Origin of the sequence: Streptomyces sp. BoleA5 (assembly GCF_000373665.1) — a bacterium.
Taxonomy (GTDB): domain Bacteria; phylum Actinomycetota; class Actinomycetes; order Streptomycetales; family Streptomycetaceae; genus Actinacidiphila.
The window spans coordinates 173,015-220,854 of sequence record NZ_KB892092.1 but is presented as its reverse complement, the minus strand read 5'-3'; the positions used below and the strand labels follow the sequence as shown (position 1 = coordinate 220,854).

General features: G+C 73.3%; 48 protein-coding genes (1 of these 48 cut by a window edge). 19 read left to right on the top strand and 29 right to left on the bottom strand.

Going from position 1 to position 47,840, the window contains the following annotated elements; all coding sequences use genetic code 11:
• The 15 genes from B085_RS0108455 to B085_RS0108385 all read right to left on the bottom strand — a co-directional run.
• A partial coding sequence (locus B085_RS0108455) for a flavodoxin-dependent (E)-4-hydroxy-3-methylbut-2-enyl-diphosphate synthase (protein WP_018558141.1) occupies positions 1–634 on the bottom strand: 634 nt, incomplete at its 3' end.
• Between the two features lie 7 nt (positions 635–641).
• Positions 642–1,670 (bottom strand): adenosyl-hopene transferase HpnH, encoded by a 1,029-nt coding sequence (gene hpnH / locus B085_RS0108450; RefSeq protein WP_018558140.1) that lies wholly within the window; start codon positions 1,668–1,670, stop codon positions 642–644.
• Between the two features lie 5 nt (positions 1,671–1,675).
• Positions 1,676–2,278: a hypothetical protein gene (locus B085_RS0108445; protein ID WP_018558139.1), complete on the bottom strand. Its 603-nt coding sequence runs from the start codon at positions 2,276–2,278 to the stop codon at positions 1,676–1,678.
• Positions 2,278–4,305 (bottom strand): squalene--hopene cyclase, encoded by a 2,028-nt coding sequence (gene shc / locus B085_RS0108440; protein WP_018558138.1) that lies wholly within the window; start codon positions 4,303–4,305, stop codon positions 2,278–2,280. Before shc ends, B085_RS0108445 begins: the two co-directional genes overlap by 1 nt.
• Positions 4,306–4,403: 98 nt before the next feature.
• The gene (locus tag B085_RS0108435) at positions 4,404–5,525 is read right to left on the bottom strand and encodes a polyprenyl synthetase family protein (protein ID WP_078619810.1); all 1,122 of its coding nucleotides are present in this window, start codon (positions 5,523–5,525) and stop codon (positions 4,404–4,406) included.
• Positions 5,522–6,967 (bottom strand): hydroxysqualene dehydroxylase HpnE, encoded by a 1,446-nt coding sequence (hpnE, locus tag B085_RS41755; protein ID WP_018558136.1) that lies wholly within the window; start codon positions 6,965–6,967, stop codon positions 5,522–5,524. Before hpnE ends, B085_RS0108435 begins: the two co-directional genes overlap by 4 nt.
• Positions 6,968–7,153: 186 nt before the next feature.
• Complete coding sequence (gene hpnD, locus B085_RS0108425) at positions 7,154–8,062, bottom strand: presqualene diphosphate synthase HpnD (RefSeq protein ID WP_018558135.1); 909 nt, start codon at positions 8,060–8,062, stop codon at positions 7,154–7,156.
• Positions 8,063–8,088: 26 nt separating this feature from the next.
• Positions 8,089–9,027: a squalene synthase HpnC gene (gene hpnC, locus B085_RS0108420; RefSeq protein ID WP_051102000.1), complete on the bottom strand. Its 939-nt coding sequence runs from the start codon at positions 9,025–9,027 to the stop codon at positions 8,089–8,091.
• 583 nt (positions 9,028–9,610) lie between these two features.
• On the bottom strand, positions 9,611–10,405 hold the full coding sequence (locus B085_RS0108415) for an ABC transporter ATP-binding protein (protein WP_018558133.1): 795 nt from the start codon (positions 10,403–10,405) through the stop codon (positions 9,611–9,613).
• On the bottom strand, positions 10,398–11,321 hold the full coding sequence (locus B085_RS0108410; protein WP_018558132.1) for an ABC transporter permease: 924 nt from the start codon (positions 11,319–11,321) through the stop codon (positions 10,398–10,400). Before B085_RS0108410 ends, B085_RS0108415 begins: the two co-directional genes overlap by 8 nt.
• A 72-nt stretch (positions 11,322–11,393) precedes the next feature.
• Positions 11,394–12,239, bottom strand: a complete 846-nt coding sequence (locus tag B085_RS0108405) for a glycosyltransferase family 2 protein (protein ID WP_051102008.1) — start codon at positions 12,237–12,239, stop codon at positions 11,394–11,396.
• A 53-nt stretch (positions 12,240–12,292) separates the two neighbouring features.
• Positions 12,293–13,078 (bottom strand): CDP-alcohol phosphatidyltransferase family protein, encoded by a 786-nt coding sequence (locus B085_RS0108400; RefSeq protein ID WP_078619809.1) that lies wholly within the window; start codon positions 13,076–13,078, stop codon positions 12,293–12,295.
• Positions 13,056–14,117 (bottom strand): iron-containing alcohol dehydrogenase family protein, encoded by a 1,062-nt coding sequence (locus B085_RS0108395; RefSeq protein ID WP_018558129.1) that lies wholly within the window; start codon positions 14,115–14,117, stop codon positions 13,056–13,058. The genes B085_RS0108400 and B085_RS0108395 overlap by 23 nt, the downstream gene beginning before the upstream one ends.
• Positions 14,105–14,854, bottom strand: coding sequence for a sugar phosphate nucleotidyltransferase (locus tag B085_RS0108390; protein ID WP_018558128.1), 750 nt, complete (start codon positions 14,852–14,854; stop codon positions 14,105–14,107). Before B085_RS0108390 ends, B085_RS0108395 begins: the two co-directional genes overlap by 13 nt.
• A complete protein-coding gene (locus B085_RS0108385; RefSeq protein WP_026250806.1) occupies positions 14,851–16,620 on the bottom strand; it encodes a DUF5941 domain-containing protein in 1,770 nt (589 codons plus the stop codon). Before B085_RS0108385 ends, B085_RS0108390 begins: the two co-directional genes overlap by 4 nt.
• 325 nt (positions 16,621–16,945) lie before the next feature.
• Here B085_RS0108385 and B085_RS51390 point away from each other — a divergent pair, with 325 nt between their 5' ends.
• The 4 genes from B085_RS51390 to idi all read left to right on the top strand — a co-directional run bounded on the left by B085_RS51390 (position 16,946) and on the right by idi (position 19,980).
• A complete protein-coding gene (locus tag B085_RS51390) occupies positions 16,946–17,080 on the top strand; it encodes a hypothetical protein (RefSeq protein WP_018558125.1) in 135 nt (44 codons plus the stop codon).
• 56 nt (positions 17,081–17,136) lie between these two features.
• Entirely contained in the window at positions 17,137–18,123 is a 987-nt protein-coding gene (galE, locus tag B085_RS0108370; protein WP_026250805.1) for a UDP-glucose 4-epimerase GalE, read from the top strand.
• Positions 18,124–18,297: 174 nt separating this feature from the next.
• A complete protein-coding gene (locus tag B085_RS0108365; protein ID WP_018558123.1) occupies positions 18,298–19,248 on the top strand; it encodes a cation diffusion facilitator family transporter in 951 nt (316 codons plus the stop codon).
• Between the two features lie 123 nt (positions 19,249–19,371).
• The gene (idi, locus tag B085_RS0108360; RefSeq protein ID WP_018558122.1) at positions 19,372–19,980 is read left to right on the top strand and encodes an isopentenyl-diphosphate Delta-isomerase; all 609 of its coding nucleotides are present in this window, start codon (positions 19,372–19,374) and stop codon (positions 19,978–19,980) included.
• A gap of 22 nt (positions 19,981–20,002) precedes the next feature.
• On the opposite strand, the gene B085_RS0108355 is transcribed toward idi, so the two are convergent.
• Together B085_RS0108355 and B085_RS0108350 are read right to left on the bottom strand one after the other, a co-directional pair.
• Positions 20,003–20,494 carry an ATP-binding protein gene (locus tag B085_RS0108355; protein WP_078619812.1) on the bottom strand — a complete coding sequence of 164 codons (492 nt, stop codon included), beginning with the start codon at positions 20,492–20,494 and terminating at the stop codon, positions 20,003–20,005.
• Positions 20,495–20,705: 211 nt separating this feature from the next.
• Entirely contained in the window at positions 20,706–21,314 is a 609-nt protein-coding gene (locus tag B085_RS0108350) for an HdeD family acid-resistance protein (RefSeq protein WP_018558120.1), read from the bottom strand.
• A gap of 150 nt (positions 21,315–21,464) precedes the next feature.
• Between B085_RS0108350 and B085_RS0108345 the strand changes: the two genes are divergently transcribed.
• On the top strand, positions 21,465–22,235 hold the full coding sequence (locus B085_RS0108345; protein ID WP_018558119.1) for an enoyl-CoA hydratase/isomerase family protein: 771 nt from the start codon (positions 21,465–21,467) through the stop codon (positions 22,233–22,235).
• 264 nt (positions 22,236–22,499) lie between these two features.
• Entirely contained in the window at positions 22,500–23,384 is an 885-nt protein-coding gene (locus tag B085_RS0108335) for an SCO6745 family protein (protein ID WP_018558117.1), read from the top strand.
• A 316-nt stretch (positions 23,385–23,700) separates the two neighbouring features.
• Here the strand turns inward: B085_RS0108335 and B085_RS41745 are convergent, their stop codons facing one another.
• On the bottom strand, positions 23,701–24,654 hold the full coding sequence (locus B085_RS41745; RefSeq protein WP_106434886.1) for an EamA family transporter: 954 nt from the start codon (positions 24,652–24,654) through the stop codon (positions 23,701–23,703).
• Between the two features lie 64 nt (positions 24,655–24,718).
• Here B085_RS41745 and B085_RS0108325 point away from each other — a divergent pair, with 64 nt between their 5' ends.
• Positions 24,719–25,639 (top strand): LysR family transcriptional regulator, encoded by a 921-nt coding sequence (locus B085_RS0108325; protein ID WP_018558115.1) that lies wholly within the window; start codon positions 24,719–24,721, stop codon positions 25,637–25,639.
• Between the two features lie 146 nt (positions 25,640–25,785).
• On the opposite strand, the gene B085_RS0108320 is transcribed toward B085_RS0108325, so the two are convergent.
• From B085_RS0108320 to B085_RS0108300, 5 genes are all read right to left on the bottom strand, one after another.
• Complete coding sequence (locus B085_RS0108320; protein WP_018558114.1) at positions 25,786–26,673, bottom strand: DMT family transporter; 888 nt, start codon at positions 26,671–26,673, stop codon at positions 25,786–25,788.
• Between the two features lie 44 nt (positions 26,674–26,717).
• Entirely contained in the window at positions 26,718–28,802 is a 2,085-nt protein-coding gene (locus B085_RS0108315; protein WP_051101998.1) for an FUSC family protein, read from the bottom strand.
• Positions 28,803–28,880: 78 nt separating this feature from the next.
• Positions 28,881–29,675 (bottom strand): L,D-transpeptidase family protein, encoded by a 795-nt coding sequence (locus tag B085_RS0108310; RefSeq protein WP_237497983.1) that lies wholly within the window; start codon positions 29,673–29,675, stop codon positions 28,881–28,883.
• A gap of 2 nt (positions 29,676–29,677) precedes the next feature.
• Complete coding sequence (locus B085_RS0108305; protein WP_018558111.1) at positions 29,678–30,166, bottom strand: glutathione peroxidase; 489 nt, start codon at positions 30,164–30,166, stop codon at positions 29,678–29,680.
• Positions 30,167–30,279: 113 nt separating this feature from the next.
• The gene (locus tag B085_RS0108300; protein WP_026250800.1) at positions 30,280–31,920 is read right to left on the bottom strand and encodes an ABC-F family ATP-binding cassette domain-containing protein; all 1,641 of its coding nucleotides are present in this window, start codon (positions 31,918–31,920) and stop codon (positions 30,280–30,282) included.
• Between the two features lie 99 nt (positions 31,921–32,019).
• Between B085_RS0108300 and ddaH the strand changes: the two genes are divergently transcribed.
• Together ddaH and B085_RS0108290 are read left to right on the top strand one after the other, a co-directional pair.
• The gene (gene ddaH, locus B085_RS0108295; protein ID WP_018558109.1) at positions 32,020–32,796 is read left to right on the top strand and encodes a dimethylargininase; all 777 of its coding nucleotides are present in this window, start codon (positions 32,020–32,022) and stop codon (positions 32,794–32,796) included.
• A gap of 89 nt (positions 32,797–32,885) precedes the next feature.
• On the top strand, positions 32,886–33,851 hold the full coding sequence (locus B085_RS0108290) for an acyl-ACP desaturase (RefSeq protein WP_026250799.1): 966 nt from the start codon (positions 32,886–32,888) through the stop codon (positions 33,849–33,851).
• Between the two features lie 10 nt (positions 33,852–33,861).
• Here B085_RS0108290 and B085_RS45515 read toward each other — a convergent pair whose 3' ends face one another.
• Positions 33,862–34,371 (bottom strand): GNAT family N-acetyltransferase, encoded by a 510-nt coding sequence (locus B085_RS45515; protein WP_018558107.1) that lies wholly within the window; start codon positions 34,369–34,371, stop codon positions 33,862–33,864.
• Positions 34,372–34,457: 86 nt separating this feature from the next.
• A complete protein-coding gene (locus B085_RS0108280; protein WP_018558106.1) occupies positions 34,458–35,417 on the bottom strand; it encodes an AEC family transporter in 960 nt (319 codons plus the stop codon).
• Positions 35,418–35,617: 200 nt separating this feature from the next.
• Between B085_RS0108280 and B085_RS0108275 the strand changes: the two genes are divergently transcribed.
• The 8 genes from B085_RS0108275 (at position 35,618) to B085_RS0108240 (ending at position 44,505) form a co-directional block, all read left to right on the top strand.
• The gene (locus B085_RS0108275) at positions 35,618–36,415 is read left to right on the top strand and encodes a TIGR03084 family metal-binding protein (protein ID WP_018558105.1); all 798 of its coding nucleotides are present in this window, start codon (positions 35,618–35,620) and stop codon (positions 36,413–36,415) included.
• 20 nt (positions 36,416–36,435) lie between these two features.
• Positions 36,436–37,974 (top strand): acyl-CoA carboxylase subunit beta, encoded by a 1,539-nt coding sequence (locus tag B085_RS0108270; protein WP_037731468.1) that lies wholly within the window; start codon positions 36,436–36,438, stop codon positions 37,972–37,974.
• 13 nt (positions 37,975–37,987) lie between these two features.
• Positions 37,988–39,880 carry an acetyl/propionyl/methylcrotonyl-CoA carboxylase subunit alpha gene (locus B085_RS0108265; RefSeq protein WP_026250798.1) on the top strand — a complete coding sequence of 631 codons (1,893 nt, stop codon included), beginning with the start codon at positions 37,988–37,990 and terminating at the stop codon, positions 39,878–39,880.
• Positions 39,877–41,079 carry an acyl-CoA dehydrogenase family protein gene (locus tag B085_RS0108260; protein WP_037731441.1) on the top strand — a complete coding sequence of 401 codons (1,203 nt, stop codon included), beginning with the start codon at positions 39,877–39,879 and terminating at the stop codon, positions 41,077–41,079. The genes B085_RS0108265 and B085_RS0108260 overlap by 4 nt, the downstream gene beginning before the upstream one ends.
• 37 nt (positions 41,080–41,116) lie before the next feature.
• Entirely contained in the window at positions 41,117–42,697 is a 1,581-nt protein-coding gene (locus B085_RS0108255) for a 4-coumarate--CoA ligase family protein (RefSeq protein WP_018558101.1), read from the top strand.
• Positions 42,697–43,446: an enoyl-CoA hydratase family protein gene (locus tag B085_RS0108250; RefSeq protein WP_018558100.1), complete on the top strand. Its 750-nt coding sequence runs from the start codon at positions 42,697–42,699 to the stop codon at positions 43,444–43,446. Before B085_RS0108255 ends, B085_RS0108250 begins: the two co-directional genes overlap by 1 nt.
• Positions 43,434–44,054, top strand: a complete 621-nt coding sequence (locus B085_RS0108245; protein WP_018558099.1) for a TetR/AcrR family transcriptional regulator — start codon at positions 43,434–43,436, stop codon at positions 44,052–44,054. The genes B085_RS0108250 and B085_RS0108245 overlap by 13 nt, the downstream gene beginning before the upstream one ends.
• 73 nt (positions 44,055–44,127) lie before the next feature.
• Positions 44,128–44,505 carry an MmcQ/YjbR family DNA-binding protein gene (locus tag B085_RS0108240; protein ID WP_018558098.1) on the top strand — a complete coding sequence of 126 codons (378 nt, stop codon included), beginning with the start codon at positions 44,128–44,130 and terminating at the stop codon, positions 44,503–44,505.
• On the opposite strand, the gene B085_RS41735 is transcribed toward B085_RS0108240, so the two are convergent.
• Entirely contained in the window at positions 44,483–45,115 is a 633-nt protein-coding gene (locus tag B085_RS41735; RefSeq protein WP_018558097.1) for a DUF4291 domain-containing protein, read from the bottom strand. The genes B085_RS0108240 and B085_RS41735 overlap by 23 nt on opposite strands.
• 176 nt (positions 45,116–45,291) lie before the next feature.
• On the opposite strand from B085_RS41735, the gene B085_RS0108230 reads away from it, so the two are divergent.
• Positions 45,292–46,437, top strand: coding sequence for an inorganic phosphate transporter (locus B085_RS0108230; RefSeq protein ID WP_018558096.1), 1,146 nt, complete (start codon positions 45,292–45,294; stop codon positions 46,435–46,437).
• A 19-nt stretch (positions 46,438–46,456) separates the two neighbouring features.
• Positions 46,457–46,693, top strand: a complete 237-nt coding sequence (locus B085_RS0108225; protein WP_018558095.1) for a hypothetical protein — start codon at positions 46,457–46,459, stop codon at positions 46,691–46,693.
• Positions 46,694–46,724: 31 nt separating this feature from the next.
• Here the strand turns inward: B085_RS0108225 and B085_RS49200 are convergent, their stop codons facing one another.
• The 3 genes from B085_RS49200 to B085_RS0108210 all read right to left on the bottom strand — a co-directional run.
• Positions 46,725–46,862, bottom strand: a complete 138-nt coding sequence (locus tag B085_RS49200) for a hypothetical protein (protein WP_018558094.1) — start codon at positions 46,860–46,862, stop codon at positions 46,725–46,727.
• A 97-nt stretch (positions 46,863–46,959) separates the two neighbouring features.
• On the bottom strand, positions 46,960–47,691 hold the full coding sequence (locus B085_RS0108215; protein ID WP_018558093.1) for a tyrosine-protein phosphatase: 732 nt from the start codon (positions 47,689–47,691) through the stop codon (positions 46,960–46,962).
• Between the two features lie 29 nt (positions 47,692–47,720).
• Positions 47,721–47,840, bottom strand: the 3' portion of a protein-coding gene (locus B085_RS0108210) for an FAD-binding protein (protein WP_026250795.1). Its footprint extends 1,353 nt past the window's final position; only the last 120 of its 1,473 coding nucleotides appear in the window; its start codon lies off the right edge, out of view; its stop codon occupies positions 47,721–47,723.

The window sequence follows — 47,840 nt, the reverse complement described above, 5'->3', positions numbered from 1 at the left end:
GCGCCGCCAGCAGCCGGTACGCGTTGACCATCACCACCGGGTCGTTGTGCTTCACCGAGATCTTGATGTCCCGGAAGCCGTGCTCCTCGAACAGCGAGCACTCCCACAGCGCCGACTCNACCAGCGCCTCGGGCGTGGCCNTGCCGTACTTCTCCAGCAGCCGCTTGTCCAGCGACCCGGCGTTCACCCCGATCCGGATCGGGGTGCCGGCGTCGGAGGCCGCCCTGGCGATCTCCTTCACCTTGTCGTCGAACTGCCGGATGTTGCCCGGGTTCACCCGCACCGCCGCACAGCCCGCGTCGATCGCCGCGAACACGTACTTCGGCTGGAAGTGGATGTCCGCGATCACCGGGATCTGCGACTTCCTCGCGATGGTGGCGAGGGCGTCGGCGTCGTCCTGCGAGGGACAGGCCACACGGACGATCTGGCAGCCGGACGCCGTCAGTTCGGCGATCTGCTGCAGCGTCGCGTTGACGTCGGCGGTGAGCGTGGTCGTCATGGACTGGACCGAGACGGGGGCGTCGCCGCCCACCGCCACCGGCCCGACCTGGATGCGCCGCGAACGGCGGCGCTCCGCGAGTGGCCGGGCCGGCACGGAGGGCAGGCCGAGCGAGACGGGCTCGACAGCTGTCATCGCGACGTCACTTCCCGCGGTTGCCGGTGACGGTCTCCCGGGTCGCCCTGATGGACTCCTTGAGGGAGGTCATCGTGGCCAGGACGGCGGTCGGCTCGTAGCCGCAGTGCGCCATGCAGTTGGCGCAGCGCGGGTCCTTGCCGCGGCCGTACTTGCTCCAGTCGGTCTCCTCGACGAGCTCCTTGTACGTGGTCACGTAACCGTCGCTCATCAGGTAGCAGGGGCGCTGCCAGCCGAACAGGGAGTAGTTGGGAATCGCCCAGGCGGTGCACGGGAAGTCGACCTTGCCCTCGAGGAAGTCCAGGAAGAGAGGGCTGTGGTTGAGCCTCCACTTCTTCCTGTTCCCGCCCGAGAAGGCCTTCTTGAACAGTTCGCGGGTCTGCTCCACGCCCAGGAAGTGCTCCTGGTCGGGAGCCTTCTCATAGGCGTAGGCCGGCGAGATCATCATCTCGTCGACCTGCAGGTCGTCATTGAGGAAGTTGAGGACCTCGATGATGGTCTGCGGGGTGTCGGTGTTGAAGAAGGTCGAATTGGTGGTGACCCGGAAACCGCGCCGCTTGGCCTCCTTGATCGCCTCCACCGCCTCGTCGAAGACGCCTTCCTTGGCGACCGACTCATCGTGCCGCTCGCGCAGTCCGTCGATGTGCACGGCGAACGCGAAGTAGGGCGAGGGCGTGAAGTTCTCCAGCTTCTTGCGCAGCAGCATGGCGTTGGTGCAGAGGAAGACGTACTTCTTCTTCGCCACCAGCTGCCGCACGATCTCGTCGATCTGCGGGTGCATCAGCGGTTCGCCGCCGGCGATCGACACCATCGGCGCGCCCGATTCCAGGACGGCGCCCACGGCTTGTGCCACCGGCATGCGCTGCTTCAGCACACCCGCCGGGTGCTGGATCTTCCCGCAGCCCTCGCATTTCAGGTTGCAGGCGAAGAGCGGCTCCAGCTCGACGATGAGCGGGAACTTCTCACGCCTGCGGAGCATTTTCTGTTCGAAGAGATAGGTGCCGACCCTGATGGACTGTCGAAGCGGCATGGCCATCTAGCTCACCTCCAGGGGAGCGCGGTAGAGCGGTGCCAATCGAGAAAGGTTGGAAGAAGGTCCCTCAGCACGCGGAAAGCGGTGATCCCCGTGCGAAGCGTGCCGACCCGCACGAGCTCGAACTCGGGCGTGTCGACGACCACGCGGGCCGCGGCGACCGGGCGTGGACCCCGGGCGAGCGCGGCCCGCATCATCGCCGCCGACTCCATGTCGACGGCGACGGCACCGGTGGCCCGGAGCGCGGCCCGCTCCGGGCCCCGTACGACGTGGTCCGACTCCGCGAGCCGGCCGACGTGCACGGTGTGTCCCGCCGCCTTGAGGGCGGCGGCGAGTGATTCCCCGTCGGGCGGCTCGTCGGCGACGACGACGTCGCCCGGCCGCATCCCGGGGGCCAGACCGGCGCAGAAGCCGGTGGTGAGGACCGCCGCACCGTCCAGGGCGGGGTCGCGCAGCGCGGCGGTGACGGCGCGTTCCGCGGCCTGCGGCCCCATGCCCGTGCGCACGAAGGCGACCGGGCCGGACGCGTGGCTGCGGTCGCCGCCGCGGAGGGCGAACCGTTCCACCCGCAGCGCGCAGACGACGACCAGAGGTGGGCCGGACGGCCCCATCAGGCCCCCTTCCGTAGCCCGCCGAACGGCTCGCCGCGCACATAGCGCCCGAGCGCGGTGAGCGGGAAGACCATCCGGTAGAGGTGGTAGTTGATGGAGAAGTCCCTGGGGAAGCCGGTGCCGGTGAAGTACGGCTCGTCCCACGACCCGTCCTCGTTCTGGGTCTCGGCAAGCCAGCGCACCCCGCGCCGTACCGCCTCCCCCTCGCGTTCGCCGGCCGCCAGCAGGGCCAGCAGCGCCCAGGCCGTCTGGGATGCGGTGGACTCGCCGCGCCCGACCCACTCGGCGGAGGAGTACGAGCGCAGGTCCTCGCCCCAGCCCCCGTCCTCGTTCTGCACGGACTCCAGCCAGCGCACCGCCCGCCGGATCGCGGGGTGGGACGCCGGGAGGCCGGCCGCCACGAGGGCCGGGACCACCGACCCGGTGCCGTAGATGTAGTTGACGCCCCAGCGGCCGAACCAGGCGCCGCTGCGCTCCTGCTCGGCGAGCAGCCAGTCGATCCCGCGCCGGGTGTACGGGGCGTGCTCCAGGCCGAGGGCGGCCAGCATCTCGACCACATGGGCCGTGACGTCGGCCGACGGCGGGTCGATGACCTCGCCGAAGTCGCAGAAGGGCAGCCGGTTGGGGAAGGCGCTGGTGTTGTCGGCGTCGAAGGCGCCCCAGGCGCCGTTCTTCGACTGCATCCCGACGTTCCACCGCACCCCCCGGTCGACCGAGGCCTTCACCCGCTCCGGCTCCGGGTGGTCGACCCTGATCAGGGCGAGGACGACCTCCGCGGTGTCGTCGATGTCGGGGTAGGTGTCGTTCTGGAACTCGAACGCCCAGCCGCCCGAGGGCAGCCCCGGTCGTTGCACGGCCCAGTCCCCGGACTTGGTGATCTGCTCCCCCAGCATCCAGTCCACCGCCTTGACCAGCGCCGGGTCGTCGGCGGGCACACCGGCGTCGGCCAGCGCGATGGTGGCGAGGCAGGTGTCCCAGACCGGGGACTGGCACGCCTCGATCATCCGCGTGTCCTTGTCCGGCCAGACGGCGAACGCGTCGAGCGCCTTGAGTCCGGCGCGCAGCACGGGGTGGTCGAGGTCGTAGCCGAGCAGGTGCAGCGCGATGACGGAGTACACCGCGGGCGGCTGGATGCCGCCGAAGCAGCCGTCGTTCTCCTGCCGTTCGATGATCCAGCGGGCCGCCGAGCGCATCGCGGCCCGCCGCAGCGGACGGACGCTGACCTTGCGGTAGGCGTGCAGGGCCCGGTCGAGCCGCTGGAAGAACCCGTCCCAGCTGGACAACGGCGCCCGCGGGACCGGCGGGTTGGGCCGCTGGGGGTCGGTGTGCAGCTCGTCGAGGACGAAGGGGGCGGGCCGTACCGGCCGGTGGGCGGCGACGATGGTCAGCGGCACGATGGTCTGCCGGGCCCAGCTGGCGAAGGAGTAGATGTTGAGCGGGACCCACTTGGGCAGGTAGATGAGCTCGGGCGGCAGCTCGGGGAGGTCGTCCCAGCGCCACCAGCCGAACAGCGCGAGCCAGATCCGGGTGAAGACCCGCGACCGCGCGATGCCGCCCCGCTCACGGACGAAGGCCGACGCGGCGGCCATCCACGGCTCGTCCGGGGCGTCACCGGCGAGCCGCAGCGCGACATAGGCCTCGACGGTGGCCGACAGGTCGCCGGGCCCGCCGTGGAAGGTGGACCAGGCGCCGTCCTCGCGCTGCTGGGACCTGATCCAGCGGCCGGCGGCTTCGGTGACCGTCTCGTCCTGGATGCCGAGGAACTGACGGAGCAGCAGGTCCTCGGCATCCATCGTGACGTTGGTCTCGAGGTCGCCTTTCCACCAGCCGTCGGGATGCTGACGGGCCAGCAGGTGGCCGGTGGCCCGGCGCGCGGCCTCGGCCGCGAGCTCCTCGGTCCGGCCGGTGAGGCCGCCGGTCCCGGGACCTGACGCCGGTTCCGGGATCGCGCCCGAGGTCTTCGTTCTGGCCGAGGGTGTCCCGCGGGCCGCCTCGCCCCCGGGACCGCCGTCGGTCGTCGCTGTCATGGCTTCCCCTTTGCACAGTCGTTCCGTCTGCGGTGTTGGGGCTGCCGTCGGCCGTCACGCGCGCCCGGCCGGCGACGTACTGCGCTCCAGTTGTGTCTCTACTTCTCGCGAACCACCACGAAATCCGCCAGGCCCACGAGCTTACGGCGAACTTCTCCCGGCATGTCCATTTTGTCGAGTGCGGCGATCGCGGTGGCGTACTGCCGGCGGGCCTCCCGGGACGTCCACTCCCGGCCGCCGGCCTCTTCGATCAACGCCGCGCGTGTGGCGAACTCTTCCTCGTCGAAGGACTCGATGTCGTTGCCCTCCGACGAATCCGCGGCCTTCGCGTCCGCGGCCAGGAGTTCGGCGAGGCGCTGGGAGGCGGAACCGCCCGCGGCCAGTGCGGCGACCACCGGCAGGGACTTCTTGCGCTGGCGCAGGTCGCTCCAGGTCTGCTTGCCGGTGGCGGCCGGGTCGCCCCAGATGCCCAGCAGGTCGTCGATGGCCTGGAACGACAGACCGAGGTGGTAGCCGTACTCCTCCAGCGCGTCGGCGTCGGCCTCGGAGGCGCCGCCGAGCACCGCGCCGATGGAGCAGGCGCAGGCCAGGAGGGCGCCGGTCTTGTTGCCCTCCATCTCCAGGCACTCCTCGACGGTGACCCGCTCGCGGTGCTCGAAGGAGATGTCCTGGGCCTGGCCGTCGATCAGCTTGCGGGTGGCGGTGGTGATCCGGCGGGTGGCCCGGCCGGCCTCGACGGTGCCCTGCTCCAGCAGGATCTCGTTGGCGAGGGCGAAGAGCGCGTCGCCGACCAGGATGGCCTGTGCGGGGCCGTGCACCTTCCACACGGTGTCGCGGTGGCGGCGCTGCTCGTCACCGTCCATCAGGTCGTCGTGCAGCAGGGAGAAGTTGTGCACCAGTTCCACGGCGACCGCCCCGGGGACGCCCACCTCGGGGGCGGCGCCCGCCGCCTCGGCGGACAGCAGGGCGAGTGCGGGACGGACGGCCTTGCCGCTGTCGCCGTGGGACGGGTTGCCCGCGGCGTCGATCCATCCGAAGTGGTACGCGGCGACGGTGTCCATCGGGGGTGCGAGGCGGTCCACGGCGGCGCGCAGCACCGGCGTGGACAGCTCGCGGCCGCGCTCCAGGAGCGCGGTCACGGTCGCTCTGTCGACGCCCGCGGTCATCTGCTCGTTGCCAGCGGTCACATTCTCTCCTCTGATTGCACTGGTCATGCTCATACCGGCTCCAGGCCTTCGATTGCGAAGGTACGTGGGTCGAAGGGATGGCGGAGTGCGGTCAAAGCTGCTCGGGAGGCTTGCAAACCGCTGCGGACCGCGCTTTCCATCGTCGCGGGCCAGCCGGTGGCGGTCCAGGCGCCGGCGAGCCAGACGCCGTCCGCCCGGGTCCGCGGACCCGGGCGGAGGGCGCCGACACCGGGGAGGGGCGCGAAGGTCGCGGTTCGCTCCCTGGTGACGAAGAAGTCCAGTACGGCCGCCTCGCGCGCGGCCGGGAGCAGCCGCTCCAGCTCGGGCAGGTAGCGCTTTCGCAGCTCGGCCACCGGGAGGTCGATCTCCTCCTGGGCCGCCGACTGGGACAGGGCGACGTACTGGCCGCCGCCGGTCAGGCCGGAGTGCCCCGTGCGGTCGAAGACCCACTGCACGGGGCTGCCGAGGGCGGCGAAGAACGGCTGCCGCATGACCTGGCGGTCGTACACGACGTGCACGTTGAGGATCGGCGCGGTGCCGATGCGCAGCAGCGCGTCCTGGTCGGCCAGGGCGCCCGCGGGGAGCAGCCCGTGGGCCTCCTGCTGCGGCACGGCCAGGACGACGGCGTCCGCCGTGAAGCGCTCGGCGCGTCCCGGTCCGGTCTCGGCCTCGACCTCCCAGACCGGTCCGCCCCCGCCGGGGCCGCCGTCGCGCGACCGTACCGGCTCGGACGCGTCCGTGCGGGTGAGGGAGGTGGCGCGGGCGCGCAGCAGGGTGCGCACCCCTGCCTTGTCCAGGGCGGTGCGGGCGCGGTCGTCGTGCAGCTCGCCGAGCGGCCGGGCGGCCCAGCCGATGTCCGCGGCGCCCGGGGCGGAGAGCAGCCCGGTCTTGAAGACCTTGGCGGCCAGGCCCAGTGACGCATCGTCGGCCGTGGCGTTGAGCGTCGCCACGCCGACCAGGTCCCACAGCGCCTCGACGGTGCGGGCCGACTGGCCGTGCTCGCGCAGCCAGGTGCCGAAGTCCACGTCGTCCAGCGCCGGGTCGGCGGGGTCGAGCGAGCGCAGCGCGAGCGCAGCGCGCCCGACGGACGCCCGCTCGGCCAGGGACAGATGCGGGTACGTGGCCAGACTCGCGGCCAGATGCAGCGGCACGGGCAGCCCCGCGCGGCGCAGCCGGCCGAGCCGGGGCCGCGGGGCCGCCACGTCGAGCACGGGTACGTCGAGCCGGTCCTGGAGGGTGACGAGGTCGGCCGCGTCGATGCGCTCCAGGAACCGCAGGTAGGCGACGCAGCAGCGCAGGAAGACGTGCTGTCCGTTGTCGACGGTCAGGTCGCCGCGCTGGAAGGAGAAGGCGAGCCCGCCCAGCCGGGGCCGGGCCTCGAGCAGGGTGACGCGCAGTCCGGCGTCGGCCAGTGCCAGTGCCGCCGTCGTCCCCGCGAGCCCGCCGCCGATCACGACGGCCGTGCGCTCAGCCATGCGCCCTCCCCCGGGTGCCGCCGCGCGTGGCACGGCGCACCATTGCCGACAGTGACGCCGCCGGCACGGCGGCGGTTGCCTCACGGCGGCGGAAAACAGCTGTTTTCCATGACGCTGCCGCTCCCGTGCCGGTTGCGGCGCTTTTGCCGGTGCGGGTGAGGAGGCCCGCGGCCGGTGGGCCGGGTGTCACACGCGCCTCCTGGCGGCACGTCGGGCGTCGAGACCGGCGAGGCCGCGCGCCGCGACGTATGCCTTCTGGTGAACCGGCAGCGAGACCCTGCCGCGCAGGACGGCCTCGGGATCGGCGGCGATGCGTTCCAGGAGGCGGCGGTAGATGCCGGCCATGGCCGAGACGCAGGCGCCGCTGCGGCGGTCCAGCACGGGCAGCAGCCGGTACCCCTCGGCGAACAGGGCGCGGGCCCTCTTCACCTCGTACTCGATCAGGCCCGCGAAGTCGGAACCGGGCGGCGGGGTGTCGGTGAGGAACCCGGCGGAACAGCCGAACTTCGCGAGGTCGTCCGCGGGCAGGTAGGTGCGCCCGTTGGCGGCGTCCTCGCGCAGGTCCCGCAGGATGTTGGTGAGTTGCAGGGCCAGGCCCAGGGTGTCCGCGTACTCCGCCGCGTGCTCCCGGCCCGGTGCGCCGGGCACCGCGCCGAAGACGCCGAGCGAGAGCCTGCCGATGGCGCCTGCGACGCAGCGGCAGTACGACGCGAGGTCCTCCCACGTCTCGTAGGTGTCACCGCGCAGGTCCATCTGGACGCCGTCGATCAGCTCCTCCAGCCCGGCGAGCGGGATCGGGAAGCGGCGGGCGGCGTCGGCGAGCGCGACGGCCACCGGGTCGGTGTCGTCCTCGGTGACCGCGCCCTCCAGGACCCGGGTGAGCAGGTCCCGGGTGCCGTCGAGCCGCCGCTGCTTCTCCGGGAGGGCGAGGTCGCCGTCGCCGATGTCGTCCACCCGCCGGGAGAAGGCGTAGAGGGCGGACATCGCCTGGCGCTTGGGGGTGGGCAGCAGCCGGATGCCGTAGGCGAAGTTCCGGGCCTCGTGGCCCGTGACGACCTCGCAGTAGCGGTAGGCCGCGAGCACGGGTCCGGACATGCGATCGGAGCCGTTCACAGTCCGGCTCACCCCTCTCTTCGCAATGTCGACCCCACCTCGCGCAGCAGGCTCAACCTGCCCGCCTTCGGCGGCCCGGGCAGCACGTCGTACCCCGCGTCCGCGATCGCCCGCAGGGCGGCGCGGCCTCCTCCGGCGAACCCGGCAAGCAACAGCCTGAGCCTGCCGTGGACGCTACCCACCAACGGGGTGCCTTCATTCAGGAGGTCTCGGGCGCGTTCCGCTTCGTACGCAACCAGTGCGCGCACCTGTGCGCCCGCGGTCGCGGCGGTGAGATCGGTTTCGGTGACGCCGAAGCGCTTCATGTCCTCGGCGGGCAGGTAGATGCGGTCGCGGCCGAGGTCCTCGGCCACGTCCTGCAGGTGTTCGATGATCTGCAGCGCGGTGCAGATCGCGTCCGAGCGGCGGATCCGCTCGGGCGTGGCGGTGCCGGTGATGCCGAGCACGAGCCGGCCGACCGGGTTCGCCGACAGCTCGCAGTAGGCGAGGAGGTCCTCGTAGGTGGCGTAGCGGCGGACGACCTGGTCCTGGCGGTTGGCCTCGACCAGTCCGAGGAAGGGGGCCGGCGTCAGGCCGTGCCGCCGGACGGTGGGCCGCAGGGCGCGCAGCAGCGGGTGGCGGACGTCGGCGGGGCCGTCGCCGAAGACCCGGCGCAGGTCCGCCTCGAAGGCGTCGAGCATGGCGAGGCGGTCATCGGCCGCCTCGGCGGGCAGCCCCAGCCGCACGGCGTCCGTGCGACCGCCGTCGGCCAGGTCCCCGTCGCCGATGTCGTCGACGAGCCGGGCGAAGCCGTAGACGGCCATCAGGTCGGCGCGCCAGGAACGGGGTACGAAGAAGGGCGCGACGGGGAAGTTCTCGCGGGCCGCCTTGTCGAGGACGGCACGTGAATGGGGGTCCGGCACCGTGATCGCCCGAGCCTCGGGCTTCAATCCGGTCACCGTGGACATCCCGGCGTGCGGGCGGTGGGCGTTTTCTCCCAAGGGGTCCACAGAGCCATTTCCGTCACATCCCCCGTTCTACACCGATAGCCCATTACACCCAATTTCGGACACGCCGCTCCTATAATTCCTGCTCCGGGCTGTCCTCGCACTCGACCGACTCTCCGGACGTATCGCCCGAGATCCGGCGATTGAGTACCGCTACAGCTTACGGCGCAGACCCGCTCCGGCGTGCGCCGGGGGGCGGACCTATGTCGATCCGAAAGCAGGAACGCACAAACCTCGGGTTCGCGTGCCCGGTGTCTCGCAAAATCCCGGGAAAATCATCGGCCCCATTCGCCCCGCGAACCGCGCGCCGCGGATGCGCCGGGCGCGCGCCCACTCACTTGGCGTACCCGTACCGGGTCCGGACGGCGTCCCGCGGGGCGGGTACCGCGGCCGGGGCGGGAGCGCGCCCGAACGGCGCGCGCGGGTGGGAGAGTTCGCCGGACCACCGGGTCCGGGCGCACACCGGTGCGCCCGCGGCTCGCTCGTCAGGCCAGGCATGCGCCGGCCCGCGCACCCGGTCGGGAGCGCGGGCCGGTCTGCCGGATCACTTGGCGGCGAACTCCTCGTACGCCTTCAGTACGACATCCGTCGGGCCGTCCATGCGCAGCTCGCCCTTCTCCAGCCAGAGCACGCGGTCACAGGTGTCGCGGATCGACTTGTTGTTGTGGCTGACCAGGAAGACGGTGCCGGCCTCCTTGCGCAGCTCGCGGATCCGCGCCTCCGAGCGCTTCTGGAAGGAGCGGTCGCCGGTCGCGAGCGCCTCGTCGATCATCAGGACGTCGTGGCTCTTGGCCGCGGCGATCGAGAAGCGCAGACGGGCCGCCATGCCGGAGGAGTANGTCCGCATCGGGAGCGAGATGAAGTCGCCCTTCTCGTTGATCCCGGAGAACTCCACGATCTGCTCGTAGCGCTCCCGCACCTCGTCCTGCGACATGCCCATGGCGAGACCGCCGAGGATGACGTTGCGTTCGCCGGTCAGGTCGTTCATCAGGGCGGCGTTCACGCCGAGCAGCGAGGGCTGGCCCTCGGTGTACACCTTGCCGCTCTCCGCGGGCAGCAGGCCGGCGATGGCGCGCAGCATGGTGGACTTGCCCGAGCCGTTGGAGCCGATCAGGCCGATCGCCTCGCCGCGGTAGGCGGTGAAGCTGACGCCGCGCACGGCGTGCACCTTGCGGACGTTCGGGTTGCCGCCCTTGCCGGTGACCAGCCGGGACAGGGCGCCGACGGCGCTGCCCCTGCCCGAACCGGCGCCGTGCACCCGGTACACGATGTGCAGGTCGTCCACGATCACGGTGGGGACGCGCTCGCCGCCCGGGGCGGTGTCGATGTGCTCAGCCACGGCCGTACCTCTCCTCGGCCTTCCAGAAGTAGACGAAGCCCCCGATACCCATGACCACGGCCCAGCCCAGCGCCAGCGCCCACACGTGGGGCGGCAGCTGCTCGGAGGTGAAGCTCTCGATCAGTGCGAAGCGCATCAGGTCGATGTAGACCGCCGCCGGGTTGACATCCAGCGCGATCTTGACCACGGTCGGCGCGCTCGCCGCGAAGTGGCTGATGCTGTACATGACACCGGAGGCGTACATCCAGGTGCGCAGGATGAACGGCATGAGCTGCGCGAGGTCGGTCATCTTGCTGCCGAGCCGCGCCATCACCAGCGCCAGGCCCGCGTTGAAGACGCACTGCAGGAGGAGCGCGGGCGCCACGAGCAGCCAGGACGGGCCCGGCACCTCACCGGTCATCAGCACGATCGCCAGCAGCACGAACATCGACATCAGCAGCTGCTGCAGCTGCACCAGGGTGAAGGCGATCGGCAGGCTGGCCCGCGGGAAGTGCAGCGCGCGGATCAGCCCGAGGTTCCCCGAGACCGCGCGCACGCCCGCGAGCACCGAGGACTGGGTGAAGGTGAAGATGAAGACGCCGGTGACCAGGAACGCGATGAAGTTGTCCACGCCGCGGTCGGTGCCCAGCAGCAGGCCGAAGATGAAGTAGTAGACGGCCGCGTTGAGCAGCGGGGTCAGCACCTGCCACAGCTGACCCAGCCGGGCCTGGGTGTACTGCGCCGACACGCGGGCCCGGGCGAACGCCGAGATGAAGTGGCGGCGGCTCCACAGCTGCCGTACGTACTCGGCGAGGCCCGGCCGGGCGCCGCTGACGGACAGGCCGTACTTGTCCGCCAGCTGGGACGCCGTGAGGCCACCGCCCGCCGGGGGCACGGGCCCCACGGCGACCGCACCGTCGTGCGTTGTCTCGCTCACAGTTGACACTTTCGTCCTCTTGGCGCGCCACGGGCCCTGCCCGTCGCGCGGGGTCACTCTCGTCCGAGCTTGTCAGATGATCGGGGGTCGTCCCAGTCGGGTCAGGCGCCACACGGTCCGCCAGCGCATGGGCCGGCGCGGACCGCTCGGGGCCGTCCAGCCCTCCTTGAAACCGCCGAACCAGGCCCTCAGCGCGGGACCCGAGGGTCTGCGCAGCAGGGTCAGCAGCATCCACACGCCGAGGTAGACGGGGACCAGGGTCCACGGCAGGTTGCGGCGGGCCAGCCACACCCGGTTGCGGGCCACCATGCGGTGGTAGACCGCGTGCCGGCTCGGGGCGGTCAGCGGGTGGAGGAGCACCATGTCGGCGCGGTAGTCGATCATCCAGCCCGCGTCGAGGGCCCGCCAGGCGAGGTCGGTCTCCTCGTGGGCGTAGAAGAACTCGCCGGGCAGGCCGCCGACCTCCCGGAAGACCTCCGTGCGCACCGCGTTGGCGCCGCCGAGGAAGGTGGTGACGCGTGAGGAGCGCATGGGGTCGGAGGCCCGCAGCCGGGGGACGTGGCGGCGCTGGGTGCTCCCGGACTCCGGGTCGGCGATCCGGAAGCTGACGATGCCGAGCGCGGGGTCCGCGGCGAAGGCCTCCCGGACCAGCTCCCCGGTGTCCTCGTTCGGCAGCAGCCCGTCGTCGTCCAGGAACAGCAGCACGTCGACCTCGCGGCCCCCGGGGCCGAAGGCCTCGATGCCGACGTTGCGGCCGCCGGGGATGCCCAGGTTCTCGGGCAGCTCGACGGTCCGCACGCCGGCGGGCAGCTCGGGCAGCGGCGACCCGTTGCCGACCACGGCGATCTCGATCGCCGGGCCGCGCTGCTTGGCGACCGAGTCCAGCAGGTCGCGCAGCTCCTCGGGGCGGTTGCCCATGGTGATGATCACCGCACCGAGGCGGATCGTTCCCGCCGACGTCCCCACGGCGCTCACCTCAGCCTGCTCGACGCGAGGATCGACACCAGGTGCAGCAGCGTCTGCAGCACGGCGATGGCGGCCAGGAGGCACACGACGATGCGGGTGAAGAGCAGGTCGCCGTGGACGAAGTCCGCGACGCCGGCGGCGAGGATCAGCAGCGAGGCCTCGACACCTCCCACCAGCCGGTGGAACTTCAGCGCGGCGGCGGCCTTGCGGGCCAGCGCCAGACCGGAGGACCGGGGCACGGAGGCCTCGTCCTGGACGGCGGGCAGGCCGCTGCGGGAGCGGGCCACGTCCACCAGGTCCGTCTCGGCCTTGATCAGGATCGCGCCGAGCGCGGCCAGCGTCCCGAGGAACGCCCAGCCCCACTGGGTGGTGGCGCCGTCGCGGTGGAAGAGGTCCGCCGCGCGCAGCCCGAAGCCGACCAGCAGCGCCGCCTCGGACAGGTAGTGCCCCACCCGGTCGAGGTAGACGCCGGTGATCGAGGTCTGCTTGCGCCAGCGGGCGACCTCGCCGTCGACGCAGTCCAGCAGCAGGTACAGCTGGATCAGCAGCGCGCCCGCCACGGCTCCGGCCAGGCCGGGCACCAGCAGCGCCGCGCCGGCCGCGATGCCCGCGACGATCATGAGGTACGTGAGCTGGTTGGGGGTCACCCGGCTGTTGACGAGGTGCCGGGTCCAGCGCAGCGAGATCTCCCGCATGTAGATGCGCCCGGCCCAGTGCTCACCGCTGCGGCGGTCCTTCAGCCCGGAGGGGTGAACGACCGGCCGCAGCTCAGCTACCGATGGTTTTGGCATAGTCGGCGTATGCGTCCCTGATCTGGTCGGTGGAGAGCTGCAGGTGCTCCAGGATCGTGTAGCGCCCGGGGCGGGTCTGCGGAGCGTATTCGACGGCCGTGACGAACTCGGCCTCCGTGAAGCCGATTTCACCCGGTGTGGTGGGCAGCCCGTGGCGGTGCAGGACCTCCGCGAAGAGACCGGCATCCTCCTCGGCGCCGCGCAGGAACATCGCGAAGGCGGCGGCGATGCCGACCTGCTCGCCGTGGGCGGCGGCCCGCTTGGGGTACAGCAGGTCGATCGCGTGGCTGATCTCGTGGCACGCCCCGGATGCGGGGCGGCTGTCGCCGCTGATCGACATCGCGATGCCGGTGAGCACCAGCGCCTCGGACAGCACGGTCAGGAACTCGTCCTCCCCCGTGCCGCCGGGGTGCCGGAGCACCGACTCGCCGGCGGTGCGCGCCATGGCGGCCGCCAGTCCGTCGATCGGCTCCCCGGTCTCGCGGTGGGACAGCTCCCAGTCGGCGATCGCCGAGATGTTGGACAGGGCGTCGCCGATGCCGGAGCGCACGTAGCGGACCGGGGCCTCGCGGATCACGTCGAGGTCGATGACGAGCCCGATCGGGGTCGGCACGCCGTAGGAGCCGCGGCCGTTGTCGTTGTCCAGGGTGGACACCGGCGAGCAGATGCCGTCGTGCGACAGGTTCGTCGCCACCGCCACCAGCGGCAGGCCGACGCGCGCGGCGGCGTACTTGGCGGCGTCGATGATCTTGCCGCCGCCGAGCCCGACCACCGCGTCGTAGCGGCTGCCGCGCATGGCGTCGGCGAGCTTCACGGCACCGTCGATGGTGCCGCCGGCCACCTCGTACCAGTCCGCGCCCGGCAGCGCCGGGGCGAGCCGCTCGCGCAGCACGGCCCCGGAGCCGCCGCTTATCGCGATGGCGAGCCTGCCGGAGCTGGAGATGCGCTGGTCGGCGAGCACGCTCGCCAGGTCGTCCAGGGCTCCGGCACGGATGTCGACGACGACCGGCGAGGGGATGAGCCTCGTCAGTACCGGCACGCGATCTCCCGGGCCCGGTTCAGGTCGTCGTGGTTGTCGATCTCGACCCAGGAGACCTCGCCGATGGGGGCGACGTCGACCTGGAAGCCGCGGTTGACCAGCTCCTGGTAGCCGTCCTCGTAGTACAGCTGCGGGTCGCGCTCGAAGGTCGTCCTCAGCGCGTCGGCCAGGTCGGCGCCGGCCTCGGCCTCGATGAGGGTGACGCCGATGTACTCACCGGTGGCGGACGCCGGGTCCATCAGCTTGGTGATCCGCTGGACGCCCTTGCCGTCCGCGGTGATGACCTTCATCTCCTCGTCGGCGAGCTGCTTGACCGTGTCGAGGGCGAGGATGATGCGCTGCCCGTCGCCGCGGGCGGCGAGCAGGGTCTTCTCCACGGAGACCGGGTGCACGGTGTCGCCGTTGGCGAGGATGACGCCTTCCTTGATGACGTCACGGGCACACCACAGGGAGTAGGCGTTGTTCCACTCCTCGGCCTTGTCGTTCTCGACGAGGTGGAGCTTGAGCCCGTACTTGGCCTCCAGCGCGGCCTGCCGCTCGTAGACGGCCTCCTTGCGGTAGCCGACGACGATGGCGGCCTCGGTCAGGCCGACCTCCGCGAAGTTGCCCAGGGTGAGGTCCAGGACGGTGGTGGTCCCCTCACCCGCCGGGTCCACCGGCACCAGGGCCTTCGGCAGGGTGTCGGTGTAGGGGCGCAGTCGCCGTCCGGCGCCGGCCGCCAGCACGAGGCCGATCATGCAGGTCCTCCAGTTTCGTCGTGTACAGCGGGTGCTTGCGAGGACACCCAGAAGCCGATGCTCTCGGTGAGCACCACCACCGCCAGCGCGACGGCGAGAACCGTCAGCGCGACCGTGAAACCCGTGTTGTGCGCCAGGGCCGCGGCCGCCGCGGTGACCAGCAGTGCCCGGCCTTCGTGACCGCCGGTCGCGCGGACCAGACGCCTCGGGGGCGCCCCGGTCCCGCCGCGGATGCGGTACACCGTGTCGTAGTGATGGTAGGCGACCGCGGCCACCAGCCCGAAAGCCGCGGGCAAGGCTCCGTTCACGTCGGAGACCGCCGCGAGCACCAGGATGGTGGTGTATTCGGCCGCGCGGAAGACCGGCGGCACGATCCAGTCGAGGGCTCCCCTGAGCGGCCGCGAGACGGCGAGCGCCGACGTCACGGCGTAGCAGCAGGCGGCGGCCACCGGCCACGCGCTGCCGGCCGGGGCCAGCAGGGACGTGGCGATCATCACTGCCGCGCCCAGCAGCGCGGCCGCGGGGACGCCGCGGCCCCGGAAGAGCCGGGTCAGGCCCTCGGCGAGCGGCCCGGTGTCGGCGAGGTCGGCCAGCGCCCGGGCGGCGGCGGCGCCCGAGGGCGTCCTGCGACGCGCGGAGCGCAGCACGCGGCCCACCGTGGTGTAGCAGGCCGCGAGCCCCGAGGCGACGATGAGCACGGCGAGGGTGATGCGCGGCGTGGTCACCGCCGTGAGCACCGCGATCAGCGCCCAGCGCTCGCCGATGGGCAGCACGATCATGCGGCGCAGCCACACCGTCCAGCCGACGCGGTCGAGCTTGCGGGAGAGCACCGCGGCGCCGGCCCGCGCGTCGTGGTCGGTCTCGGCGAAGGCGAAGTCCACGACATGGCGGCAGGTCTGCAGCACCATGGCGCCGAGCGCCAGCGCCCAGACGTCGTCCCCGCCGCGGGCCGCGCCGAGGGCGAGGCCCGCGTAGTAGGCGTATTCCTTGGCGCGGTCGAAGGTGGCGTCCAGCCATGCGCCGAGCGTGGAGTACTGCAGCGAGTAACGGGCCAGCTGGCCGTCGGTGCAGTCCAGGACGAAGGAGGTCAGCAGCAGCGCGCCCGCGGCGACGAAGCCCGGCCGGGTCCCGGTGGCCGCGCAGCCGGCCGCGATCAGGGCCACCAGCAGCGAGGCGGTGGTCACCTGGTTCGGGGTGAGTCCGCGGCGGGCGCACCAGCGCGCGATGTAGCGGGAGTAGGGGCTGATGAAGAAGGTGGTGAAGAAGCCGTCGCGGGACTTCACCGCGCTGCGCAGCCGCACCGCCTCGTCGTCGACGGCGGCGACGGCCGCCGCCGCGGCGGCGCGACCCGGGGCGTCGGCCGGGACGGTCGCGACGAGGACACCGAGCTCGGGACGGTGGACGGATACGCCGTCCTTCTCCATGCGCCCCGCGAGCCGGTCGGCGTAGGTCTCGCCCTCGCCCTCCTCGCCGGTCTCGGCGACGGCCCGCACCAGGGCGGCGCGGGCGGCGGGGCGCACCGAGACGGCGCCGGGCAGGGCGGAGGCGTCGAACCGCGGGTCGGTCAGCCCGAGGCGCAGTGCGTGCGCGTGCCCGACGAAGCGAGGGTCGACCACGGCGACGCGCTCGGTCGCGGGGACGCCCTGCAGGTACGTGGCGAGCGAGGCGGCGTCCTCCGCGGTGACGACCTCGAAGCCGAGGTTCCGCAGGTCGCCCTCGATCGGCGACATCGCGGCCGGCGCACCGGCGAGGATGGCGGTCGACAGAAGGACTCATCTCCCTGGACTTGCGAGTGTGCTCGGCGCCATCGGGGACGCCGCCGCACGGGGTGCGACGCGCCGCGCGGGGTGGTGTCGGCAGAGGGTATCGGATTCCCGGAAGGCTCCGTTCACCGGCCGTTTCCCCGGCGATGGGCCGCTGGGCGTGATCATCATGGTGGATCACGCGCGCATCGACAAAGCCCGGTACACCGCGTAGACCGGGGGTCACGGTGAGTGCCGGGAGGCCCGCTCCGGAAGGGGTGCCGGACGGTCGTCGAACCGCCCGGGGGCTCGTGGGGTGGGATCGGGACGTCGTCCGGTGGAACGCGGTGTGCCGCGTCCGGCCGTCGGCCACGACCACGACCACGACCGCGACCGCGACCTGGCGCGGGCCTTCGGTGACCCGGTTCCCGTCCGGTGCCCGTCCCTGTTCCGGGGCCCGGTGTTCCGCGAGCCGACGGCCTGACGGGCGGCATGTCCTCGCCCGTCCGCCTTCCCGCACCGAGCCATTAGGGTGGCGCCATGACTTGGTTGATCACCGGCGGGGCCGGCTTCATCGGATCTCACGTGGTGCGGGCCATGAGCCGCGCGGGAGAGCGCGTGGTCGTGCTCGACGACGGCTCGTCCGGCGTCGCTGCCAGGGTGCCCGCGGACGTCCCGGTGGTGACCGGTTCCGTCCTGGACCGCGCCGTGCTGGACCGCGCGATCGCCGAGCAGGGCGTGACGGGTGTGGTGCACCTGGCCGCCAGGAAGCAGGTCGGCGAGTCGGTGGAGCAGCCGCTGCGCTACTACCGGGAGAACCTGGGCGGCCTCGGGACGCTGCTGGAGGCGGTGGCGGACGCCGGCGTCGGCCGTTTCGTCTTCTCCTCCTCCGCCGCCGTGTACGGCCTGCCCGACGTGCCGCTGGTGACCGAGTCCACTCCGTGCCTGCCGCTGAGCCCGTACGGCGAGACCAAGCTGGCCGGCGAGTGGCTGGTCCGCGCGGCCGGGCGGGCGCACGGGATCTCCACCGCCTGCCTGCGCTACTTCAACGTCGCGGGGGCGGCCGAGCCCCGGCTCGCCGACACCGGGGTGTTCAACATCGTCCCGATGGTCTTCGACAAGCTGACCAGGGGCGAGGCCCCGCAGATCTTCGGGGACGACTACCCGACCCCCGACGGCACGTGCGTGCGCGACTACATCCACGTCGAGGACCTGGCCGACGCCCACCTCGCGGCGGCCCGCTGGGTCGGCGAGCGGGACGGCGGCGCCGACCTGACGGTGAACATCGGGCGCGGCGAGGGCGTCTCCGTCCGGGAACTGATCGACATCGTGCTGGAGGTCACCGGCCGCAAGGACGTCGAGCCGGTGATCATGCCGCGTCGGGCGGGCGACCCGGCGAGCGTGGTCGCCTCGTCCGAGCTGATCCGCCGGGAACTGGACTGGGCGGCCACCCGCGGCGTCCGCGAGATGGTCGAATCCGCGTGGGAGGGCTGGTGCCTGAACCACCCGCAGGCGCGGGGCGCCTGACCACGGGCGTTCCCCCGCGGTCGCGGTGCGGACCATCACCGCAGGTCACCACGGCTGACAGCGGTCATCGTCGGCGAGTTGCCCACGGACGGTGACCGTTGTTCACTGGGCTCGCCGGTCTCCGCGCGCGGGCTCGCCGTCGCGCCGAGGGCGACGGACGGGAGGTGTCGGGCGATGGGCGCAGGACACGCGCACGGCCACGGCCACCCGCACGGGCCGGGGACCGCACCGACGGGCACTGCGGCCGCGGCGTACCGCGGGCGGCTGCGCATGGCGCTCGGCATCACGCTGCTGATCCTCGTGGCGGAGGTCGCGGGCAGCGCGCTCACCGGATCGCTCGCCCTGCTCGCCGACGCCGGGCACATGGCAACCGACGCGGCGGGCCTGGCGATGGCGCTGGTGGCCATCCACTTCGCCAACCGCCCGCCGAGCGAGCGCCGCACCTTCGGGCTGGCACGCGCCGAGATCCTGTCGGCGGTGGCCAACGCGGTGCTGCTGTTCGGCGTGGGCGCCTTCATCTTCTACGAGGCGGTCCGCCGGCTGATCACACCCGCCGAGGTGGAGGGCGGGCTCACCGTCGTCTTCGGCGCGATCGGCCTGGTGGCGAACTCGGTGTCCCTGCTGCTGCTGATGCGGGGGCAGCGCGAGAGCCTCAACGTCCGGGGGGCCTTCCTCGAGGTCATGGCGGACGCGCTGGGCTCGCTGGCCGTCGTCGTGGCGGCGCTGGTGATCCTGGTCACCGGCTGGCAGCGGGCGGACGCGGTCGCCTCGATCCTGATCGGCCTGATGATCGTCCCGCGGACGTGGAAGCTGCTGCGCGAGGCGATCGACGTCCTGCTGGAGGCCGCGCCCAAGGACGTGGACATGGCCGACGTGCGCGCGCACATCCTGGCGCTGCCCGGGGTGGCGGGGCTGCACGACCTGCACGTGTGGACGATCACCTCGGGAATGCCGGTGCTCTCGGCGCACGTCGTGGTGAGCCGCGACGTCCTGGACGCGGTCGGCCACGAGAAGATGCTGCACGACCTGCAGGGCTGTCTCGGCACCCACTTCGACGTGGAGCACTGCACCTTCCAGCTGGAGCCGGTGGGGCACGCGGAGCACGAGGCGCGGTTGTGCCACTGAGAAACCGCCTCGAGGAATGCCGCGTCACGCACGCAGTGTGACGATATGCAAACACGCTGCGACCGCACCGGGGGTCCCCGCGTGAGGCAGACTGAGGTCTTGTCGTCGAAGCAAAGGATGGCCATGCCCACAAGCCCCGCCGCCGACCGGCCCCGCACACCCGCCGCGGACCCCTCCTCCAACGGTGCCCCGGCACCGATCCTCCTCGAGCTGGTCGACGAGACCGGCGCGACGATCGGCACCGCGGAGAAGCTGTCGGCCCACCTGCCGCCGGGGCGGCTCCATCGGGCGTTCTCGGTCTTCCTCTTCGACCGGGAAGGCCGGCTGCTGCTGCAGCGACGGGCCGCGGGGAAGTACCACTCGCCCGGAGTGTGGTCGAACACCTGCTGCGGCCACCCCTATCCCGGCGAACCGCCCTTCGTCGCCGCCGCGCGCCGCACCGCAGAGGAACTCGGCGTGGCGCCCGCGCTGATGCGGGAGGCCGGCACCGTCCGCTACAACCACCCGGACCCGGCGTCGGGGCTGGTCGAGCAGGAGTACAACCACCTCTTCGTCGGCGTGGTGACCGCACCCCTGGACCCGGATCCGGAGGAGATCGGCGAGACCGCCTTCGTGTCGCCCGCCGAGCTCGCCGCGCTCCGCACCGCCGGGCCGTTCTCGGCCTGGTTCCCGACCGTGCTGGACGCCGCGCTGCCCGCGGTGCGCGAGCTGACGGGCGACGCGGGCTGGTAGCCCGGCCCGCGCGGTCCCCGCGTCAGTGCACCGGGCCGGGCGGCAACGGGAGCGCGGCCCAGATGACCTTGCCGCCGGTCGTCGTCTGCTGGACGTCGCACATCCCGCCCGCCTCGGCGGTCACCGTCTTGACCAGCAGCAGGCCGCGGCCCCCGGTGTCGGCGTCGTCGACCTGGAGGGCCTTCGGCCGGTACGGGTGGTTGTCCTCGACGGCCACCCGTACCCAGTCGACGCCCACGGCGAACTCCACCGCGATCTCCGGGGAGAGCAGCGCGGCGTGCCGCACCGCGTTGGTGACGAGTTCGGAGACGATCAGCAGCAGGCCGTGCAGCAGTTCCTCGCCGACCGGCACGCCCTGGCGGACGACGAGATCCTGTACCGCGTGCCGGGCCTGCGGCACCGAGGAGTCCAGCGCGGGGGCCGTGAAGCGCCACACGCCCTCGTAGGGGCGCGGGACATCCGGCGCCACCGGGGGCACCGGATCGGGGGGCGGGACGCTCCCGCGTACGTCCATGGCGGTCTTCACCCTCGCATTCGCGCGATACACCCCGCGGCTCCCGAGGGCCGCCCACGGCGGCGACGGGGTTCGCCTCACGGATCGAGTGTCGGCAGGCAACGGGCCCACCCCGAGCCGCTGACCGTAAATCCACATCTTTCGATCACGTCCGACCCATGGCGATCGGACGTGCCAGGCCAGTGAGCCCTACTGACCCGGCCGTTCCACTTCACTGACGGGTCAGCGGGGCGTCCCGGGCATCGGCGACCATTCCGACGATCCGCCGCCCGCCCAGACCCGCGCCGAGCAGGCCCAGGCCGTCGAAGAGCAGCGCCAGCGAGAAGAAGGCGCCGATGACGTAGACACTGCTCTGCGGCCAGTCGGCCAGGACCAGGATGGCCAGCAGGATGCCGACGGCGCCCTGGATGAGGGTCCACACCATGTGCGGCCCGCGCACCACCATGCCGCCGAAGAGGCGGAAGATCCCACCGGTCAGGAAGAGCAGCGCCGCGAACATGGTCAGGGCGGCCGCCGTCTGCTCGGGATTGCGGATCACGACGACCCCGGCGGCGATGTAGAGGGCCGCGACGACCAGGGCGAGCCAGAAGAAGTTGGTGTTGCGGTTCTGCACCGCCTGGACCAGGCCGACGACGCCGCCGACCAGCAGCAGCCAGCCGAAGAGCAGCATCGAGGTGATGGTCGCGAAGCCCACGTAGAACAGCCCGACCAGGCCGCCCACGACCAGGACCGCCCCCAGCGCGGCGACCCAGCCGAAGCTGCGCTTGATCCCGGCCTCCGGGGGTTCCGGATGCTTCTTGCGTCCCTTGAACGGGGCCATGGCCGCCGCCTCCTCGCGCTCGTCGGAAGCCAGTCGGGAACTACAGCTCATATACCCGATTTGCCGTGGCACGGACCGGGATAGGATCCCCGTCCGGCGGCCTCGGCGATCTCCGCCCGCCGGGACGACGACGAGACGAGGGGTGCGGGCATGTCCGAGCCGTCCGGGCCGGGCCTGGTGGTGGACACGGCGGGCGCCACCGCCACCGTGACGATCAGCAATCCGGCCAAGCGCAACGCGATGACCCTGGCGATGTGGCGGGAGCTGCCCGGCCTGCTCGACGGCCTCGCGGGTGACCCGGCCGTGCGCGTCCTGGTGCTCACCGGGGCCGGCGGCACCTTCTGCGCCGGCGCGGACATCTCCGGCCTGCGCGGTCCGGCCGGCGGCCCCGGCGCGACGCAGAGCGCGGCCGTGGAGGCGGAGGAGGCGCTCGCGGCGTTCCCCAAGCCGACGCTGGCCGTGATCCGGGGTTCCTGCGTGGGCGGCGGCTGCCAGCTCGCGGCCGCCTGCGACCTGCGGTTCGCCGCGGAGGGCGCGCGTTTCGGGGTCACCCCGGCGCGGCTGGGCATCGTCTACCCGGCGTCCTCCACGCGCCGCCTCATGGGACTGGTCGGACCGGCGACGGCGAAGTACCTGCTGTTCTCCGCCGAGCTGATCGGCCACGAGCGTGCGCTGCGGACGGGGCTGGTGGACGAGGTGCTCGCGGAGGACGAACTCGACAAGCGGGTCGAGGAGTTCGCCGGGGTGCTGGCCTCGCGGTCGCTGCTGACGCAGGCGGCGGCCAAGGAGTTCACCACGCCCGTACCCGACCCGGCACGGGTCGCGCACTGGGCCCGCCAGGCGGAGGGCAGCGCGGACACGGCGGAGGGTGTGGCCGCGTTCCTGGAGGGCCGTGAACCCCTTTTCACGTGGACGGCGTAGGGCCGGCCAGGACCGCCAGGTGCGGCGGCAGCGGTACCCCGTCGCGCAGCGCCGGGTCGGGGACGGGGGTGCCCCACGCGGTGGTGAGCGGCAGGACACCCGCCCACACGGGCAGCGCGGCGTCGGGCCCGTCGCCGTCGTGGGGCGGGCCGGAGCGGAGCTTGACCGAGGCCTCGTCGGTGGCCAGCGCGAGCAGCGTCGTCGAGGCGAGTTCTCGGCGGTCCGGCTCTCGGCGACATGCCGACCGGTCGGTAACCTGCTGCCATGACCGCCACCGCCCCCACCACGCCCGCGCTGGAGCCGCGCGCGGGCCGGCGCTGCCACAACGCCCTCAACCCCCTGCACTCGGTCGTGTACTTCTCCTCCGAGTACGACCGCGAACTCACGGCCCTCGGCCTGGAGCGCGGCGCCATGGCCTATTTCGCGGGGCGGGCCGCTCCGCTGGGCGCCGTCGCCGCGGGGACGGTCACCGCCACCTTCTACAACTTCAACCACGCGATCATCGCCCCGGTCATCCCGCGCGCCTGGGGCCTCGCGCCCCCGGAAGCGGTCGTGGAGACCCGGCTGCGCGTCGCGGACGCGGTGCTGACGCGGCTGCTGGGGCCGGAGGTCATCGCCTCCGCCGACCTCGCCGACGCCGCACGCCTCGCACTCCGCGCCGCCGAGGCCTGCACCCGCGAGGCCAGGCCCCTCTATGCCGCCAACGCGGACCTGCCGGTGCCGGAGCGGCCCCACCTCGCGCTCTGGCACGCCGCCACCCTGCTGCGCGAGCACCGGGGCGACGGGCACCTCGCGGCCCTGGCCGCGGCGGGCCTGAACGGACTGGAGGCCCTGGTGACCCACACCGCCACCGGCAAGGGCTTCACCCCGGGCTTCGTGCGCCGCACCCGTGGATGGTCGGCGCAGGACTGGGCCGCGGCCCAGGACGGGCTCCGGGAACGCGGCCTCCTCGACGCGGACGGCGACCTCACGGAGCGCGGTGTCGAACTGCGCCAAGAGATCGAGGGCGTGACCGACCGCCTCGACCGCGCGCCCTACGAGCACCTCGGGGCCGCCGCCGTGGACCGCCTCACCAGGCTCGCCGGCGCCCTCACCCACCGCGTCCTGGGCAACGGCGGCTTCCCGCTGCAGCACTTCGGCAAGAGCTGAGGCGGCGCCCGCCCGGGAGAGGGCCAAGGAGGCGGCGCCGGGGTCGAGTTCGCCGTCCGCCGGGCCCGGCCCCACGGCGGGGGACGCCGCCAAGGCGGCCGGGTGCCGGGGCGACAGGTTGATGCCACCCGTCAACCGCCGGCAGCCCCGGCACGTCCTGCACACGCCCGGGGGCGAACGCCCACCCGGGACCGAGCCGCGCGACGCCGGGGCCGGAAGCCCGGCGGGCCCCGTCCCGGCAGGCCGCGGCGCGGCACCGCGCGGAGGCCTCACCCGGCACCGTGCCGGGCTCACAGGAGGCCGGGGCGGCGCCGGGTCAGGGCGCGGGCACGGCCGGGGCGGGCGCCGCGGCGGGGAGTTCGCCGCGGACGACCTCACGGCCGGTGCCGCCCGCCGCGCGCTTCTCGCCGCGGGCGGCACCGACGCCCGCGACCACGACCAGGGCCGTCCCTGCCGCCTGGAGGGCGGTCGGGACCTGGGAGACCAGCACCAGCGCGGCGAGCAGGCTGACCGCGGGCTCCATACCCGCGAGGGTGCCGTAGGCGGTCCTGCCGATCCGCTGGAGGGCCTTCATCTCCAGCAGGAAGGGCACCAGCGGCATCAGGACGGCGATGCCCGCGACCGCCGCGACGACCTGCCACGTGGCACCCGACACCACTCCCGGGGCGCCGAAGGGCGCGGTGAACACCGTGGCGACGCCGAGGGAGACGGCGAGGCCGTGCTGTGCCGAGAAGCGGCTGCCGACGTGCTGGGTGCCGATCACGTACAGCGCCCAGCACGCGCCGGAGGCAACCCCGAACAGGACACCCGCGAGGTCGGCGCCGCCCTGCCACGGAGAGGTGAGGCACAGGACGCCGGCCGCCGCGAGCAGCAGCCAGGCGAGTTCGCGTCGTTGCCGCAGGGAAGCGACGGCGACGGCGAGCGGCCCGAGGAACTCCAGCGCGGTCGCGGTGCCCAGCGGGATGCGCGCGGCGGCCTCCGAGAAGAGCAGCATCATGGCTCCGCTGACCGCGCCGAGCAGGACGACGGCCGTCAGGTCACGGCGCGGGGCCGCGCGCAGCGCGGGCCACAGCGAACGGCCCGTGAAGGCGAGCAGCAGCAGCGCGGCGAAGCCGACGCGCAGCCACGTGGTGCCGGCCGGGCCGATGTCGTCGAAGAGTTCCGTCGTCAGGGCGCTGCCGGTGTGCAGCACGGTCATCGCGGCCAGGATCAGCACGGCACCAGGTATGCGGCGGGGCGTAAGAGTATGCGGCTCGGACACGGGACCCATTGGACACGCCGCCCGTTGTTTCTGTCCACGAGTCATTGGCGGACGCATTGTTTACGATCGGTGGATGATGGATGCGTCCGACCAGCTCCCCGATCTCGGCCGGCTGCGCCTGCTGGTCGAGCTCAGCCGCGTGGGCACCATGGCCGCCGTCGCCGAGCGCACCGGATACGGCACCTCGGCGGTCTCCAAGCACCTCGCGGTTCTGGAGCAGGAGGTCGGCACACGGCTCCTCACCCCGGTCGGCCGCCGGGTGCGGCTGACCCCGGCGGGTGAGCGCCTGGTCGCGCACGCCGTGGGGATCCTCTCCGCCGTGGAGGAGGCCAGGGCGGAGCTGCGCGGGGAGTCCGGCCCGGCCGGCCGGGTGCGGCTGGCGAGCTTCGTCAGCGCCGTCGAGCCCACGGTCGTGCCCGCGCTCGGGCGGCTCCGCGCGGAGCACCCGCGCGTCGAGGTGCAGCTGTACGAGCACGAACCGGAGCAGACCCTCGCGCTGCTGCTGTCCGGGGACGTCGACCTCGGCATCGTCTACGACTACAGCCTGGTGCCGCGCCCGGTGCCGGACGGACTCAGCGCGCGGCAGTTCGCCACGCAGCCGATGGTGCTCCTGCTGCCGGACGGGCATCCCGGCGACCCGGGACCGGGCGGGCCCGTTCCGCTGTCCGGGCTGAACCGGCTGTCCGGGGCGGGGTGGATCACCAACTCGCGCGGCAGTGACGACGACGAGCTGGTGCAGCGGGTGTGCGCGATGGCCGGGTTCACCCCGCGGATCGTCCACCGAGTCGACAGCCTGCACCTGGTGAACCTGCTCACCGGGGCGGGACTCGGCGTGGCGCTGCTCGCCGAGTCGGGGGTGGAGCGGCAGCGCGACGACGTGGTGACCCGTCCGCTGGACCCGCTGGTGGGCACCCGGCGGCACTTCCTGGTGGCGCGCGCGGGTCAGTGGTCGTGGCCGCCGATCGCGACGGTCGCCCGGCTGCTCACCGGGTGAGCGGACCGGGCGACCGCGGTGGGCAGCGGGTCAGGCGGGGAGGGGGTCGGGCGGGGCAAGGGGGTCAGGCGGGGCATCGGGTCAGGCGTGGCAAGGGGTCGGGCGGGCAAGGCGGGTCAGCGGACGGTCCTGACGGGCTCCTCGCCCTAGCCGCCGACGCCGGCCGCGTCCTTCCGGGACGTGCCGTGCGCGCACGGCATCGCCGGATGCCGGCCCAGCAGCACGACACCCGCGGCGATCGCGGCGAGCCCCGCCGCCTCCCAGGCCAGCGCTCCGGGCGTCACCCGTACGCGGTCGCCGAGGAAGCCCACGCCGCAGGCGATCCCGGCCAGCGGCTGGGCGGCGGTCAGCGCGGGCAGCGACATGCGCAGCGGGGCCGTCTCGAACGCGCTCTGCACGAGCATCAGCCCGGTCAGGCCCATCACGACGACGGCGTACGGCTGCCACTGGGTGAAGAGCGCGCCGACGCCCTCGACCTCGGCCACCTGACCGGAGATCCGGGTCAGGGCGTCCTGGAGGCCGTAGAGCAGACCCGCGGCGAGTGCCAGCACCGTCGCCTCGGGTGACGGACGCAACCGCCGCGCGCAGGCGACCAGGAGCAGCGCCAGGCCGACGACGACACCGACCACCAGCCAGTGACGCAGCGCCCCCGCGGGCGGTCCGCCGCCCGCGGGGCGCCCTGCCACGATGAACGCCGTCACGCCGAGCGCCAGCAGCGCCACGCCCGACCACCCGTGCCACCCGAGTCTCTGGCCGGTGAGGCGGCGCGAGAGCGCCATCGCGAAGAGCAGGTTGGTCGCGGTCAGCGGCTCGACGAGGGAGACCTCGCCCTTGGTGAGCGCGAGGGCGCTGAGCAGCATGCCGCAGATCATCAGGAAGACGCCGAGCAGCCACTGCGGCATCCGCATGAGGTCCAGCAGCAGTCTGAAGGAGAGGAAGTCGGACAGCGGAGCACGCTGGGCGGCCAGCTGCTGGAGGACGAAGCCGAGCCCCAGACAGCAAGCGGCCCCCACCCCGAGCAGGAATACGGCCACCTCGTCAACCTCCCGGTGTCGCCGACTGGCCCGACCTTAGCCCCTCACCCGTCTTGATCGCGACGATTGTCCGCACTCGCCTTCCCGCCCGCGGCCGAGGGGGCCGAGGCGGTCGAGGCGGTCACGATGGGGGGCCGTCCGGTGCGCCTGCCCCACGCGGGCAGGCGCAGGCCCGCCACGATGTCGCGGACGAGGTGCAGCTCGGCGACGACGTCGGCGACGGTGTCGCACTCCGGCGTCGCGGGCAGTTCCGGGGCGCCCGTGACGGCGGCGCGGCCGTCCAGGGTGTCGGCGACCGCCGTGAGCGCGGCGACCACCTGGGCTCCTTCGTGGGCCGATGGACGCGGGGCGCCCTGCTCCATCCGGAGGACGCAGGCGGTGGTGGCGTCCACGATCCGCTCCGAGGCGGCGACCACGCGGAACCACTCGCCGTTGCCGCCGTGCCGGGAGGGCAGCTCGGCGGCGAGCGTCTCGGCGGCGACTCGGGCCTCCCCCAGGGCGCTGTACGCGGCCCGGCGCAGCACTCTGCGCTCCCTGGGGCGCTCGCCGGCGGGCACGACCAGGACGTGGTCGAGGTAGTCCCGGGTGCGCCGCAGGGCCACGGCCAGCAGGTGGCCGACCCGTGCCGTGGGGTCGGTGAGCCGTGGGAGGTGGCCCGCGACGACGACGATCGCGCACGCGATCGCGGTGTCGGCCAGCCTCGCCAGGGCCGCCTGGGTGTCGCCGCCGGCCCAGACGAACGCCAGCACCATGATCGTGACGGCGGTGGTCTGCAGCGCGAAGTGGCGTGCCGCGAACGGCAGGAGCGCGCCCGCCACGGAGGCGCAGACCGCGGTCCACCACATCCCTCCGCCCAGGGGCGCCGCGAGCGCCGAGAAGACCAGTACGCCGAGCGCGGTGCCGAAGCAGCGGTTGACGACCCGGGAGAACAGCGGGCCGATGTCGGGCTTCACCAGGAAGGCGGCCGTGAGCGGCAGCCAGTACCAGTGGTCCGCGCGCAGTGCCAGGGCCACGGCCGCACTGGCGGTGACGCACACGGCGACCTTGAGACCGTACTCGCGGCCCACCGGTCCGAGGACGCGACGGCCCAGCATCGGCGCCGACCCGCGGGCGGGGAGCGGGGCGGCGTCCTCGGCGCGGTCCGTGTCCGGGGTCGTACGGGCGAAGACGAGGGAGGCGTGCACCATCATGGCGTCGAAGGCGGCGCGGGCCGGGGTGGTCGACTCCGGCGCCGGCAGCGGGCCGGGAGGCGCTCCCGTCCGTACGGCCCTGGCGAGCCGCCGCGGGCCGTCCCCGCTCCGGGGCGGCAGGGGCCGGGCCTCCCAGAGCAGGGCGGCGGCCGCGTCGGTCAGCTCGGTGGCCACGCCGAAGCGTTCCGCGAGCAGCAGTTCGTCGGCGCGTGCGGGCCTGCGCAGCAGCAGCCGGCTGAGCCGGCGCAGCCGGACGGCCTCGTCCCCGCGGTCCAGCGCGGCGCTGAGCCGCCGCCGCGCGGCCTCCGCGCCGGGCCCGCCGACGGTGTCGAGGGCGTCCGCGAGGGCGTCGAAGATCCGGGCCAGCGAGGCGCGCTCGCCGTCCAACGCGCCGCCCGCCGGGCGCGGCGGGCGCAGGGCGAGCCGCAGCAGCAGCAGCCAGCCCGCCCCGGCGAGGAACCACAGCGCCCTGTAGCCGGCCCCGCCGGGCAGCGGCAGCCCCATCCCGATCACGGCGGCGGCCAGCCCCTGCATGGCGGCCCGCGAACACACCGGGCCGACCACGCTGACCGCGCCCGACACCGCGCCCGACGCGAACAGCACCGGCAGCACCCACCAGCCGGTCAAAGCGTTCTGCGTCACGGCACCCACCAGCACGCCCAGCGCGGCGACGAGCGCGGGCAGCCCGATGTGGACGACGCCCGTCCTGCGGGTGCCGGGCAGGTCGTTGAAGCCCGCGAACAGCGCCCCGAGCCCGGCCAGCACCCCGATCTCGACGCGTCCCAGCCCGATCCCCAGCGCCAGCAGCGGCCCTGCCGCCAGTGCCCCGCGCAGCACGGCCGGCCACGGCACCGGCCCCCGCTGCCAGCGCAGCGGATGCGCCAGCCAGGACGGCAGGGCGACGGGTCGGCGGCCGGGGCCACGGGGCAGCACGGGCATCCTCACGGGACGAGAGTGATCTCGACGTCGGGAAAAGACGCAGGCCAGTGGGGTGCCGGGCCTACCGCCTCCCCCTACTCAGGGTATCGGCCGCGCGTGCACCGGTACCGCCGTGGACCTGTCGTCGCCGTCCCCGCGTGCGTCGGCCGGCGAGCCAGGTGGAGGACGGTCCCGGTGCCGCGTGATCGCGGTCGCGCCCGACTCCGTGCCGATCGCGATGTGGGGGTGGCTGCCGGGGTCGGCCCAGGCCAGGACGCGGCGCATGGCGCCGGCCGGGACCGAGACGCAACCCGCCGTGGCGCCGCGGCCGTTCACGTGCAGGAAGATCCCGGCGCCGCGTCCACGGACCGGGTGGCGGTAGTTGAAGCCGATGACGAGGGCGTGCGCGTACTGCTTCCCGAAGTCGGCGAGGCGCTCGGACTCCTCGGGGGCGCAGTCCTCGGGCAGGGGTTCGACCCAGCGGTTGTAGGCGTCCGAGGCGTTGTCCTGGCACCACCACGAGTCCTGCGTCACCGGCAGGTACCGCGTCCTCGTACCGGGGGGCGGCGGCTCGGTGCCGAACGCGAACGGGAGGTCGTACAGGCCGGCCGGGGTGGTCGAGGTGCTCTGCACCCGGTCGCGGCCCTCGACGAGGCCGCCCCCGCCGAAGCGGGCGGCCGCGGAGCCCGCGGCCACCCAGCGGCCGTTGCGGCGGTCCCACCAGGTCAGCGTCCCGGTGGTGGCCTCCGGGGAGGCGGCGACCGCGGTGATCAGCTGGGTGCCGCCGCCGGTGTCGGCCATGCGGTCCGGCAGCGTGGGCGGCGGCAGGGGAACCGCGGCCGCCGTGCCGGCCACGACGGCCGGCACGGCGAGGCGGGTCAGTGCCGCGCGCAGGCTCAAGCGGGGAGCTGCGCCTCGATGGCGGCGACGATCTCGTCGGCCTCGGGCTCGGTGCGGGGGCGGAAGCGGCCGACGACCTGGCCGTCGGCGCCGACGAGGAACTTCTCGAAGTTCCACTGGACGTCGCCGGCCTGGCCCTCGGCGTCGGCGGTCTCGGTCAGCGCCGCGTACAGCGGGTGCCGCTGGTCACCGTTGACGTCGGACTTCTCGTAGAGCGGGAAGCTCACGCCGTAGGTCGCGGAGCAGAAGGTCGCGATCTCGTCGGCCGTGCCCGGCTCCTGGCCCGCGAACTGGTTGCTGGGGAAGCCCAGGACGGTGAACCCCCGGTCCGCATACCGCTTCTGCAGCCGCTCCAGGCCCTCGTACTGCGGGGTCAGACCGCACTTGGAGGCCACGTTGACGATCAGCAGGGCCTTGCCACGGTGGTCGTCGAGGGAGGCGGGCTCACCGGTCAGGGTGCGCAGCGGGATGTCGTAGATGCTCACGTCGGAATCTCCTCGTTCAGGGGCGCGGACGGACCACAGGTCGTCCGTTCAACCCCGGTCACGGTGCCGATCTTCCCATGGGAGCCGGTTCCGGGCGCGACCGCGGCTGGGTGTCAGTGCTCGGTGACGCGGCCGGATTCGAGGCGGATGCGGCGGGTGGTGTGGACGGACTCCAGCATGCGGCGGTCGTGGGTGACCAGCAGCAGGGTGCCGTCGTAGGAGGCGAGGGCGGACTCGAGCTGCTCGATGGCGGGCAGGTCGAGGTGGTTGGTGGGCTCATCCAGGACGAGGAGGTTGACCCCGCGGCCCTGCAGGAGGGCGAGGGCCGCCCGGGTGCGCTCGCCCGGGGAGAGGCTCGCGGCGGGGCGCAGCACATGGGCGGACTTGAGGCCGAACTTGGCCAGCAGGGTGCGGACGTCGGCGGGCGCGGTGTCGGGGACCTCGGCGCCGAAGGCGTCCAGCAGCGACTCGCCGCCGAGGAACAGCTTGCGGGCCTGGTCGACCTCGCCGACGACGACTCCGGGCCCGAGGTGCGACGCACCCGCGTCGAGGGGCACCCGGCCCAGCAGCGCGGCCAGAAGGGTCGACTTGCCGGAGCCGTTGGCGCCGGTGATGGCCACCCGGTCGGCCCAGTCGATCTGCAGGTCGACCGGTCCGAGGGTGAACTCCGGGCCGCGGCGGACCTCCGCGCCGCGCAGCGTGGCGACGACCGCGCCCGCGCGGGGCGCGGCGGCGATCTCCATGCGCAGCTCCCACTCCTTGCGGGGCTCATCGACGACGTCGAGGCGTTCGATCATGCGCTGGGTCTGCCGGGCCTTGGCGGCCTGCTTCTCGGTGGACTCGGTGCGCAGCTTGCGGCCGATCTTGTCGTTGTCGGTCGCCTTGCGGCGGGCGTTGCGGACGCCGTGCTCCATCCAGTTGCGCTGCATGCGGGCGCGGGACTCGAGGGCGCTCTTGGTGTCGGCGTACTCGTCGTACGCCTCGCGGGCGTGCCGGCGGGCGGTCTCGCGCTCCTCCAGGTAGGAGGAGTAGCCGCCGCCGTAGGTGTTGACCTCCTGCTGGGCGAGGTCGAGTTCGACGACGCGGTTGACGGTGCGGGCCAGGAACTCGCGGTCGTGGCTGACCAGGACGGTGCCCGCCTTGAGGCCCTTGACGAAGGTCTCCAGGCGTTCCAGGCCGTCCAGGTCGAGGTCGTTGGTGGGCTCGTCCAGGAGGAAGACGTCGTAACGGCTCAGCAGCAGGGACGCCAGGCCCGCGCGGGCGGCCTGCCCACCGGAGAGGGCCGTCATCGGCATGTCGAGACCGACGCCGAGGCCGAGTGCCTCGCCGGCCTCCTCGGCCCGCTCGTCGAGATCCGCGCCGCCGAGGGCGAGCCAGCGCTCCAGGCCGTCGTTGTAGGCGTCGTCCGCGCCGGGCGCCCCGTCGACCAGCGCCTGGGTGGCGGTGTCGAGCGCGGCCTGGGCGGCGGCCACGCCGGTGCGCCGGGCGAGGAAGGCCCGTACGGTCTCCCCCGGGCGGCGTTCGGGCTCCTGCGGGAGGTGGCCGACGGTCGCGGTGGGCGGGCTGAGCCGCAGCTGCCCCTGCTCGGGCGCGCTCAGGCCCGCGAGCATGCGCAGCAGCGTCGACTTCCCGGCACCGTTGGCCCCGACCAGACCGATGACGTCGCCGGGGGCGACGACGAGGTCGAGGCCGGAGAACAGCACGCGGTCCCCGTGGCCGGCGGCAAGATCCTTGACGACAAGAGTGGCACTCATCAGGCTGCGATCGTATCGCCCCGCAGGCCCGCGCCCCACGGCCCGGGCACGGCCCCCGGTCGGCCGCACGCGGCCGCCGGCCAAGGGAGGGAACGCCCCATGCCGAACAGGAAGGCCCTCGTCCGCCGTCCGGGCCCGCGCCTCGCGGAGGGGCTGGTGACCCACGTCGGGCGCACGCCCGTCGACACCGGGCTCGCCGCGCGCCAGTGGGAGGGGTACGTGGCCGCGCTGCACGCGCACGGATGGGAGACGGTGGAGGTCGCGGCGGCGGACGACTGCCCGGACGCGGTCTTCGTCGAGGACGCGGTGGTCGTCTTCCGCGGCGTCGCGCTGCTCGCCCGGTCCGGTGCCGTGTCCCGGCGCCCGGAGACGGCCGGGGCGGAGGATGCGGTCACGGCGCTGGGTCTCCCGGTCGAACGGGTCCGCGAACCGGGCACGCTGGACGGCGGGGACGTGCTGAAGGTCGGGGACACCGTGTACGTGGGCCGTGGCGGGCGGACCGACGCCGAGGGCGTCCGCCAGTTGAGGTCCGCGTTCGAGCCGCTGGGCGCGCGGGTGGTCACCGTACCCGTCGGCAAGGTGCTGCACCTGAAGTCGGCGGTGACGGCGCTGCCCGACGGCACGGTCATCGGTTGTCCGCGGCTGGTTGACGACCCGTCGGTCTTCCGCCGCTTCCTGCCGGTGCCGGAGCAGTCGGGTGCGCATGTGGTGCTGCTCGGCGGTCGCCGGCTGCTGATGGCCGCGAGCGCGCCGCGCACCGCGGAACTCCTGACCGGCAGGGGATATGAGCCCGTTTCGGTGGACATCACAGAGTTCGAGAAGCTTGAAGGGTGTGTGACCTGCCTGTCCGTTCGCCTGCGGAACCTGTACGCCTGACGGCGGGTTGCCTTTTCAGCACCACCTAACCTACGGTTTCGTAACTTACGATTCCGTAAGCACTCTCCGCGAACAGCCAGGAGCCCAGCGTGACCATTGCCCCGTCCCAGAGTGCCGGTTCGGAAGCATGGAGTGACACCAGGCTGCTGTACGCCTTGGAAGAGGTCGTCGAGACCGAGATCAACCGCCACATAAAGGCGGCCAAGGAGTGGATGCCCCACGAGTACGTCCCGTGGAGTCAGGGCCGTGACTTCGACGGCGTGATGGGCGGCGAGGCCTGGGCACCGGAGCAGTCCAAGGTGACCGAGATCGGCCGGATATCGCTGGTGGTCAACCTGCTCACCGAGGACAACCTCCCCAGCTACCACCACGAGATCGCCACCATGTTCGGCCGGGACGGCGCCTGGGGCACCTGGGTGCACCGCTGGACCGCGGAGGAGGGCCGGCACGCCATCGTGATGCGCGACTACCTGCTCACCACGCGGGCCGTCGACCCGGTGGAGCTGGAGCGGCTGCGCATGCACCACATGTCGGAGGGCTTCGAGTCCGACAACGCGCACAGCATGCTGCACTCGGTGGCCTACGTGGCCTTCCAGGAGCTGGCCACCCGCATCTCGCACCGAAACACCGGCCGCGAGTCGGGCGACCCGATGTGCGAGCGCATGCTGGCGCGCATCGCGACCGACGAGAACCTGCACATGGTCTTCTACCGCAACCTGCTGGGGGCGGCGCTGCAACTGGCGCCGGACCAGGCGATGCAGGCGATCCGCGACGTGGTCGTCGGTTTCCGGATGCCGGGGCACGGGATGCCCGGCTTCGAGCGCTCCGCGGCGCGGATCGCCATCGGCGGCATCTACAACCTCCGCATCCACCACGACGACGTGCTCCAGCCCGTGCTGCGGCACCTGAAGGTGCTGGAAACCCAGGGGCTCGGCCCCGAGGGCCTGAAGGCGCAGGAGGAACTGGGCTTCTTCATGGGCGAGCTGGACAGCCAGGCCCGCAAGTTCGAGGAGCGCAGGGACGCCCTGCTGGCCCGGCGGGCCGCCCGCGCCTGACGGACCCGTCCTACGCGGTGGGGTGCCTCCCCGGAGGCGCCCCACCGTCGCGGGCCGGCCGGCCCGCCCCCGTGGCGACCTCGCCCACCATCCAACCCAGGCGTTCGCCGTCGTGCTCGAACTCGTGCCGCCTGACCATGCCCATCCGCAGGTAGAAGCCCTCGGCGCGCGGATCGGCGCCCACCCCGAGCAGCCGCGCGTCCAGCGCGACCGCCCGCCCTGCCAAGTGCCCCCACAGCAGGCGCCCCACGCCGGTGCCGATGAACGGGCGGTCGACGAACAGCAGCCCGATCCCGAGATAGTCCTCGTGCTCGTTGAGCGCGTAGAAACCGACGGGCACACCGTCCCGCTCGGCGACGGTGACGTGCCGGGAGACGATGTCCGACGCCGTCAGCTTCGGCGTCACATCGGGGACGTCCGCCACGCGGCCGCCCACCCAGTGCGACTTCGACCGCAGGACCAGCGCGTCCAGCAGCGGCATCTCCTCCGGGCGGGCAGCACGGATCAGGACACCTTCCATGCCACGCGCGTGGCAGCGCACGAGCCGTGGCGTCACCGGATTTCCGTCCCGGCGACGCGGGCGGCGGGGCGGGTCGGTGACGAACCCTAGGCCGGCGCGGGGCCCAGCGCCCAGGCCGCGGCCGAGAGGGTCACCATCGACAGCAGTGTGGAGAGCATGACCGCGTCGCGGGCGAGGGCCGTGCTCAGGTCGTACTGGCGCGCGTAGATGAAGACGTTCTGGGCGCTCGGCAGCGCGGAGAGGACGACCACCGCGAAGAGCTGATGCGCCGGCAGGTGCAGGACGAGGCCGCCGACCGCGAACGCGGCCAGGGGCTGGACGAGGGTCTTGATGAGGACGGTGGCACCGACCTCCGCCCGGAAGGCCGCGCCGGTGGCGGGCGGGCGGCCGTGCAGCGACATTCCCAGGGTGAGCAACGCGGTCGGCACGCCCGCGCCGCCGAGCAGCCCGACCGAGTGACCGAGCGCGGCGGGAAGCCGCCAGCCCGCCGCGGAGAGGGCGCAGCCGAGAACCGCGCCCAGGATGACCGGGGTCCGCAGCGGCACCAGGAGCAGGCGGGCGGCACCGCCGTCCCGCCTCCGCCCGGCTCCGCCACCGGTGCCCGCGTCGAGGACGGTGAGGATGACCGGGGTGACCAGCAGCACCTGGAAGAGCAGCACCGGGGCGACGAACGACGCGTCGCCGAGGATCTGCACCGCGACCGGGATGCCGAGGTTGGCGGAGTTGACGTACCCGGCCGCCATGCCGCCGATGGCCTGGTCCGGCAGTCGCCGCCCGAAGACCCACCGGCTGACGCCGAACCCGAGCAGGCACGCCAGAGCCGTACCGGCCGCGAAGGCGATCATGGACGTGTTCACGAAGGCGTCCAGGGGCGTTCCGGCGATCGTGGTGAACAGGGCGGCCGGCATGGCGACGTTGAAGACGAAGCGCCCCAGCACGGACTCCGCATGCGGTCCCAGCAGTCCGGTCCGGCCGACCGCGTAACCCGCCGCACTGATGGCCCATATGGGGACGAATCCGGAAAGCAGCGGTGACAGGGCGTGCATGGGGCCTCGGGTTGTCCGGTGTGCCGTCGGGCGGGGACCCGGGATCGCCGGGCGGCCCCGTGCAGTCAATCAGGCGGCTTCCGGGCCGCCGCACCGGGGCCCCGGCGGAAAATCATGCAAGCACGCTTGATTGTTTCCGGCCTCGGTGCCAGCCTGTGACGCGCACGGCTTCGCTGACGCTGCGTCATTCAGGGGGACCCTTGTCCGACCCCACACCCGTACTGGACGATCTGCGGGACGAGAGCGAGGGCCTGGACGCCCTGGTCGCCGCGCTCCCCGAAGACGCCTGGGCGGCGCCGACGCCCGCCCCGGGCTGGACGATCGCCCACCAGATCGCCCATCTGGCCTGGACCGACCGGCAGTCCGTGCTGGCGGTCACGGACCCGGAGCGCTTCGGCTCCGTGGTGGAGAAGGCCGCCGCCGCGATCGACACCTTCGTCGACGACGGCGCCGAGGAGGGCGCGGCTCTCCCGCCCGCCGAACTCCTCGCGCGCTGGCGCTCGGGGCGGGCGGAACTGCAGGCCGCCCTGCGGGCGCAGCCGTCCGGGACGCGCTTCCCCTGGTTCGGGCCGCCGATGAGCGCCGCGTCCATGGCCTCGGCCCGGCTCATGGAGAGCTGGGCGCACGGCGAGGACGTCGCGGACGCGCTCGGCGTACGGCGTACGCCGACCACGCGGCTGCGGCACGTGGCGCGGATCGCCGTACGGGCCCGCGACTACGCGTACTTCGTCAACGGCCGGACCCCGCCCGCCGAGGAGTTCCGGGTCGAGCTGACCGCCCCCGACGGCACCCTGTGGGCGTTCGGCCCGCAGGACGCCGCGCAGCGGGTCACGGGCCCGGCGCTCGACCTGTGCCTGCTGGCGACCCGCCGCCGGCGCCGCCGCGACCTGGCCGTGCGCGCAGAGGGCGCGGACGCCGACCGCTGGCTGGACATCGCCCAGGCGTTCGCGGGGCCGCCGGGCGCGGGCCGCGAGCCGGGTGAGGGAGGAACGGCGTGAACACCGAGAACCGTACGACCATGCTGGAGCGCCTGGCCGAGCTGGAGGCCGAGCACGGCAAGGCGCTCGCGGGCGGCGGCCCCAAGTACGTGGACCGGCACCGTGCGCGGGGGAAGCTGACCGCGCGGGAGCGGGTGGAGCTGCTGCTGGACCAGGACAGCCCGTTCCTGGAGCTGTCGCCGCTCGCGGCCTGGGGCAGCGACTACCCGGTCGGCGCGTCGCTGGTGACCGGCATCGGCGTGATCGAGGGCACCGAGTGCGTGATCACCGCCAACGACCCGACGGTGCGCGGCGGGGCGAGCAACCCGTGGACGCTGAAGAAGGCCCTGCGGGCCAACGAGATCGCGCTGACCAACCGCCTCCCGCTGGTCAACCTCGTGGAGTCGGGCGGCGCGGACCTGCCCAGCCAGAAGGAGATCTTCATCCCGGGCGGCGCGCTCTTCCGCGACCTGACCCGGCTGTCGGCGGCCGGCATCCCCACCGTCGCCGTCGTGTTCGGGAACTCGACGGCCGGCGGCGCGTACGTCCCCGGGATGTCCGACCACGTGATCATGGTCAAGGAGCGCTCCAAGGTGTTCCTCGGCGGCCCGCCGCTGGTGAAGATGGCCACCGGCGAGGAGAGCGACGACGAGTCGCTGGGCGGGGCCGACATGCACGCCCGCGTCTCCGGGCTCGCGGACTACTTCGCGCTGGACGAGCCCGACGCGCTGCGCACCGCCCGCCGCGTGGTGGCCCGGCTCAACTGGCGCAAGCAGGGCCCCGCCCCGGCCGCCGGCTACGACCCGCCGCGGTACGACGAGGACGAGCTGCTGGACATCGTCCCCGCGGACCTGAAGACCCCCTTCGACCCGCGGGACGTCATCGCGCGGGTCGTGGACGGCTCCGAGTTCGACGAGTTCAAGCCGCTGTACGGGCCGAGCCTGGCGACCGGCTGGGCACGGGTGCACGGCTATCCCGTCGGGATCCTGGCCAACGCGCAGGGCGTGCTGTTCAGCGCCGAGTCGCAGAAGGCGGCGCAGTTCATCCAGCTCGCCAACCAGCGGGACATCCCGCTGCTGTTCCTGCACAACACCACCGGCTACATGGTGGGCCGCGAGTACGAGCAGGGCGGCATCATCAAGCACGGCGCCATGATGATCAACGCGGTGTCCAACTCGCGGGTGCCGCACATCTCGGTCCTCATGGGCGCGAGTTACGGCGCGGGGCACTACGGCATGTGCGGCCGGGCGTACGACCCGCGCTTCCTGTTCGCCTGGCCCGGCGCCAAGTCGGCCGTCATGGGCCCGGCGCAGCTCGCGGGCGTGCTGACGATCGTGGCGCGGCAGTCGGCGGCCGCCCGGGGCCTGCCCTTCGACGAGGAGGCCGCCGCCGGGCTGCGGGCGATGGTGGAGCAGCAGATCGAGTCCGAGTCCCTGCCGATGTTCCTGTCGGGGCGGCTGTACGACGACGGGGTGATCGACCCGCGCGACACCCGCACGGTGCTCGGCGTCTGCCTGTCGGCGGTCCACAGCGCACCGGTCGAGGGCGCCCGCGGCGGCTTCGGCGTCTTCCGGATGTGAGGAGCACCTGACCGTGATCGCATCAGTGCTGGTGGCCAACCGCGGCGAGATCGCCCGCCGTGTCTTCCGCACCTGCCGCGACCTGGGCATCGCCACGGTCGCCGTCCACTCGGACGCGGACGCCGCCGCCCCGCACGTACGGGAGGCGGACGCCGCGGTGCGGCTGCCGGGGGACGCGCCCGCCGACACCTATCTGCGCGGCGACCTGATCGTGAAGGCGGCCCTCGCGGCCGGAGCGGACGCCGTGCACCCCGGCTACGGATTCCTGTCGGAGAACGCCGACTTCGCCCGGTCCGTCATCGCGGCGGGCCTGACCTGGATCGGGCCCGCGCCCGAGGCCATCGAGGCGATGGGCTCCAAGACCAGGGCCAAGCGGCTGATGGCCGAGGCCGGCGTCCCGGTGCTGGAGGCCGGGCCGGACGATCTGCCCGTACTGGTCAAGGCGGCGGCGGGCGGCGGCGGGCGCGGCATGCGCGTCGTCCGGGAGGCCGCCGCCCTGGAGCAGGAGATGGCCGCCGCCCGCGCGGAGGCGCTGTCCGCCTTCGGCGACGGCGAGGTCTTCGTGGAGCCGTACGTCGAGGACGGGCGGCACATCGAGGTGCAGGTCCTGGCGGACACCCACGGCACCGTGTGGACGCTGGGCGAGCGCGACTGCTCGGTGCAGCGGCGCCACCAGAAGGTGATCGAGGAGACCCCGGCGCCCGGCGTCACCGACGAGCTGCGCCGGACGCTGCGCACGGCGGCCGAGGCGGCGGCGCGCGCCATCGGCTACGTCGGCGCGGGGACGGTGGAGTTCCTCGTCTCGCCGGACGGCCGGCCGTACTTCCTGGAGATGAACACCCGCCTCCAGGTGGAGCACCCGGTCACCGAGTGCGTCTTCGGCGTGGACCTCGTCGCGCTGCAACTGGAGGTCGCCGAGGGCGAAAGGCTCCCCGCCGCTCCCCCGCTCCCCTCCGGGCACGCGGTCGAGGCCCGGCTGTACGCGGAGGACCCGGCCCGCGACTGGCAGCCGCAGACCGGCGTCCTGCACCGCTTCCGTCTGCCGCGGGCGCCGGGGCTGCGGGTGGACGCGGGCTTCGGCGACGGCGACCGGATCGGCGTGCACTACGACGCGATGCTCGCCAAGGTCGTCGCCCACGCCGCCACGCGTGCCCAGGCGCTGCGGATGCTCGCGGGAGCCCTCGAGCGGGCCCGGGTGCACGGCCTGGTGACCAACCGCGACCTGCTCGTACGGGTGCTGCGCGACGCGGACTTCGCCGCGGGGCGGCTGTCCACGGCATTCCTGGACCGCCTCGGCCCGGCGCCCGCCGGGGACGAGGGCGCGGCGCGGCTGGCGGCCCTGGCCGCCGCGCTCGCCGACGCCTCAGGGCGCCATCCCCTGGGCGGCTGGCGCAACGTGCCGTCGGCGCCGCAGTGCAAGACCTACCGCGCCGAGCCGGGCGGCGCGGAGTACGAGGTGCGCTACCGGCTCGGCCGCGACGGCCTGACCGCCGAGGGACATCCGGACGTCCGTCTGCTGGAGCGGGCGCCGGAGCGGGTCGTGCTGGAGGTCGCCGGGGTGCGCCGCGCCTTCGAGATCGCGGTCTACGCGGACCAGGTGTGCGTCGACGGTCCGCTCGGCTCCCACCGCTTCACCGCGCTGCCGCGCTTCCCCGACCCGGTCGCGCAGCTCGCGCCGGGCTCGCTGCTGGCCCCGATGCCGGGGACGGTGGTGCGCGTGGCGGACGTCGCCGTCGGCGAAAAGGTGACGGCGGGGCAGCCGCTGCTGTGGCTGGAGGCCATGAAGATGGAGCACCTCGTCGCCGCCCCGGCGGACGGTGTGCTCACCGCGCTGCACGCCGAGGCCGGCCGCCAGGTCGACGTCGGCGCCGTACTCGCCGTCGTTCAGGAAGAGGACTCGCCATGAGCGGTACACCCGCTGTGAACGGACCGACCGGCACCTTCGACAACGTCCTGCTGGAGAGCGAGGAGCGGCGCGCGCTGCGCAGGGCCGTCTCCGACCTGGGGCGCCGCTACGGGCGTTCCTACTTCCTCGACGCCGTGCGCGAGGGACGGCACACCGACAAGCTGTGGCAGGAGGCCGGCGCTCTCGGCTACCTCGGCGTCAACCTGCCCGAGGAGCACGGCGGCGGGGGCGGCGGCCTCGCCGAACTCTCCATCGTGCTGGAGGAACTGGGCGCCGCGGGCTGCCCGTTGCTGCTGCTCATCGTCTCCCCGGCGATCTGCGGCACGGTCATCGCGCGCTTCGGGACCGAGGAGCAGAAGCGCCGTTGGCTGCCCGGGCTCTCGGACGGCTCACTCCGCATGGCGTTCGGCATCACCGAGCCGGACGCCGGTTCCAACTCGCACCGGCTGACCACCACGGCCCGCCGGGACGGGTCGGACTGGCTGCTCACGGGCCGCAAGGTCTTCGTCTCCGGCGTCGACATCGCCGACGCGACACTCATCGTGGGCCGCACCGAGGACGCGCGCACGGGCAAGCTGAAGCCGTGCCTGTTCATCGTGGAGCGCGAGACGCCCGGCTTCGAGTTCCGGCCGATCGACATGGAACTGTCCGCGCCGGAAAAGCAGTTTCACATCTTCATGGACGACGTACGGCTGCCCGCCGACGCCCTCGTCGGCGACGAGGACGCGGGGCTGCTGCAGTTGTTCGCGGGCCTCAACCCCGAGCGCGTCATGACGGCCGCCTTCTCGATCGGCATGGGCCGCTTCGCGCTCGGCGCCGCCGTGGCCTACGCGCGCACCCGGCAGGTGTGGAAGGCCCCCATCGGCTCGCACCAGGCCATCGCCCACCCGCTGGCGCAGGCCCACATCGAGCTGGAACTGGCCCGGCTGATGATGCAGAAGGCCGCGTTCCTGTACGACGCCGGGGACGACATGGCCGCCGGCGAGGCCGCCAACATGGCGAAGTACGCGGCGGCCGAGGCGGGCGCGAAGGCCGTCGACCAGGCCGTGCACACCCTCGGCGGGAACGGCCTGACGGCCGAGTACGGGCTGGCCTCCCTCCTGACGGCCTCGCGCGTGGGTCGCATCGCGCCGGTCAGCCGGGAGATGATTCTCAACTACGTCTCGCACCACACGCTGGGTCTGCCCAAGTCCTACTGAGCACTGAGCACATCCCGACGAGGAGGGGGGAACGGCCATGGCACAGCCGGCCGTGTTCCACAGCGAGTATCCCGCGGTTCCCGCCATCGACCTGCCCATCCACGAGGCCGTACTGGGGCACGCCGCCGAGTTCGGCGACCGGCCCGCGCTCGTCGACGGGGTGGAGGGCACGACGCTCACCTACGCGCAGCTCGACTCCTTCACCCGCCGTATCGCGGCGGCGCTGGCGGAGTCCGGACTGCGCAAGGGCGACGTCCTCGCCCTGCACAGCCCCAACACCATCGCCTACCCGCCGGTCTTCTACGGCGCCACCCGCGCCGGCGCGGCCGTCACCACGGTGCATCCGCTCGCCACCGCCGAGGAGTTCGCGCGGCAGCTGCGCGACAGCGGCGCCTCGTGGATCGTCACCGTCTCGCCCCTGCTGGAGACCGCCCGCAAGGCCGCCGAACAGGCGGGCGGCGTACGGGAGATCCTGGTCTGCGACAGTGCCGAGGGCCACCGTTCGGTGCTGGACCTGCTGGGCTCCACCGCGCCCGAGCCGGTGATCGCCTTCGACCCGGGTGAGGACGTGGCCGCGCTGCCGTATTCCTCGGGCACCACGGGTGTGCCCAAGGGTGTGATGCTGACCCACCGCAACATCGCCACCAACCTGGCCCAGCTCGACCCGGCGCTGTCGATGGGACCCGGGCACCGCATCCTGGCCGTGCTCCCGTTCTTCCACATCTACGGGCTCACCGCGCTCATGAACGCGCCGCTGCGCAAGGGCGCCACGGTCGTGGTGCTGCCGCGCTTCGACCTCGAGCAGTTCCTGAAGGCGGTGGCGACCCACCGGGTGCAGGGGCTGTTCGTGGCCCCTCCGATCGTGCTGGCGCTCGCCAAGCACCCGGCGGTCGCCGCGCACGACCTCAGCTCGCTGGAGTACGTGCTGTGCTCGGCGGCGCCGCTCGACGCCGAGCTTGCCCAGGCCTGCTCGAAACGGCTGGGGCTGCCGCCGATCCTTCAGGCGTACGGGATGACGGAACTCTCCCCCGGCACGCACGTGGTGCCTCTTGACGCGCGCGACGCGCCGCCCGGCGCGGTCGGCAAGCTGCTGCCCGGCACCGAGATGCGCATCGTCCCGCTCGACGAGGACGCGGCCGCCGAGGACGCCGGGGAGATCCTCATCCGCGGTCCGCAGGTCATGAAGGGCTATCTGGGACGGCCCGACGAGACCGCCGCCATGATCGACGAGGAGGGCTGGCTGCACACCGGCGACGTCGGCCGGGTGGACGCCGGCGGGTGGCTCCACGTCGTCGACCGGGTCAAGGAGCTGATCAAGTACAAGGGCTACCAGGTGCCGCCCGCCGAACTGGAGGCCGTGCTGCTCACCGACCCGCGGGTGGCCGACGCCGCGGTCATCGGCGTGCTGGACGGGGACGGCAACGAGATCCCCAAGGCGTACGTGGTGCCGCAGCAGGGGGTCTCCCTCACCGCGGACGACGTCATGGCGCACGTGGCCGTGCAGGTCGCCCCGTACAAGAAGGTGCGCCGGGTGGAGTTCACCGACGCGATACCGAGGGCCGCCAGCGGCAAGATCCTCAGGCGCGAACTGCGCGCCCGGGAAAGGGGAACCGGCTGATGACCGACGACGCCGCGGCACCTTGTGTGCGGAGCGCGTACGACCGGGGGGTCACCACGCTCACGCTGGACTCCCCGCACAACCGCAACGCGCTCTCCGCACGCATGGTCGACGAGCTGTCCGACGCGCTGGCGCACGCCGGCAAGGACCCGGCGACGCGGGCGGTGCTGCTCACGCACACCGGCGGCACCTTCTGCGCGGGCGCGGACCTGAAGGAGGCGACGTCGCCGGAGGGGCCGCGGCGGCTCGTGGCGCTGCTGCGGGCGATCGTGGAACTGCCCAAGCCGGTCGTGGCGCATGTGACGGGCCATGTGCGCGCGGGCGGCCTCGGGCTGCTGGCGGCCTGTGACGTCCCGGTGGCGGGGCCGGGGGCGAGCTTCGCCTTCACCGAGGCGCGGCTCGGCCTCGCCCCCGCCGTGATCTCGCTGACGGTGCTGCCGCGCATGGACGCCCGGGCCGCCGCCCGCCACTACCTGACGGGGGAGGTCTTCGACACCGCGGAGGCCGTCCGCACCGGCCTGGTAGCCGCCCCGGAGGAGGCGCTGGACGGCATCCTCGCGGGGCTGCGGGCGGGATCTCCGCAGGGGCTCGCCGAATCGAAGGCGCTGACGACGGCCGCCGTGCTGCGCGTCTTCGACCGGGACGCGACGGCGCTGGTCGAGCGGTCGGCCCGGCTGTTCGGCTCGCCCGAGGCGGCGCAGGGGATGCGGGCCTTCCTCGAACGGCGGTCCGCGCCATGGGCGCTGTGACCGCCACCGCCCGTACGCCCAAGCAGGACCGCAGCCGCGCCACGCGGCAGCGGCTGCTGGAGGCGGCCGTCGCCTGCCTGGCCGAGCGCGGCTGGGCGGGCAGCACGGTGGCGGTGGTCGCGGAGCGGGCGGGGGTGTCGCGGGGGGCGGCCCAGCACCACTTCCCCACCCGCGAGGACCTGTTCACCGGGGCGATCGAGTTCGTCGCCGAGCAGTGGCTGGTCGCCCTGCGGGAGCACGCGCACGCCCTCCCCCGCGAGGGGGTGCCGCGCACGCACGCCGTGGTCGGCATGGTCGTCGAGCTCTACACGGGGCCGATCTTCCGCGCGGCGCTGCACCTGTGGGTGGCGGCGGCGAACGAGGAGCAACTGCGTCCCCGGGTGACCGCCCTGGAGTCGCGCATCGGGCGGGAGGCGCACCGGCTCGCCGTGGAGATGCTCGACGCGGACGAGGCGGTGACCGGGGTCAGGGAGACCGTGCAGGCCACCCTCGACATGGCGCGGGGTCTGGGTCTGGCGAACCTGCTGAGCGACGACAGCGCACGCCGCGCGGGCATCGTCCGCGAGTGGTCGGCGGTCCTGGACGGGGTGCTGCGCCGCGGAATCTGAGTCGCCGCCTGTCGGTGGCGGGACGCGCCGGCACCGCGGAACCCCGCGGGCAGGGTCCGCCCGGGGAGGCCCCGTGACCACCGACCGCGACCCGCTCGCCGTGCGCGCGAAGGTGCGCGCCTTCGCGCTCACGCTCCCCGGCTCGGCCGAGGAGTTCCCCTGGGGCGAGAGCGTCGTCAAGGTCGGCAAGAAGGTCTTCGGCTTCCTCGGCGCCGGCGACGGGAGCCACCCGCCCGGCATCAACGTCAAACTCAAGGACCCCCGGCTCCACGAGCACGCCCTGTCGGTCCCCGGCGCCCAGCCCTCGGGTCACGGCCCGGGCGGGGCAGGCTGGGTCTCCGTCCCCCTCACCGGGGACGCACCCGCCGTGGAGGTGCTGTGCGACTGGGTCGAGGAGAGCTACCGCGTGGTCGCCCCGAAGCGGCTCGTCACGGAGCTGGACGCCCGTTAGGCTCCGGCGTCGCGCCGATCACGGCGGCGGTCTCCTCGTCGAGCGGATAGGGCCGCTCCCGCGGCAGCAGCGCGGCGGCCGCCTCGCGGTCGCCGGAGCGCACGAGCTCGTGGACGCGGTGGGCGAGCACCGTGACGTCACGGACGCCGACGATCCAGTGGTCGGCGTAGTCGCGCGTCGCGCGGCCGGTGAGCCCGAGCTGCAGCGAGCGGTACGGCAGCGGACGCAGAAGGAGGTCGCGCTCCGGGTCCCACTGGACCCGGACCTGCGTGCTCCGCACGCGCTCGGCCCAGGTCTCACGGTCGGGGTACACCGAGCGGTCGAAGTGCGACAGGCAGGCCCGGCGGAGCGCCGAGCCGAAGCCGTCGCGGCTGATGTCGAGGGCGAGCACCCGCTCCTGCCCCTCCTTACGGCCCCAGCCGCTGCGGTACATCATCCACAGGAAGGACGGCTTGATCCACGTCATCCGGGAGCGGCTCCAGCTCTCCGGGAAGCGGCCGTGAAGCGCGGTGTGGTCGCCGATCGCTGGGCGGTACGCCTGATAGACCGTCACGGTGTCGTCGGTGTACGCGGCCCTGATCATCCGCCGCGGCATCTCGGTGTTCTCCATGATGCGGGCATCCTGCCCACGGCGTCCGCCCTCGCGCCACGGGTTTTACCCTGGTCCGACCCCGGCGGCGGGCCGTGCGATGCGGAGCACCGGTACCTCGCCTAGCCTGGAATCCCGAGCCGCCATCGGTACGGAGGGCCCGGCGAACCGCACCGCACCCTGGTGGGAGGTACGCGGTGGGCACTGTCTCCTTTCTCATCGTCATCGTCATCGTCACGGCCCTCGCCTTCGACTTCACCAACGGCTTCCACGACACGGCCAACTCCATGGCGACGTCGATCGCCACGGGCGCCCTCGCGCCCCGGGTGGCCGTGGCCGTGGCCGGTGTGCTGAACCTGCTGGGTGCCTTCCTGTCCACCGAGGTCGCCAAGACCATCTCCAACGGCATCGTCGACGACGCCCGGGTGTCCGCCGCGATGATCTTCGCCGGGCTGGTGGGGGCCATCCTGTGGAACCTCGTCACCTGGCTGCTCGGCCTGCCCTCCAGTTCCTCGCACGCGCTGTTCGGCGGGCTCATCGGCGCGGTCTGGGTGGGCGCGGGCGCGTCCGCCGTCAACGCGGGCGAGGTCCTGGAGAAGATCGTCGTCCCGGCGGTCGCCTCACCGGTCGTGGCCTGCGTGGTCGCGATGCTGGCCACCTACCTGGCCTATGTGATCACCAGACGGACCCGGGGCGACAGGGTGAAACGGGGCTTCCGGGCCGGCCAGGTCGGCTCCGCCTCGCTCGTGGCGCTCGCCCACGGCACCAACGACGCGCAGAAGACGATGGGCGTCATCACGCTGACGCTCATCTCCGGGGGCCTGCTCGCGCCCGGCACCGGCCCGCCGTGGTGGGTGGTGCTGAGCGCCGGGCTGGCGATCGCGCTCGGCACGTACATGGGCGGCTGGCGGATCATCCGCACCATGGGCAAGGGACTGACCGACATCCAGACCCCGCAGGGCTTCGCCGCGGAGACCAGCGCGGCCTCCGTGATCCTCGCTTCCTCGCACATGGGCTTCGCGCTCTCCACCACCCAGGTCTGCACCGGCAGCATCCTGGGTGCCGGACTGGGCCGCAGACTCGCCCACGTGCGCTGGGGAGTCGCCGGGCGGATCGCGGTGTCCTGGGTGCTGACGCTCCCGGCGGCGGCGGCCGTGGGCGGGGTGGCGGCCTGGGTCGCGGACCACGGCGACCTGGGCGTCGCGCTGGTGGCGGGTGTGGCCGTCGTCGCCGCGGCGGGGTTCTACCTGCTGTCGCGGCGCCGCCCGGTGAACGCGGACAACGTCAACGACGCGCGGGCCGGTGCGCCGGAGCCGAGCCCCGCCGGCCAGTCGTCCCCGTAGCGGTGAGGAGGGGATCCGCATGGACGTCAAGTGGGGCAACCTCGGCAGCGTGTTCGGGGCCAGCCTCGGCATCACGATCGCCGTCGTGGTGATGTTCTCGCTGGGTGTCGCCGCATGGGGCCGCGCCGGCAGCGGCCCGCGCGACGGGCAGCCGCGCGCCGGGCAGGAGAAGGCGGCCCTGGCCGTGGCGGCCCTGTGCTTCGCGGCGTGCCTGGCGGTGGCGGCCTACGGGATCGACGTGATCGTCCCGGGCTGAGGCGGACGGCCCCGGCCGCCCCGCCCGGCCGCTACCGCGGGTAGAGCTGGAACACCACCGCCGGACGGCCCCCGAAGCGCCACGCCGCGATCTCCAGGCCGCGGCCGACGACTTCGCGCGCGTAGTCGGCCGTTCCCGGTCGCTGAGCGCCGGGACGTACCCCGTTCACGGCGGTCAGGTCGCACCGGGGTCCCGCGCAGTGGGTTCCTCCGCAAGGCGCTTGAGGGCGCAACCAAGTGGTTGCACGTCGCGCGATCCGGCGTCCGTCAGTCCGTGAGCAGGGCCTCCCGCAGGTCGGCGATCAGGGCGTCGTCCGTGCCGAGTCGCGCGCGGGCATAGCCCTCGACGGAACCGTGCTCGGCGGTCAGGCCGGCGAGGAAGATCCGCATCGCGTCGGCGGGTGCCCGTCCCCAGCCGGACCAGCGCAGGCTCCGCTCCGGGTTGGCCGCCGTCCAGTCCGCGAGCAGACGGGCGGTCGCCAGCTCGCTCAGCGCGTAGTCGGCGACGATGTCCTCCTCCGGCACCCCCAGCAGCCCGAGCACCAGCGCCGCCAGCAGACCCGTGCGGTCCTTGCCCGCCGCGCAGTGGAAGACCAGGGGTCCATTGCCCTCCGCGGCGATCAGCTCCAGCGCCCGCGTCAGTTCCTTGACGCCGTCGGCGGCGACCTCCGCGTGCAGCCGCGCGTAGAAGGCGGTCGTCTCGACCTCCGGCCCGAACGCGGTCTGGTCATAGGGCCGGTGCTCGATGCTGAGGTTGTGGTAGGCGACCCCGGTGGCCTCCGGGACACGGCCCTTGGCCTCGATCTCGAAGGGGTAGCGCAGGTCGATGACCGTACGCACCCCGAGGCCGGTGAACCGCTCCAGGTCCGCGCCCCCGAGCTTCGAGAGCGCGTCGGAACGGTAGAGCCTCCCCCAGCGCACGGCGCGGCCCTCGGCCGTGCGGTAGCCGCCCAGGTCACGGAAGTTGTGCAGACGCTCGAACGCGATGTGTCGCCCCATGGGGGGACCCTACGGGCCGGCCGTCCGCTTCAGAAGATCGCCTGCCCGGGGACGAGGATCCCCCGGGGGTCGTAGCGCCGCCTGGCGGCCGCCAGGGCGGGCCACGCGGAGCCGAAGTGGACGCGCCAGTCGGCACGGCCGAACGGGAC

Excerpts from the sequence above, each read along its gene's own strand:
- B085_RS0108400 (WP_078619809.1), bottom strand. The coding sequence starts at position 13,078 with ATGCCAAAACCATCGGTAGCTGAGCTGCGGCCGGTCGTTCACCCCTCC.
- B085_RS0108315 (WP_051101998.1), bottom strand. The coding sequence starts at position 28,802 with ATGCCCGTGCTGCCCCGTGGCCCCGGCCGCCGACCCGTCGCCCTGCCG.
- ddaH (WP_018558109.1), top strand. The coding sequence starts at position 32,020 with ATGCCGAACAGGAAGGCCCTCGTCCGCCGTCCGGGCCCGCGCCTCGCG.
- B085_RS0108345 (WP_018558119.1), top strand. The coding sequence starts at position 21,465 with ATGTCCGAGCCGTCCGGGCCGGGCCTGGTGGTGGACACGGCGGGCGCC.
- hpnD (WP_018558135.1), bottom strand. The coding sequence starts at position 8,062 with ATGTCCGGACCCGTGCTCGCGGCCTACCGCTACTGCGAGGTCGTCACG.
- B085_RS0108215 (WP_018558093.1), bottom strand. The coding sequence starts at position 47,691 with ATGGGGCGACACATCGCGTTCGAGCGTCTGCACAACTTCCGTGACCTG.
- B085_RS0108335 (WP_018558117.1), top strand. The coding sequence starts at position 22,500 with ATGACCGCCACCGCCCCCACCACGCCCGCGCTGGAGCCGCGCGCGGGC.
- B085_RS0108270 (WP_037731468.1), top strand. The coding sequence starts at position 36,436 with ATGCTGGAGCGCCTGGCCGAGCTGGAGGCCGAGCACGGCAAGGCGCTC.
- B085_RS0108405 (WP_051102008.1), bottom strand. The coding sequence starts at position 12,239 with ATGGGCAACCGCCCCGAGGAGCTGCGCGACCTGCTGGACTCGGTCGCC.
- hpnH (WP_018558140.1), bottom strand. The coding sequence starts at position 1,670 with ATGGCCATGCCGCTTCGACAGTCCATCAGGGTCGGCACCTATCTCTTC.
- B085_RS0108325 (WP_018558115.1), top strand. The coding sequence starts at position 24,719 with ATGATGGATGCGTCCGACCAGCTCCCCGATCTCGGCCGGCTGCGCCTG.
- shc (WP_018558138.1), bottom strand. The coding sequence starts at position 4,305 with ATGACAGCGACGACCGACGGCGGTCCCGGGGGCGAGGCGGCCCGCGGG.
- B085_RS0108445 (WP_018558139.1), bottom strand. The coding sequence starts at position 2,278 with ATGGGGCCGTCCGGCCCACCTCTGGTCGTCGTCTGCGCGCTGCGGGTG.
- B085_RS0108350 (WP_018558120.1), bottom strand. The coding sequence starts at position 21,314 with ATGGCCCCGTTCAAGGGACGCAAGAAGCATCCGGAACCCCCGGAGGCC.
- B085_RS0108245 (WP_018558099.1), top strand. The coding sequence starts at position 43,434 with ATGGGCGCTGTGACCGCCACCGCCCGTACGCCCAAGCAGGACCGCAGC.
- B085_RS0108365 (WP_018558123.1), top strand. The coding sequence starts at position 18,298 with ATGGGCGCAGGACACGCGCACGGCCACGGCCACCCGCACGGGCCGGGG.
- B085_RS0108435 (WP_078619810.1), bottom strand. The coding sequence starts at position 5,525 with ATGAGCATGACCAGTGCAATCAGAGGAGAGAATGTGACCGCTGGCAAC.
- hpnE (WP_018558136.1), bottom strand. The coding sequence starts at position 6,967 with ATGGCTGAGCGCACGGCCGTCGTGATCGGCGGCGGGCTCGCGGGGACG.
- B085_RS0108300 (WP_026250800.1), bottom strand. The coding sequence starts at position 31,920 with ATGAGTGCCACTCTTGTCGTCAAGGATCTTGCCGCCGGCCACGGGGAC.
- B085_RS45515 (WP_018558107.1), bottom strand. The coding sequence starts at position 34,371 with ATGGAAGGTGTCCTGATCCGTGCTGCCCGCCCGGAGGAGATGCCGCTG.
- idi (WP_018558122.1), top strand. The coding sequence starts at position 19,372 with ATGCCCACAAGCCCCGCCGCCGACCGGCCCCGCACACCCGCCGCGGAC.
- B085_RS41745 (WP_106434886.1), bottom strand. The coding sequence starts at position 24,654 with ATGGGTCCCGTGTCCGAGCCGCATACTCTTACGCCCCGCCGCATACCT.
- B085_RS0108390 (WP_018558128.1), bottom strand. The coding sequence starts at position 14,854 with ATGATCGGCCTCGTGCTGGCGGCCGGCGCCGGACGGCGACTGCGCCCC.
- B085_RS0108225 (WP_018558095.1), top strand. The coding sequence starts at position 46,457 with ATGGACGTCAAGTGGGGCAACCTCGGCAGCGTGTTCGGGGCCAGCCTC.
- B085_RS0108355 (WP_078619812.1), bottom strand. The coding sequence starts at position 20,494 with ATGGACGTACGCGGGAGCGTCCCGCCCCCCGATCCGGTGCCCCCGGTG.
- hpnC (WP_051102000.1), bottom strand. The coding sequence starts at position 9,027 with ATGTCCACGGTGACCGGATTGAAGCCCGAGGCTCGGGCGATCACGGTG.
- B085_RS0108280 (WP_018558106.1), bottom strand. The coding sequence starts at position 35,417 with ATGCACGCCCTGTCACCGCTGCTTTCCGGATTCGTCCCCATATGGGCC.
- B085_RS41735 (WP_018558097.1), bottom strand. The coding sequence starts at position 45,115 with ATGGAGAACACCGAGATGCCGCGGCGGATGATCAGGGCCGCGTACACC.
- B085_RS0108255 (WP_018558101.1), top strand. The coding sequence starts at position 41,117 with ATGGCACAGCCGGCCGTGTTCCACAGCGAGTATCCCGCGGTTCCCGCC.
- galE (WP_026250805.1), top strand. The coding sequence starts at position 17,137 with ATGACTTGGTTGATCACCGGCGGGGCCGGCTTCATCGGATCTCACGTG.
- B085_RS0108250 (WP_018558100.1), top strand. The coding sequence starts at position 42,697 with ATGACCGACGACGCCGCGGCACCTTGTGTGCGGAGCGCGTACGACCGG.
- B085_RS0108260 (WP_037731441.1), top strand. The coding sequence starts at position 39,877 with ATGAGCGGTACACCCGCTGTGAACGGACCGACCGGCACCTTCGACAAC.